Source organism: Streptococcus sp. DAT741, assembly GCF_009866825.1.
GTDB classification, from domain to species: Bacteria; Bacillota; Bacilli; order Lactobacillales; family Streptococcaceae; genus Streptococcus; species Streptococcus ruminantium.
Map to the genome: position 1 here is coordinate 1,844,464 of NZ_CP019557.1, position 57,671 is coordinate 1,902,134.

The 57,671-nt window shown below is 38.8% G+C and carries 64 protein-coding genes, 1 tRNA gene and 1 pseudogene (2 of these 66 only partly in view); 11 read left to right on the forward strand and 55 right to left on the reverse strand.

All coding sequences use genetic code 11. The annotated features are described in order from the left end of the window. From BZG42_RS08720 to BZG42_RS08800, 17 genes are all read right to left on the reverse strand, one after another. Nucleotides 1-152, reverse strand: partial view of an HK97 family phage prohead protease gene (locus BZG42_RS08720; protein ID WP_155996272.1) — the beginning only. It extends 391 nt beyond the left edge of the window; the window shows 152 of its 543 coding nt (coding positions 1-152); the start codon lies at nt 150-152; its stop codon lies beyond the left edge, outside the window. Nucleotides 153-202: 50 nt separating this feature from the next. Further along, complete coding sequence (locus BZG42_RS08725; RefSeq protein WP_155996271.1) at nt 203-1,345, reverse strand: phage portal protein; 1,143 nt, start codon at nt 1,343-1,345, stop codon at nt 203-205. 8 nt (nt 1,346-1,353) lie between these two features. Continuing rightward, entirely contained in the window at nt 1,354-3,066 is a 1,713-nt protein-coding gene (locus BZG42_RS08730) for a terminase TerL endonuclease subunit (RefSeq protein WP_155996270.1), read from the reverse strand. Continuing rightward, nucleotides 3,059-3,544: a hypothetical protein gene (locus BZG42_RS08735; protein ID WP_000601033.1), complete on the reverse strand. Its 486-nt coding sequence runs from the start codon at nt 3,542-3,544 to the stop codon at nt 3,059-3,061. Before BZG42_RS08735 ends, BZG42_RS08730 begins: the two co-directional genes overlap by 8 nt. A gap of 87 nt (nt 3,545-3,631) precedes the next feature. After that, nucleotides 3,632-3,880: an HNH endonuclease gene (locus BZG42_RS08740; RefSeq protein ID WP_227990310.1), complete on the reverse strand. Its 249-nt coding sequence runs from the start codon at nt 3,878-3,880 to the stop codon at nt 3,632-3,634. Between the two features lie 110 nt (nt 3,881-3,990). After that, entirely contained in the window at nt 3,991-4,278 is a 288-nt protein-coding gene (locus tag BZG42_RS08745) for a hypothetical protein (protein WP_155996268.1), read from the reverse strand. Between the two features lie 561 nt (nt 4,279-4,839). Next, nucleotides 4,840-5,382: a site-specific integrase gene (locus tag BZG42_RS08750; RefSeq protein WP_001028147.1), complete on the reverse strand. Its 543-nt coding sequence runs from the start codon at nt 5,380-5,382 to the stop codon at nt 4,840-4,842. Nucleotides 5,383-5,491: 109 nt separating this feature from the next. Continuing rightward, nucleotides 5,492-5,956, reverse strand: a complete 465-nt coding sequence (locus BZG42_RS08755) for a hypothetical protein (protein WP_155996267.1) — start codon at nt 5,954-5,956, stop codon at nt 5,492-5,494. Nucleotides 5,957-6,015: 59 nt separating this feature from the next. Beyond that, nucleotides 6,016-6,228: a hypothetical protein gene (locus BZG42_RS08760; protein ID WP_155996266.1), complete on the reverse strand. Its 213-nt coding sequence runs from the start codon at nt 6,226-6,228 to the stop codon at nt 6,016-6,018. A 1-nt stretch (nt 6,229) separates the two neighbouring features. After that, complete coding sequence (locus BZG42_RS08765; RefSeq protein ID WP_155996265.1) at nt 6,230-6,640, reverse strand: YopX family protein; 411 nt, start codon at nt 6,638-6,640, stop codon at nt 6,230-6,232. A gap of 124 nt (nt 6,641-6,764) precedes the next feature. Continuing rightward, entirely contained in the window at nt 6,765-7,091 is a 327-nt protein-coding gene (locus BZG42_RS08770) for a hypothetical protein (protein ID WP_155996264.1), read from the reverse strand. Between the two features lie 10 nt (nt 7,092-7,101). Next, complete coding sequence (locus BZG42_RS08775; RefSeq protein ID WP_155996263.1) at nt 7,102-7,335, reverse strand: hypothetical protein; 234 nt, start codon at nt 7,333-7,335, stop codon at nt 7,102-7,104. 107 nt (nt 7,336-7,442) lie between these two features. Further along, nucleotides 7,443-8,498 (reverse strand): DnaD domain protein, encoded by a 1,056-nt coding sequence (locus BZG42_RS08780; protein WP_155996262.1) that lies wholly within the window; start codon nt 8,496-8,498, stop codon nt 7,443-7,445. Between the two features lie 151 nt (nt 8,499-8,649). Next, entirely contained in the window at nt 8,650-8,904 is a 255-nt protein-coding gene (locus BZG42_RS08785; RefSeq protein ID WP_155996261.1) for a hypothetical protein, read from the reverse strand. Nucleotide 8,905: 1 nt separating this feature from the next. Then, complete coding sequence (locus BZG42_RS08790; protein ID WP_155996260.1) at nt 8,906-9,094, reverse strand: hypothetical protein; 189 nt, start codon at nt 9,092-9,094, stop codon at nt 8,906-8,908. After that, nucleotides 9,091-9,375 (reverse strand): DNA-binding protein, encoded by a 285-nt coding sequence (locus BZG42_RS08795; protein ID WP_155996259.1) that lies wholly within the window; start codon nt 9,373-9,375, stop codon nt 9,091-9,093. Before BZG42_RS08795 ends, BZG42_RS08790 begins: the two co-directional genes overlap by 4 nt. 42 nt (nt 9,376-9,417) lie before the next feature. After that, nucleotides 9,418-10,134 (reverse strand): phage antirepressor KilAC domain-containing protein, encoded by a 717-nt coding sequence (locus BZG42_RS08800; RefSeq protein ID WP_155996258.1) that lies wholly within the window; start codon nt 10,132-10,134, stop codon nt 9,418-9,420. Nucleotides 10,135-10,192: 58 nt separating this feature from the next. Between BZG42_RS08800 and BZG42_RS08805 the strand changes: the two genes are divergently transcribed. Further along, on the forward strand, nt 10,193-10,981 hold the full coding sequence (locus tag BZG42_RS08805) for a DUF4393 domain-containing protein (RefSeq protein ID WP_155996257.1): 789 nt from the start codon (nt 10,193-10,195) through the stop codon (nt 10,979-10,981). A gap of 312 nt (nt 10,982-11,293) precedes the next feature. Here the strand turns inward: BZG42_RS08805 and BZG42_RS08810 are convergent, their stop codons facing one another. Further along, nucleotides 11,294-11,491, reverse strand: a complete 198-nt coding sequence (locus tag BZG42_RS08810; protein WP_155996255.1) for a hypothetical protein — start codon at nt 11,489-11,491, stop codon at nt 11,294-11,296. Nucleotides 11,492-11,495: 4 nt separating this feature from the next. After that, nucleotides 11,496-11,708 carry a transcriptional regulator gene (locus BZG42_RS08815; RefSeq protein ID WP_155996254.1) on the reverse strand — a complete coding sequence of 71 codons (213 nt, stop codon included), beginning with the start codon at nt 11,706-11,708 and terminating at the stop codon, nt 11,496-11,498. A 54-nt stretch (nt 11,709-11,762) separates the two neighbouring features. Between BZG42_RS08815 and BZG42_RS08820 the strand changes: the two genes are divergently transcribed. Then, a complete protein-coding gene (locus BZG42_RS08820) occupies nt 11,763-12,446 on the forward strand; it encodes a DUF4145 domain-containing protein (protein ID WP_178085430.1) in 684 nt (227 codons plus the stop codon). Here the strand turns inward: BZG42_RS08820 and BZG42_RS09985 are convergent. Next, nucleotides 12,404-12,547 (reverse strand): hypothetical protein, encoded by a 144-nt coding sequence (locus BZG42_RS09985; RefSeq protein WP_165437318.1) that lies wholly within the window; start codon nt 12,545-12,547, stop codon nt 12,404-12,406. The genes BZG42_RS08820 and BZG42_RS09985 overlap by 43 nt on opposite strands. Before the next feature lie 813 nt (nt 12,548-13,360). On the opposite strand from BZG42_RS09985, the gene BZG42_RS08825 reads away from it, so the two are divergent. The 5 genes from BZG42_RS08825 to BZG42_RS08845 all read left to right on the forward strand — a co-directional run bounded on the left by BZG42_RS08825 (nt 13,361) and on the right by BZG42_RS08845 (nt 16,703). Continuing rightward, on the forward strand, nt 13,361-13,714 hold the full coding sequence (locus tag BZG42_RS08825) for a helix-turn-helix domain-containing protein (protein WP_155996253.1): 354 nt from the start codon (nt 13,361-13,363) through the stop codon (nt 13,712-13,714). A gap of 10 nt (nt 13,715-13,724) precedes the next feature. Then, nucleotides 13,725-14,594, forward strand: coding sequence for a type II toxin-antitoxin system PemK/MazF family toxin (locus BZG42_RS08830; RefSeq protein ID WP_155996290.1), 870 nt, complete (start codon nt 13,725-13,727; stop codon nt 14,592-14,594). Between the two features lie 147 nt (nt 14,595-14,741). Then, nucleotides 14,742-15,098, forward strand: a complete 357-nt coding sequence (locus BZG42_RS08835; RefSeq protein WP_155996252.1) for an ImmA/IrrE family metallo-endopeptidase — start codon at nt 14,742-14,744, stop codon at nt 15,096-15,098. A 157-nt stretch (nt 15,099-15,255) separates the two neighbouring features. Next, nucleotides 15,256-15,513 carry an Abi family protein gene (locus BZG42_RS08840; RefSeq protein ID WP_155996251.1) on the forward strand — a complete coding sequence of 86 codons (258 nt, stop codon included), beginning with the start codon at nt 15,256-15,258 and terminating at the stop codon, nt 15,511-15,513. 122 nt (nt 15,514-15,635) lie between these two features. Further along, on the forward strand, nt 15,636-16,703 hold the full coding sequence (locus tag BZG42_RS08845) for a site-specific integrase (protein WP_155996250.1): 1,068 nt from the start codon (nt 15,636-15,638) through the stop codon (nt 16,701-16,703). 257 nt (nt 16,704-16,960) lie between these two features. On the opposite strand, the gene nusG is transcribed toward BZG42_RS08845, so the two are convergent. The 4 genes from nusG to pbp2a form a co-directional block, all read right to left on the reverse strand. Further along, nucleotides 16,961-17,500 carry a transcription termination/antitermination protein NusG gene (gene nusG / locus BZG42_RS08850; RefSeq protein WP_024531814.1) on the reverse strand — a complete coding sequence of 180 codons (540 nt, stop codon included), beginning with the start codon at nt 17,498-17,500 and terminating at the stop codon, nt 16,961-16,963. Nucleotides 17,501-17,654: 154 nt separating this feature from the next. Further along, the gene (secE, locus tag BZG42_RS08855) at nt 17,655-17,831 is read right to left on the reverse strand and encodes a preprotein translocase subunit SecE (RefSeq protein ID WP_024531815.1); all 177 of its coding nucleotides are present in this window, start codon (nt 17,829-17,831) and stop codon (nt 17,655-17,657) included. Nucleotides 17,832-17,840: 9 nt separating this feature from the next. After that, a complete protein-coding gene (gene rpmG / locus BZG42_RS08860) occupies nt 17,841-17,993 on the reverse strand; it encodes a 50S ribosomal protein L33 (protein ID WP_032537855.1) in 153 nt (50 codons plus the stop codon). A gap of 21 nt (nt 17,994-18,014) precedes the next feature. Then, nucleotides 18,015-20,240 (reverse strand): penicillin-binding protein PBP2A, encoded by a 2,226-nt coding sequence (pbp2a, locus tag BZG42_RS08865; RefSeq protein ID WP_120172279.1) that lies wholly within the window; start codon nt 20,238-20,240, stop codon nt 18,015-18,017. 256 nt (nt 20,241-20,496) lie between these two features. Here pbp2a and BZG42_RS08870 point away from each other — a divergent pair, with 256 nt between their 5' ends. The 3 genes from BZG42_RS08870 (at nt 20,497) to BZG42_RS08880 (ending at nt 27,142) form a co-directional block, all read left to right on the forward strand. After that, complete coding sequence (locus BZG42_RS08870; RefSeq protein ID WP_155996249.1) at nt 20,497-21,465, forward strand: NAD(P)/FAD-dependent oxidoreductase; 969 nt, start codon at nt 20,497-20,499, stop codon at nt 21,463-21,465. A 1-nt stretch (nt 21,466) separates the two neighbouring features. Then, on the forward strand, nt 21,467-22,336 hold the full coding sequence (locus BZG42_RS08875) for an RluA family pseudouridine synthase (RefSeq protein ID WP_155996248.1): 870 nt from the start codon (nt 21,467-21,469) through the stop codon (nt 22,334-22,336). 411 nt (nt 22,337-22,747) lie between these two features. Continuing rightward, nucleotides 22,748-27,142 (forward strand): Cna B-type domain-containing protein, encoded by a 4,395-nt coding sequence (locus BZG42_RS08880; RefSeq protein WP_201443298.1) that lies wholly within the window; start codon nt 22,748-22,750, stop codon nt 27,140-27,142. A gap of 446 nt (nt 27,143-27,588) precedes the next feature. Here the strand turns inward: BZG42_RS08880 and BZG42_RS08895 are convergent, their stop codons facing one another. The 23 genes from BZG42_RS08895 to rsgA form a co-directional block, all read right to left on the reverse strand. Then, nucleotides 27,589-28,668 (reverse strand): hypothetical protein, encoded by a 1,080-nt coding sequence (locus BZG42_RS08895; RefSeq protein WP_156009035.1) that lies wholly within the window; start codon nt 28,666-28,668, stop codon nt 27,589-27,591. A gap of 6 nt (nt 28,669-28,674) precedes the next feature. After that, on the reverse strand, nt 28,675-28,803 hold the full coding sequence (locus BZG42_RS10215; RefSeq protein WP_265574956.1) for a hypothetical protein: 129 nt from the start codon (nt 28,801-28,803) through the stop codon (nt 28,675-28,677). A gap of 6 nt (nt 28,804-28,809) precedes the next feature. Further along, nucleotides 28,810-28,998, reverse strand: a complete 189-nt coding sequence (locus tag BZG42_RS08900; protein WP_156009036.1) for an argininosuccinate lyase — start codon at nt 28,996-28,998, stop codon at nt 28,810-28,812. Nucleotides 28,999-29,110: 112 nt separating this feature from the next. Further along, nucleotides 29,111-29,752 (reverse strand): hypothetical protein, encoded by a 642-nt coding sequence (locus BZG42_RS08905; RefSeq protein WP_155971667.1) that lies wholly within the window; start codon nt 29,750-29,752, stop codon nt 29,111-29,113. A gap of 803 nt (nt 29,753-30,555) precedes the next feature. Continuing rightward, nucleotides 30,556-30,702, reverse strand: coding sequence for a hypothetical protein (locus BZG42_RS08910; protein ID WP_155969697.1), 147 nt, complete (start codon nt 30,700-30,702; stop codon nt 30,556-30,558). A gap of 854 nt (nt 30,703-31,556) precedes the next feature. Next, on the reverse strand, nt 31,557-31,910 hold the full coding sequence (locus BZG42_RS08915; RefSeq protein WP_155996106.1) for an argininosuccinate lyase: 354 nt from the start codon (nt 31,908-31,910) through the stop codon (nt 31,557-31,559). Between the two features lie 836 nt (nt 31,911-32,746). After that, a complete protein-coding gene (locus tag BZG42_RS08920; protein ID WP_227985553.1) occupies nt 32,747-33,058 on the reverse strand; it encodes a hypothetical protein in 312 nt (103 codons plus the stop codon). Nucleotides 33,059-34,047: 989 nt separating this feature from the next. Then, nucleotides 34,048-34,329, reverse strand: coding sequence for a hypothetical protein (locus BZG42_RS08925; protein ID WP_120172302.1), 282 nt, complete (start codon nt 34,327-34,329; stop codon nt 34,048-34,050). A gap of 195 nt (nt 34,330-34,524) precedes the next feature. Then, nucleotides 34,525-34,899, reverse strand: a complete 375-nt coding sequence (locus tag BZG42_RS08930) for a transposase (protein WP_155996112.1) — start codon at nt 34,897-34,899, stop codon at nt 34,525-34,527. A gap of 14 nt (nt 34,900-34,913) precedes the next feature. After that, the gene (locus BZG42_RS08935; RefSeq protein ID WP_024533107.1) at nt 34,914-35,102 is read right to left on the reverse strand and encodes a transposase; all 189 of its coding nucleotides are present in this window, start codon (nt 35,100-35,102) and stop codon (nt 34,914-34,916) included. Nucleotides 35,103-35,248: 146 nt separating this feature from the next. Further along, nucleotides 35,249-35,839, reverse strand: a complete 591-nt coding sequence (locus tag BZG42_RS08940) for a hypothetical protein (protein ID WP_142379100.1) — start codon at nt 35,837-35,839, stop codon at nt 35,249-35,251. Between the two features lie 165 nt (nt 35,840-36,004). Beyond that, a complete protein-coding gene (locus BZG42_RS08945; protein WP_024533109.1) occupies nt 36,005-36,388 on the reverse strand; it encodes a hypothetical protein in 384 nt (127 codons plus the stop codon). 143 nt (nt 36,389-36,531) lie between these two features. Beyond that, entirely contained in the window at nt 36,532-37,944 is a 1,413-nt protein-coding gene (locus BZG42_RS08950) for an HlyD family efflux transporter periplasmic adaptor subunit (RefSeq protein ID WP_120172304.1), read from the reverse strand. Next, nucleotides 37,941-38,408, reverse strand: a complete 468-nt coding sequence (locus tag BZG42_RS08955) for an AraC family transcriptional regulator (protein WP_155996115.1) — start codon at nt 38,406-38,408, stop codon at nt 37,941-37,943. The genes BZG42_RS08950 and BZG42_RS08955 overlap by 4 nt, the downstream gene beginning before the upstream one ends. Then, nucleotides 38,401-40,620, reverse strand: a complete 2,220-nt coding sequence (locus BZG42_RS08960) for a peptidase domain-containing ABC transporter (protein WP_120172307.1) — start codon at nt 40,618-40,620, stop codon at nt 38,401-38,403. The genes BZG42_RS08955 and BZG42_RS08960 overlap by 8 nt, the downstream gene beginning before the upstream one ends. Before the next feature lie 418 nt (nt 40,621-41,038). Then, on the reverse strand, nt 41,039-41,908 hold the full coding sequence (locus tag BZG42_RS08965; protein WP_155996118.1) for a helix-turn-helix domain-containing protein: 870 nt from the start codon (nt 41,906-41,908) through the stop codon (nt 41,039-41,041). A 230-nt stretch (nt 41,909-42,138) separates the two neighbouring features. Beyond that, the gene (gene purR / locus BZG42_RS08970) at nt 42,139-42,957 is read right to left on the reverse strand and encodes a pur operon repressor (protein ID WP_155996121.1); all 819 of its coding nucleotides are present in this window, start codon (nt 42,955-42,957) and stop codon (nt 42,139-42,141) included. A 99-nt stretch (nt 42,958-43,056) separates the two neighbouring features. Next, the gene (locus BZG42_RS08975) at nt 43,057-43,926 is read right to left on the reverse strand and encodes an aminoglycoside phosphotransferase family protein (RefSeq protein WP_155996124.1); all 870 of its coding nucleotides are present in this window, start codon (nt 43,924-43,926) and stop codon (nt 43,057-43,059) included. A gap of 94 nt (nt 43,927-44,020) precedes the next feature. Continuing rightward, nucleotides 44,021-44,962, reverse strand: coding sequence for a 3'-5' exoribonuclease YhaM family protein (locus BZG42_RS08980; RefSeq protein ID WP_024532037.1), 942 nt, complete (start codon nt 44,960-44,962; stop codon nt 44,021-44,023). After that, nucleotides 44,952-46,190, reverse strand: a complete 1,239-nt coding sequence (locus BZG42_RS08985) for a DNA recombination protein RmuC (protein ID WP_024532038.1) — start codon at nt 46,188-46,190, stop codon at nt 44,952-44,954. The genes BZG42_RS08980 and BZG42_RS08985 overlap by 11 nt, the downstream gene beginning before the upstream one ends. Then, nucleotides 46,191-46,823 carry a thiamine diphosphokinase gene (locus BZG42_RS08990; RefSeq protein ID WP_024532039.1) on the reverse strand — a complete coding sequence of 211 codons (633 nt, stop codon included), beginning with the start codon at nt 46,821-46,823 and terminating at the stop codon, nt 46,191-46,193. Beyond that, nucleotides 46,816-47,475 (reverse strand): ribulose-phosphate 3-epimerase, encoded by a 660-nt coding sequence (gene rpe, locus BZG42_RS08995; protein WP_155996127.1) that lies wholly within the window; start codon nt 47,473-47,475, stop codon nt 46,816-46,818. The genes BZG42_RS08990 and rpe overlap by 8 nt, the downstream gene beginning before the upstream one ends. 13 nt (nt 47,476-47,488) lie before the next feature. Beyond that, complete coding sequence (gene rsgA, locus BZG42_RS09000) at nt 47,489-48,364, reverse strand: ribosome small subunit-dependent GTPase A (protein WP_120172310.1); 876 nt, start codon at nt 48,362-48,364, stop codon at nt 47,489-47,491. 507 nt (nt 48,365-48,871) lie between these two features. On the opposite strand from rsgA, the gene BZG42_RS09005 reads away from it, so the two are divergent. Then, a tRNA-Leu gene (locus BZG42_RS09005) sits at nt 48,872-48,953 on the forward strand. 37 nt (nt 48,954-48,990) lie between these two features. On the opposite strand, the gene BZG42_RS09010 is transcribed toward BZG42_RS09005, so the two are convergent. From BZG42_RS09010 to BZG42_RS09045, 8 genes and pseudogenes are all read right to left on the reverse strand, one after another. After that, nucleotides 48,991-51,435: an LTA synthase family protein gene (locus BZG42_RS09010; protein ID WP_155996130.1), complete on the reverse strand. Its 2,445-nt coding sequence runs from the start codon at nt 51,433-51,435 to the stop codon at nt 48,991-48,993. Further along, nucleotides 51,416-53,179 (reverse strand): hypothetical protein, encoded by a 1,764-nt coding sequence (locus BZG42_RS09015; protein ID WP_155969762.1) that lies wholly within the window; start codon nt 53,177-53,179, stop codon nt 51,416-51,418. Before BZG42_RS09015 ends, BZG42_RS09010 begins: the two co-directional genes overlap by 20 nt. 97 nt (nt 53,180-53,276) lie before the next feature. Next, complete coding sequence (locus tag BZG42_RS09020) at nt 53,277-53,426, reverse strand: hypothetical protein (protein WP_155971681.1); 150 nt, start codon at nt 53,424-53,426, stop codon at nt 53,277-53,279. 96 nt (nt 53,427-53,522) lie between these two features. Next, a complete protein-coding gene (gene rsmA, locus BZG42_RS09025) occupies nt 53,523-54,395 on the reverse strand; it encodes a 16S rRNA (adenine(1518)-N(6)/adenine(1519)-N(6))-dimethyltransferase RsmA (protein WP_024532044.1) in 873 nt (290 codons plus the stop codon). 11 nt (nt 54,396-54,406) lie between these two features. Next, complete coding sequence (locus BZG42_RS09030; RefSeq protein ID WP_155996198.1) at nt 54,407-55,039, reverse strand: tetratricopeptide repeat protein; 633 nt, start codon at nt 55,037-55,039, stop codon at nt 54,407-54,409. A 78-nt stretch (nt 55,040-55,117) separates the two neighbouring features. After that, a pseudogene (locus tag BZG42_RS09035) lies at nt 55,118-55,588 on the reverse strand (DUF1697 domain-containing protein). Beyond that, the gene (locus tag BZG42_RS09040; protein ID WP_439709966.1) at nt 55,588-56,037 is read right to left on the reverse strand and encodes an 8-oxo-dGTP diphosphatase; all 450 of its coding nucleotides are present in this window, start codon (nt 56,035-56,037) and stop codon (nt 55,588-55,590) included. Before BZG42_RS09040 ends, BZG42_RS09035 begins: the two are co-directional and overlap by 1 nt. A 30-nt stretch (nt 56,038-56,067) precedes the next feature. After that, nucleotides 56,068-57,671, reverse strand: partial view of an ATP-binding protein gene (locus BZG42_RS09045; protein ID WP_155996133.1) — the 3' portion only. 391 nt of this gene lie beyond the right edge of the window; the window shows 1,604 of its 1,995 coding nt (coding positions 392-1,995); its start codon lies off the right edge, out of view; it ends in the stop codon at nt 56,068-56,070.

The following is a 57,671-nucleotide window of genomic DNA, read 5'->3' on the forward strand; positions in this document are numbered from 1 at the left end:
GCCTTAGATTTCAGAGTGTTATCAAAACACCCCTTAGCCATCACATCGCCTTCTCTGTCTGTATTGTCATATGTTGAAGCGTAAGCCTCAAAATGAAAGTCAGCTGATTCATCCTCAACTGACTTCACGACAAAGGTTTTTAGTTTTTCCATTGCTTACCTCCTTTCGTGAAAGATATGCCAACCGCCCACCCTTTAGATTCCTACTCAGATTCTTCTGCACCAATACGCACAGCATTCAGGTTGGTTTCAAATACTTCACCGCCCTCATAGCCAGGTAAACCAAGATAGGTTTCGCGGAACTCATTTGAGTTCATCAATCCAGCATATTTGGACTTAAAGCCACCTTCAACCAAATCCTTAAATGAAATCATGTCAGCCATATCAAAGAAGACCAGTAACTTATTCCCCTGAGTCCGCGCTGTCTTCGTGAAGTATTTTCTGTTGATTTCTTCAGAATAGACACGCTGATACAACTTCATGACACTAGAATAGTAGGCTCTATATTGTTCCTCAGTGTAGTCACAGGTAAATAATTTCTCATTGATACCATGAGCATTATAAAGCTGTGATTTCAAGAACTCTAATTCTTCCTTGGAAGCAGTAGAATAGTCTTTGCTAAGTTCCTGAAACTCTTCGCCTTGCTCAAGATAAGCAATGCCACCGTTCTTGGCCAAGTCCAGCATACTATCAACACGGTCTCTGGCTTGTTTCTTCAAATGTCCATCAGCAGCCTTAGTTGGTAGTTTCAAGAAACCTCTCAAACTAGAATTGCCATCGCTGAGCTTTTCTGTCAAAGCATTCAAATTAATGTCAATAAGCTCAGTAATCTGATTGAGTTGAGCCGTGACATTTAACTTTGGATTTTCAAATACCCACACATCAGTAAGAGGAAGCTCAACAGCAACATCATCAAGCATAAGCTCCACGCTCTCGGCAGTCCAAGTCACTGTCTTCTTAGCAAGCCATATTTCAACCAGTCGGCCATTCTCCCAACGTGGCACAACAACCGCCACACCGTCTCGCAACATAGCTCTAGTTACATTTGACCAAAAGACAACAGGCACTTCTAGTGGATTTGGTGAAACTGTTAGCACCTCAGCCAAATCGCTATGCTCATACCAAACCATCGAATCGACACCGCCTGGGTTACGAGTAATCTTGACATGCTTAAACCTTAACTGAGCTGTGTCAGTGGAAATCTTATTGTAGATGTTATCCAAATAGATGGAGTTCCTACGCCAGTAGGAGATACTTCTTTGAAGATAGGTTCTTGTAGATTTCCGATTGTTTGGACGGAAAATCCTAGCAAAAACCTCCTTCAAATTTTTCAAATAGTTGTTCATTCTTCACCTCAATCAAAGTAGTAGCTCAAGTCTTCCTTGAAATTTTCATAACAGATAAAGGCATCTAGCTGACTAGCAAAGACGTCAATCTTTTCTTTTGCCTTTTCTTTATTTGGAAATACGTTGTTATTCGCATCTATCTTGACACGTACATTGGCATGGTTCCAAGTTGCCACAGGATCGTCAAAGATGATTTTCCCCATCTTGGCCTTTTCCTTGTAAACCTTTAAAGGATTTGACAGGCTCTTGACCGTCTGTGGTATATCGTGGCAGATATCCCCATAATAGTCATTGAATAAGCGGATAAGCTCCTTAGCGTTCCAACGGTCATAACCAACTGCAACAGGAAGAATCCTATTCTCACTCATGAACTGCCTTAATTCTTCAAAGATATAAGCTTGGTCATTGTAGTCCAACTCATGAACATGAAGCTGACCACTAAGCTCCCACTCAGCGTATTTGTCCCTTAATTCTTTTGGAAGGCCTTCAATCGTATGACGTGGCATGAATTTCTTGTTCAAATACTGACGCTCTTCACCACGCACCACCATGAATGAGACAGAACAGATATCATTGACATCTGACAAGTCCACACCAAGCACACAACGAGCACTCCGCTCATCATTTCCGACAAATAAGCTCTTATCAAACTTATCTGTCCAACCCTTACATTCTTCATTGCTGAAGTAAGCAAGATAGTTGTTGACAGGAAGATTGAAAGTCTTAGCCATCAGCTCAGCTTGTTGTGCTGGATCATTCTTGCTCATCTCAATATCACGAGCGATGGTTTCTTTCTCTGTCGTGATACCAAGTAATGGCATAGCTTTCTGCCACATATCAGGGTCATGAATCTCTGACACATCGTCCAACTGATAAATCCAAGGCATGACAGAATCATTGATAATCTTGTCATCAAGGATATCTACCCAGATGTTGTAATACTTATCAAAGAGCTTGTCACGCTTCGTTCCATTTGTGGAAATGTACCAGGTTATCCAATTCTTACGCTTACGGCTGGAACCATCATTCACAACCTTGATGAAGTCATCATCATAAGTGTGCACCTCATCAAAGATATTGTAGTGAGCATTAGTACCGTCAAGGCTTTCATAGTCAGAAGTCTTGATAGACATAAGACTGTTAGTTGTTTCATACAAGATACCTTGCTTGGTTGAACGTAGGATGTCAGCCTCACGCATATAGTGCAGCAAGCTTTCTTCATTCGACAACATCGCCCTTGAGGCATTGAACAAATAGCCAGCCTGTTCACGACTGTAAGCAAGAAGCTGAATATCAGCACCCCACTCACCGTCAATGATTTGACCAACCTCACCAATAGCAGAACCAAGAGTAGTCTTACCTGTGCCACGAGGCACAATAATAGGCACCTCATGAATGAGACGCCTTTCTTCATAATCTGTGTATTCTTCCAAGGTATCAGGATTGGTCTTAGTAACCTCAACCGTGTGATAAAAGCCCCACGTTGTTTCTAACCAAACCTTTTGTGGTAATGCTAAGCGTAACTTACCAGCAAGGCCTTTAGTATTGCTGCACTCTTCCTCAATGAACTCAATCCGTTTGTCAGCTTCCTCCTGTTTGAAGAGGTATTGCTCTTTGTATCGCTCAACACGTCTAATTGATTTCATTGTGAGCTTACAAATACGAATCTTACCAGTATAGATGAGCTGAGCATACTTATCAAAATATCTCATCTCAACCATAACGTGCTAACTTCTCCTGAATCATTTCTTTGAGCCTATCACCCTGTGGACTTTGCTTTTCAATCGTTGACATGATCTGCATGTTAAGCTTTTGATACTTTTCCATTCCATCAAGTAGGTACTTATCAGGTAGCTCACCGTCATTGATGACCTTATTGATTTCAAGCTGGAAGTTTTCAATCACTTTTTGATTGTGATTGTATTGAGTTTTGAGATTTTTCAACCCAACTGAATCATTATCACTGATTTCAAGCATTTTTTCTTTTGGAATCAGCTTGAAAGTCTTACGAGATAGCTCAACACGTTCCTGCCTTGTGTACTTTTGCCGTTGATTGGCAAGCTTTTCCAACTCTTTGAACTGACTTTTGGTGATATTTGACCTAGTTTCTTCAAATATGCCCAGCTTTTTTCGATACCTGGTAAGGGTAGCACGACTTATTCCTAGCTTTTCTAAAACTTCATTGATTTTCAAAATCATGCTCCTTTCTTGTATCAATTTTCGTCAATTTTGGGGGAGAGGTACACAAGAGGATTGACACCGTTATTATTTTGGCGCTGTCAAAATTCAAAATGGGGGGAGTCCACAAAAATTCAAAAATAAAAAAATCAAAAATAAATTTATATTCCGATTGTCTAAATTTAAATTTATTTTACTTTGAAAAGTTTTTGTGTTGTGACATTCAAGACAAAGTAACTGACAGTTCTCTTCGTTGAGAGTAATAGATCCATCTTGATAATTAGTTTCGTCAATCTCTATGATGTGGTCAACAATACTCTTACCGTGAATCAAACGTCCGCATATGTCACAACGCATACGCTTAGCTTTTCTGATTTTATTTCTCAGAGTTCTCCAAGGTTTCGAGTTGTAGAATTTAATCTGCCAAGCTCTGAACCAGTCAGAGTGTTTAGGGTTTCTATAGCTCACTACAGTGACCCCAATGCAAAACTATTTCTTGCAACCTCTCTTGAAATGTCTCTAATCTTTAAATCTGCTTCACTCACTATTCTTTTGTCATAGTTGATTAACGGATTTAGAATATCATTTACCAAACTTGGCTTTATTACGATTTTATTTACAGTCTCGTTAGGCTTAATATCTAAAGTCACCTCATATCCATTTGCAATATGTTCTAAGTCGTTATTCGTGAGATAGATTTCTAAAGTGCTACCAGCTACAAGACTAATTCCATCAAATGCATTTTCATCTTTCATGGCATCGTCACCCCCAACAAAAAAGAGAACATGCCTAAGCTTGCTCTCTGGATTTTTCTCATGTTACCAATATATCAGATTGTTTTTGTCAATAATACCCATTTTTTTGACAAGATTATTTTTACGACTTCAGAATACATTTCTGCTGTCATTTTGGAATAAAAATTTTTAAAAAACATTAGAAAGTCCATATCTTCATTTCTAACCATTGAGTACATTATTGCAAATAGTATTGGCTTTGCACTCTCGTAGTCAAAATCTCTAATGCTACTAATCACCTTGTCTAAATCTCCAAAAAAATCTCCAAACAAAGAGTTGTATCTGAATATAGTATTCAAAGTATATGAGATTTGAAAGCTACTGCCAGCAATTTCTATTATCACTTCACTTATATCCTTTCTCAAAAATTATGTAAAATATCCATACTGAACTATCTATATCTTATATTTTATCCAATTTTGTTTCATACTAAAAAACTAATAAGGACAAGGCTTTAAACTCACTTCAAAATATAAACTAGAAACTTCCTCGTTATGGATAGTTGAAAAAATCAAAAAAATATTAGAGGCTAAAATTACTCATCTTAGTATCAAGCTCATCTTGTCTTACACAGATATAGATTAGTGTAACTGCTGGACTTGAATGGTTGAATAGTGACATCAAGTCAGCAACGTTCTTGTACTTTTTGTAGTAATGATAGCCAAATGTTTTTCGCATGGTGTGAGTACCGACATTGTCAATACCAAGGTCTTCAGCAGCTCTTTTAAGAAACCAGTAAACCGTCTTATAGCTGAGTGCCTTGTTCTTTCCAACACGACTCTGAAATAGATACTCATGAAGTTCCTTGTCTTTGACAAATTCCCTCAATTCATTTTTGAGTGGCCTTGTCATCTTAATACTTTTATACTTACCAGTCTTTTGTTCCCTAACTTTGATATGCCAGCCCTGGACATCTTTGACCTTTAGCTTGAGAATATCTCCAACACGGAAACCTGTATTGATGCCCAAAAGAAATAGCATGTAATACTTTTCATTCCAAGATGATAGATAGTCCTTCATGGCTTGGATATCGTCTTTGTCTCGCAGAGGTTCAACAATATTCATCGCTTTGCTCCTTTCTCAAAAAAATAAAGCACCAAGGATTTCTCGGTGCTTAGCGACACTATCAATCTATCAGATCGTTCCTGTCAATTCTATATGTTTTTTTGACAAGTTACATGAACAGTAATTTTGCAAGTGTATCAAGGATGACTTCACGTCTTCTGTAAATCTGCTTGCTGTGTCTGTATAGGTAACCAGTCTCACCATTTTCCATGATATGCCAAACTTGAATCCAATCATACCCAGTGTGCTCTCCCCACCTCAGATGGAAGATTTTCTTATCATCAGGTTCAAGTACATCCAGCAGTTTTGAAATTGCTGTTTGAAACTCTTCAAGTTTCAGAATCATTGGATCACTGGCATAAGCAACAGCTAGATTCTCAGATGTATTAGTTGATGTTCCACTGCGACTAGCTCCTGAATCATCGATGCCTGGCATGGTCAGGTTTTTGACTGCATAGATTCTTTCCAATTCATGACGGCGCTGGCCAATAAGTTTATCAATTTTTAGATACTTAGCCTCAAGCTCAAACTCAAGGAAATCACGTCTTGTCTTACTTGCTGTTTTCTTTGTCAAATTGTTCTCCCCATTTTTTCCATTGATCAGCTCTGGTCAATCGACCAATCAGTACAACATTATTGATCATGCAACTCCTCCAACGCTACCCACCGAAACTGTGGGTATTTCTTTGCTTCTTCTTGGGTGCAACGACATGCATAGACTCTAACGAATAATTCCGAATCCGTATCAATAATCCTATGTTTTCCATTCGTTCTGACAAGGATAGAATACTTTGTAAGCCTTGGCTCTGGCACATCGACCAGTAGCACACCTAATTTTTCAGTCATATCACTTCTCCATCAATTCCGGATGTTCGTAGATATTTCCTATCACTATAGTCTCTTCAATTTCTGACCACAGAGGAATAAGCTCTTCACCTGTATCAATCATCCAAGCGCCTTCAAGGAATTTAACCACTCCTCTGTAGTCTTCATAAGAGCCTCCACAGAATCGTGTTGTCTCAACTATATCTCTGTCGAAAATATCCTTGCCATCTTTGTCAAGCGACCCTGTAAATTGCATTATAATGAATTCATCTGAAACATAATCTGCGGAACTCACAAGAGCATTTTTTGTTGAATACCACCAAATAGCAGATAGGGACTCCTCCTCGTTTTCGTCATTTTTCCAATCCAAAGAGCTTACATTGACCATCTTTTGCGCGGTTTTTCGCCACGCTCTAAACTTCGGTACTACCATTCTTCCCTTCTTTCTATTCGTTCAATTAGACAGCAACCACACAATCCTGTCTGGTATATGCAGCTGTAATCTTCGTTCCCTTCGTAGGATACGACACCGCATTCTTCACATTCGAGCTTTTCCATCACTCCACCTCCTTCGGATTTCCATAGATTAGGTATACCGCAATTTCCATCTGCGCCATACCGAGCGCGAAATCGACCCATTCATCAAAGTCTTTTGTTTTAGGGAGCCAATCTTTAGTAGCTCCAAAATCAAAATATTCAGGTTTTTCATCAGCGAAGATGCACTCCATACAGCCCATGAATGACATACCATCTTCTGCCATATCCCAGAAATAGTCAGCTCTCTGCTTAACTGTATCCGGTAGATTATGTATCGGAGGCACAACCTTTCCATTTCTGATATTCCATCCATAGACGCCGTTGACCTTATCCTTTAATTTATCCATATTCTTTCTCCTATTCTTTCGGTGGCTCTGGCAGCGGCATCCAGTATAGACCTTCCGCATCTGAATCCAGAAGACCTGCACCGTCAAAATCGCTGTACCACTCGTCTATCCATACACCTACGCCATCGCTGACCAAGACCCTTTCTTCGCTGTCAGGAACTGGACAATCCCATATTTCGTCACAGTCAAAGTATCCTTTCTCTTCTGCATCTGTTTTCCGCACTCTAAATTTATTCCATGTCATCTGCGACCTCCTCCAATAAACGGTATGCAAGCCATCCATAATATCATTAAAACAATCAAAATTTTATCTGTTTCACTCATCACTCCACCTCCTTTTTTGAACCATGTTTAAGTTTCCACATTTTCCATTGCCTCCAACTCCGCGTAAATCTCTGCCAACTTAGCCTGCCCCTCGGCAGTTTGTTGGCTTGCTAAAACTTTTTCAGCCCATTCTGGCACAGGTTCATCTTTTTCGTTGGCTAACATTCTAGCCTTCAAAGCCTGCATCCGTTGCATGGCTTCTTCTGAGTTGTCTTGCTCAATTTCTTCCAAGGCCCAGTCAGGAATGTTAGTTTTTCTAGGCTGTGAAGTATTCCTATCTTGGAAAGCGTTACTTTTCCTATCGACATAGTTCCGTTGCTCTTCGTCCTGTTGAACAATAGTCCTAATATCGTTCTGAACCCAGTTTTTCAAAATGGCATTGACGTAGCCAAAATTACGCTTAGCATTGTCTGCAGCTCTATCAATAGCTCTCTTGACAAGTGCAGGTTCTAGTTTATCAATATCTAAGTAGTCTTTTAACTTCTCATACTGATAACCATCCAAAGCCCCTATTCTTTGTTGGTAATAGTCGAAAATATTTAATTCAGTAGCAGGTTTGACAACATCTACTTCTGACTTTATCTCTTTCTTTATATCTATCTCTTTTTTTAACTCTATCTCTTTCTCTAACTCTATCTCTTTCTCTAACTCTATCTCTTTCTCTAACTCTGTTGGACAGTTGTTGGACAACTGTTGGACATTGTCCAATCTTAAAGTTTTTCTTTGTTCTCGTTTATACCTTGCCCAATCTGTTTCTTGTTCCATCAGAGCTGGAACTTGCAACATTTCAGCGTTGTTTTCATCATCAACTTGTACCAATCCAACACCTTTAAAATATGCAAGTGTCATCTGGATTTCCTCCTCTTTGATGTCTAGGCGGACAGCGAGTTCCTTTTCCAACGTTGGCAAAGTACCCTCATAGTATATGATGCCATCTGTCGCAAGCGATTCCAGCATGAGTATTTGATAAACAATAATCATGTCCTTTCCACCAGGCATACGGAGAGCTTGTTTAATAGCCAAGTTTTTAAAGAAATTTTGGTCAAGTTTTAACCAAAAAAACACTTTTTTCTTCTTTTTCATGACTTCTCCTCCCACATTTCGGCTACTATGCCCTTATTCCAAAGGTCCTGTTGATAAACTCTGGCTTCTTGCCAAGTATCGAAAGACTTCTTGTAGTGGTACTTCCGACCACGACTCTTTTTATTTATTTTTGCAACAACCCAAACCATAGCTAGACCTCACGATCTGCCAATAGTTCAGCCTGGCACTTGTTGACATTCTCCAAGAAGTCAATCCGTCTGCGTAGCTCATCAATCAGCCTAGCCTGACCAACGCATTCCTGATTTTTCAGTAAGGCTAACTTCTTGTATTCCTTGGCTGTGTGCCTAGCGTTGGCCAATTCACGTTCCAGCTCATGTTTATTTTGAGGGATGTAATCCTCTCCATCCACACTCAAAAAACGCTTCATCATGTCCCAAAATTTCATTCTATCCTCCGTAGTAAGTCCGAATTTGCAAATATCTCAAATTCCGTTCTGGTTGCTTTTCTTCTACAACAGGCTCTTTGACTTCAATCTCAATCTTCATCGACTTACGGATCAGCCAGATTAAGATTGGGCTCAAGATAGAAATAACTGCCAGAGCCTGCTCTGTTGTCAACATCAATTCTTCTGTCATATCGCTGTCCTCTGCCAATTATTGTGGTACCATTCAATCACTGCATCACGAGGGTACTTCTCGCGAGCATTCGGAATTCTTGGGAAATCTTTGTGGCAGTTGAAACGTTCATCAAAAGTACCGGTGTCTTTTGTTCCTAAGAGCATCTCAGAACATTGTGACTTGTTGAGTTCCATAGGAAACCGTCGTTTTTCGTCCATGACAACGTGCATGACCTTTAACGCTCTATCCATTAGCCCAGCTTCAAACTGGTCCAACATTTGATTCATTAGATCATTCATGGTATAATCCTCTTGTATCTTTAGATTTGAGCCTGATTGCCGTCAGGCTTTTTGCATGTCTTCGTTCAAAAACTTGTTGATGAAGTAAGTCTGACCCTTGCCCGTCATCTTGGTCGTCTTGCTGATCCGAATGCTACCATTAGGCTCATTATGTGTACGCTCCTTGACCTCAAACAAGCTCATATCCATAGACCTCTGAGTCGGCATATTGTAGCTCTCACCACGCTTCCGAATGAGAAAACCATTATTGCGCAACCACTCAAACAAGCGATTTTGACCGATATTGTAGCCATTCTGGCGCAAAATCTTGGCAAAGTCCCCAATCAAGATAGATGTAGCACTAGCCTCGACCGCATTAGCAAACAGCACCTTGGGCTTGTCCGCTTCAATCTGTGCTTCCAACTGATGCACCTTCTTGTCGGCCAATAGCAGAGCGCGAGCCATAATCTTCTCTGGACTGTTGAAGTCCTTTTCTATTTGGATAAAGTACTGCCGTACCTGCTTGCCACGGTCTGTCCGTTGGATCATAGCAATTTCCTTAGCCATGTCCAGCTTGATAACGTGGTCAACAGCTTGGCGACCTCCCGTACTTTTTCCCAAATTTGGGAGAAAGTCCTGACCTTCGACAAATCCATACTCGGTCATTCTTTCAAACCAAGTTGTATATCGTGAATTGACCCCCAAGGCCTCATGCAACTGCCGACCAGACACAACAGGCTCTTGATTGTCATTCACACTGACATCGATAATTTCGTTCATAAAATCCCTTTCTAACGTGATAAAATTTGCTATAATAAAAATAAAAACGAGGTGCATTATGGATGAACTTCTACCCACAATTTTGACTTCATTTGCAACAACGATGGCAGTTAAAGGAGCAGAAGCTCCTGCAAATACCTTTAATGAAGCGTGGAAATATGTTTTTGGTCCAATCGACAGTTTTTTGATAAGAAAAAACGAAAAACGTAGAATCGATAACGAAAAATACATTCAATCTCTCACAGAAAAGGTTGAAAAAATCCCACTTGAACAAATACAAGAACCTAAAATCAGTATTCTTGGTCCAGCTTTGGAAGCTTCAAAATTTTACATTGAAGAGAAAGAAATTCGAGAAATGTTCGCATCGTTACTTGCATCCTCTTTTGATTCTTCAAAAAATCCACAGCTTCACCACTCATTTGTCGAGATTATCAAGCAAATGAGTCCACTAGATGCTCAAAATTTAATTAAGATTGCTACTTTTAGACGATTTCCAGTTGCAAGATATTCCATAAAATACGAAAACAATTCTACAAGTCTTTTGAAAAGCCTGGTATTTATTCCAGTGGAAAACCTTGCCGAATCAGCTGATAACTCTATCTTCGATTTTGATAGACACGCTACATCGATTACAAATTTGGAAAGACTTGGACTAATAAAAATCGATTTCGAATCGTGGTTTTCGAGTGAAAGTAGATATTCTTTACTCGAAAACAATCCGCTTGCAGAAGCTTACAAAACTTCATACATTAACGAGAATAACAATGAAACTTTACATATAAACAAGGGAATAATTGACATTTCCCCACTTGGTATGGACTTTTATACAGTCTGTCTATCTAAGTAACTTCTGTACCAATTCTTCAAAGTGTTCTCGCAACCAAATATCCTGCTTGTCGAAGAAATCGGCAAGCCATTTTTTTGTCATATTTACATGAAATGCCATTATGATTAAAGATGTTAGCAACGATGTAATAAAGCTAACCAAGATGCTTATGATAAAAAAATTCATCTTTCTTCTCCTCCAACTTTTGAAACAGAACTATTTCTTATTTTTCCTAATGCCACCACAGTCTCCCACACATCTAGCCCCTCGAGGCTATCAACTATCAGTTGACTGAGCTGGTAGTTTTTCTTTTGCCAGTTCTGGATTAGTTTGCTAGTCATCATCTTCCACCACATTCTGAACTTCCACAACCTCTACATGAGCCTGCTTGACTATCAAATCTTTAGAAGCACAGAAGCGAATCAGGATGCTCACTGCTTCACCAATTTTCAAGTCATGCTCATTAGCAAAATCTACAACATATTCATACGCGTCCGATTCAATACGGACCACTTTTTCAGCTATTTTCATGTTTCTACTCCTCTTCAAAACTTTCCCAACTCTCAGAAATTCTAAGTTTCTTGTTGACTTTCAGTTTTAAGTCATCACTACCATGACCTTCGTTCAAGAGGCGTGTTACCATTGCAGGAGTAACCCCTAGAACAATCGCGAAATCCGTCCGGGACCAGCCGCGGTCATGCAGTCGTTTTTTGACCAAATCGGTCCATTTTTTATGTTGTTGACTCATATTTTTTCCTTTCTAATTTGGTATAATAAAAATAAAATGATTGGAGAAAGATAAATGCTGCAAAATGTATATATTCAATTTAGAGACCTACGAACTAGTATTACAATTGACACACCTTCTGTTTGTCCTCATTGTGGACGGACTATGTCACCACAACACGTTGGAGAAAGTGACAGTTCGGATAAAGGAAGCTATACAGATCGCGGTAGATTCTCAGTAGTTTTCCGTTGTCCTTACGAAGATTGCCTAAAGTATTTTGTAATTGAATATATTCATGATGAGCCAAGTAATGGAACTCCTGTGGAGTATTCCTACCGTCCACCTATCAATGTGAAATTACCAGATAACATCGAGAAAGTTTCTCCTGTTTTTGTTGAAATATACTCCCAAGCAACTGTCGCAGAATCAGAAAAACTAGACCAAATCGCAGGTGTTGGTTATCGTAAAGCGGCTGAATTTTTGATTAAAGACTATGTCATTTCAAAAAATCCAGATGATGATGAGACAATCAAAAAAATTATGCTAGGAAAAGTAATCAGCGATTATCTTTCAGATTTTCCAAAATTACAAGCCTTAGCAAAATCTGTCGCATGGATTGGCAACGATGAGACGCATTACGTTCGTCGCCACGATAACAAAGACCTCCAAGATTTGAAACGCTTTATTCTAGCTTCTGCACAATTTATTGCCGCAGATTATGATGCAGATGATGCTCTGTCGTTCACATCCACATCTTGATTTTGAGTTGATATTTTTTTATCAATTTCATCTACCTTCTCAGCTATATAAGTCACAGTCCTCATGATTTCATTGAGGGCTGTTCTTTCTAATTCATTCACATCTCTCCCCCTCCTTCCTATAAATTGGTTAAAAACCTAGTAAAATGACGAAGAAACTTTTCTGCTCAAACTTTCAACTATGAAAACCTTTACAAAACTTCTAGCATTCTGTATAATAAGTTTACCTTTATACAGAAAGGAGCTGATGCAAATTGGCGGAATTTTTGAAAGGTACTGTGCTCTCATAAGTAAATAGACACCTTGCTCTGCTCGGAGCCGTAGCGGACTAGACGCGTAAAACTAGGAGGAGAATCAAACAAGGAATCTCTGCAGAAATCCGCAGAGGGAGTCATGGCATGAGACGTAAAATATTGCCGTTACCGAGTTTGATACTCCAGAGCCGTGGTGATACTTTGAAACCTTGCAGTGCTGGTGACCAACCCAGCAAAGTTTGTTTTGTCTGTCCGAGAGGCAGAGAGCTTCTAAAAAGTTGGTGGATGTCAGACCCTCGGACGGTCTGGCATTTTCTTATGAGATACTGCTATTAGTTTGAGCAGAATAATTTCCGTAACGCATTTCAGATAGCAGCTGGAATGCGTTTTTTATTTTTAAAGTTAAAAAGTTAGTAAAACTGTTGACATTTAACAATGAATAATTTAAAATGAAATCATAAAGAAAACACTTGATAAAACAAAGTTCAATCAATACAATCTGCACGCCAATGCTTTTATTTTTTGAATTAGTTTTACTTGTGTTTTTACTAACTCCTTAACCTTACAAAAACTATTTTAAATTATTCGTTGTGTTTTGTCAAGTATTTACAACGAAAAATTTAAATATTTTTTGTCATCCTTTAGAAAGGTTGATAAATCAATGTTTTCAACATTTGAAAGAATTAAAGAATTGTGTAAAAAGCATGGAATTTCGCTAAATTCACTTGAAGAAAAACTTGGATATAGTCGAAATACAATATATTCTTTAAAAAAACAAAAACCTAATGCTGAACGAATTGCAGAAATTGCTGACTACTTCAACGTCTCAACTGATTATTTGCTCGGCCGTACCGATAACCCACGGATTGCTAAAGAATCTGATGCACCCTCAGAGGTTGACCTCAAGGAATTGGCCAAAGAATCCTTCTTTTATGACGGCCACCACCTCAACGATGAAGACATCGACTTGATCTCTTCATTGCTTGAGACAAGAATTAAAAACAGACAGGACTGAGGTAAAGTTTATGGGAAGTGGGCGCACCAATGAAGAAATTGCACTTTACAATGCTCAAGTGTTAGCTGACCTAGAAGAATACTTACACTATCTAACAATCCAAGGTGAACCCGAAGATCAACGGGCCGACAAGATAAGCCAATGGGTTGAAAGCTGGACACGCTATTTAAAACGTGAAAAAGATTTTAACCCCAAAGGAATTTCAGCATTCAAAAGAGGCAGTATTGTATATGCAGATTTCGGATTTAATGTCGGACGTGAATACGGTGGACACCATTATGCGATTGTCTTAAATAAAAAAGATTCCAGGAAAAATCATCTCTTACACGTACTACCGTTAACATCTGTAAAAGAAGATACTGACTTAGGAAATCTTCAATATTTCCAAAAATACATCGGAAGCGAAGTTTTTCAACTAATGCTCCAAAAAGCTCTAAGAGTAGAAACAGAAGTTGAAGAATTAAGAGAGCAGCTAAAGAGTCGTCTCGAACATTTACAGATCCGTTTGAATAATATAAAAGATTTAAAAATCATGCTCGAGGATTTTCAAAATGATTTTTCTATAAATGATACTCAACAATCTGAACAGGTAGATAGTGTTATAAAAACCACCGAACAAGAGATTTCAGAAATTAATAATGAAATTGAAGAAAATGATAAACTGATGAACGATTTCGACACCACTAAAGATTACTTAAATAAACTGATTGCTAAAATCAATAAGATGAAGCAAGGCAGTATCGTCTTGTTAAATCAAATTACAACAGTAAGTAAATTAAGGATTTTAGATCCTAGAGAAAAAGATTCTGTCCTTAAAGATATTGTTTTATCTTCGGAAACTATGAATGAAATCGACAATCTTTTAAATGATTTTTTCTAAATACTTGACAAAAATAATGAACTAGGCTATCATATGGTTATAAGGTCGCTAGACGACAACCAAAATGATATTGTCCCTCGAGGACAACCGAAAAGCCTTGCTCATTGAGTGAGGCTTTTCTATTTTAACAGACAGGACTGATGTGATATGACCCAAATTGCCTATTTTGATGGCAGAGACACCGGTATCAAAGGTGTCTATAATAAACCAATTGATACAGTCTTTATTGATGTCTATCTTGATGACCTGGAGAAGAAAAAAGTCACTTATCACGAGCTTGGCCACAAAAACCATACCAAAGCGGATTATGAATATAACCGTGAACGGTGTGAACTCCAAGCAGACAGAAACATGATCCACCATCTACTCAAAGAAGAACTTGACCAGATGGATGATCACAAGGATTTTAACTATATCCAGTTTATGGAAAAATACAAATTAAAAACCGTGGTCAATGAAACCATGGTCAAAGAAGAATTTAATAACTTGGCTAATATTGTTTGATAATATTTTATGCTATGACATTGTTTAGCTATAAGAATTGACAAACAAATAAAAAAATTATATAATAGACACAATCGAAGTGAATGCTCCCCCCTGGGAGCCCTAAAGAGCCATTGTGTCCGCACATGGCTCTTTTTGATTATTGAGGTCAAAATTCATGGATAACAAGCCCTTTAAAACAATAGATGAGCAGATTGAAATTTTAAAATCACGAAATCTCACATTCTTACATGAACCATCTGCCCGACGAATTCTAGCAACTGTTGGATACTATGAACTTGTTAATGGTTATAAAGATATTGGTATCGAAGAAGGTGAAAGGTTCAGAGATGGATTTACATTTGAACAACTTTTTCATGTTTTTAATATGGACAAAGACATTCGTTCAGCTGTTAATGTTGCAATTGTAGAATAAAAAAAGCCTCACGCTCAAATTTTGGTCGAGGAGAGCGTGAGGCGAATTAAGTATAGTAAAAACCTGCTTTGCAGTAGGTCTCTTTACTATACCCATTTTATCAAAAAAGAAAGGGTAAATCAATGGCATACTTTAGAAAAAGGGATAACGGTTGGGAATACCGCATTTCCTACAAGGATGTATCTGGAAAATATAAGCAGAAATCAAAGAGCGGTTTTAAAACTAAGAAACTTGCTCAAGCAGCTGCTAGGGAAATTGAGAAAAAACTATCTCAAAATATCCTGACAGATGGAGAAGTTACTCTATATGACTTTGTCAAGACTTGGTCAGAAGTCTATAAACGTCCTTATGTCAAAGATAAGACTTGGGAAACCTATACAAAAAACTTTAAGCACATCAAGAACTATTTCCAAGAGTTGAAGGTCAAAGATGTCACACCGCTTTACTATCAAAAAAAGTTGAATGAGTTTGGCGAGAAATATGCCCAAGAAACTCTTGAGAAGTTCCACTACCAAATCAAGGGAGCTATGAAAGTAGCTGTGAGGGAACAAGTCATTCATTTTAACTTTGCTGATGATGCAAAGGTTAAATCACAAATTGAATCAAGAGCTGAGGAAAATGATTTTTTAGAAGAAACTGAGTATAAGGCTCTCTTAGCCCTCACAAGAGAGAATATCCAGTATGTATCCTATTTCACTCTCTACCTTCTTTCTGTTACTGGTTTGCGATTCTCTGAGGTCATGGGGCTGACCTGGAATGATGTTGACTTTAAAAATGGCATACTGGATATCAATAAAGCTTTTGATTACTCAAACACTCAAGATTTTTGTGACTTGAAGAATGATCCATCAGAAAGAAAAGTTCCTATTGATAGAAAAACAATAGAAATCCTATATGTGTATAGACAAAACTATTGGCAAGCAAATATCAAGAATAGAATCTGCTTTGGTGTATCTAATTCAGCATGTAATAAGCTAATTAAAAAGATTATAGGCAGACCTGTCAGAAACCATACTCTAAGGCACACATACGCATCATTTTTAATTTTGAATGGTGTTGACATTGTGACAATCTCTAAGCTTCTTGGCCATGAAAGTCCAGATATTACTCTGAAAGTTTATTCACACCAAATGGAGGCACTGGCTGAAAGGAACTTTGAGAAAATCAAAAATATTTTTCTAGCGTCATAATTTGGGGCGAATTTGGGGCGAACAACTCAAAACCTTTGATATATAAAGAGTATTTAATCCGTCTACCGCCTTTCAGTACCTGATTTGTCAGGAATTAACCGATTGAAAAGTCCGATTTTGCGGGCTTTTTTGATTTTCTCATTCGGTTAAAGTTGGTTAATTGTGGTAAAGTTGGTGGCAAAAAGCGAGCTTCTTTGCTTTTCATTCAGAACCGGTCATTACAAAAACTCAAGCCTAGCAGCCTGAGTTTCTTTTTTTTACAATTCCGCAATCTGACTCAGATTGACTTCCGCAATAGTATCATTACCAAACATAGAGATAACCATCTTAACTTTATTGTTATCAATTTCTGTAATTTTACCTGTGTAGTCGGTGAAGGCTCCATCAATGATTCGAACAGTATCGCCAACTTTTACATCTATATCAACCCCTTGGACTGTTTGTCCCATTGATACCAAGATTTGACGGATTTCCTCTTCTAATAATGGAGTTGGTTTTGAACGGTTCCCGTGTGAACCAACGAAACCAGTAACATTTGGTGTATTCCGTACAACGAACCATGCTTCATCCGTCATGACCATCTCCACCAAAACATACCCTGGGAAACGATTTTCCTCTACCTCTTTGATTTCACCATTTTTCTCAACCTGGACGGTCTGAGTTGGGATTTCTACACGAAGAATATTTTCCAACATATTGTAAGTGTGAGCGCGTTGGAGTAGGTTTTCCTTGACCTTATTTTCATATCCTGAATAAGTTTGCAAGACAAACCATCCCTTATCAAAACTATCGTACATAGCCATTTCCTTTCTTTTAGAACCCAATACCTTCTGCTGATCAACCATATAAAGTTAATCCGCATTGAGTGTAATTTGAAGACGCTAAAAAAAGCCCGAAGGCTTTCGCTTTTCTTTATTATATCACTTCCATTTTACAAATGGCAAGTATTTTCTAGAAAAGATGAATCAAACTGAGAATTCCTCGTGACAAAATCAAGTCAAAGAGATAAATAACTGCTACAAAGAAGGCTGTGTATTCTACAACGGATACAAAGTCCTTCCAGCTCTGCTTACGAGTTGGCCAAGAGGTATCTTTCAAAATACGAATCATATCTTTGATAAACTTCACGCGCGACTCCTATCTGGTTTCTTTGTGAACAGTGTACTGCCCACAGTGTTTACAATATTTATTTACTTCTAACCGTGTTGGCTTGGGATTGCTCGAAAGGCTGATTGAATAGTTTCGAGAACCGCAAACTGTACAGGCTAGGCTTGCTTTTTTAAGTGCCATAAAGCCTCCATCCGTATCATTTTACCATGTTTTTATGGATTTGACAACTCCCTCAAACCAAGTTGTTAGGTTATCCCATAAATTTTTTGCACGTTCTGGAATGCGAGCCTCTACCAAGCTTTTCTTAGTCTGTTCAATTAAATTTTTTGCCTGTTCAGAAATCTCTTGCGCCTGATTTTGATCTTGGTTGGCAGTCGTTTCTGATTGAGGAGTTTCATCTTCTGCCACTTTTACAATCCCATTTTTTGCATAGGCATTCTCTACATCAAATTTTGTCCCAGCAGTATGGGGAAGGATAGCATTAGCCACTGTTCTAAACACTGACGGTGCCTTCCAATAACTTGCACTATCAATGTAGTGATTCTCATCCGTCTTCTCAAAACCAACCCATTGACTAATGACCAAATCTGGTGTATAGGCGATATGCCATTGATCATTAACCAGATTCACATCGAAGCTGGTTTCTGTCGTCCCTGTCTTTCCAGCAATATAGTAATTGGCCGCATCTGCTGTTACACCCGTACCGTTCGTATAAGTTCCTAACATCATGGACGTCATCTTATCTGCTACAGACCGTTCAATAACCTTGGTACTCGTCTCGCGGTGCTGAGCCAACACCTTTCCACTAGCTGTTTCAATACGAGTAATCAAGTGAGCATCTTTCATAACTCCCTTATTGGCAAAAGTGGCATAGGCCTGAGCCATTTGTAACGGGTTGGTTTCCACGCCAGAACCAATAGATACTCCTAGAACCTTCTCCACATTGTCCATATTAAGTCCAAACTTTTGACCGTATTCAAAGGCCTTATTAACTCCCAGCGTATTGACAATATAGGCTACCGGTAAATTATAAGACTGTGCTAAGGCTTGATACATCGGGACGGAGTCTGAGGTAGAACGATCGTAATTATGTAAAGTATAGCCTCCATAATTTTCTGTATGGTTATCTAAAGGCTTGTCAATCGACCAACCAGCTGCAACCGCAGGAGCGTAGGCAACGAGAGGTTTGATGGTCGAACCTGGGCTACGCTTGGCTTGGGTCGCAAAGTTAAAGGTTCGAAATGCTGCATTCTTTGAACTATTAACACGACCAACCAACCCCCGAACACCTCCGGTAGTTGGGTCAAGCGCCACACTAGCTGCTTGAGCATGACTACCATCAAAATTAGAAGTTGGAAACTTAGTCTCATCATTGAAGATGACCTGCATGCTAGCCTGAGAGTTTTGATCCATCTCAGTATAAATACGGTAACCGTTGTTGATAATGTCAGATTCTTTCAGGCCATAACGCTCAATTGCTTCTGCGATAACCGCATCAAAATAGGATGGATAAGAATAGTTATTCTGTTTACCCGTATAAGTATCTGCTAGCTGACCGGCCAAGTCAACTTGAAAACCCGCATCTGCTGTTGCCTGATCAATATAGCCTGCGTGAACCATATTTTGTAAGACTGTATCTCTACGATTTTTAGCATTTTCCAAGGAATAATAAGGGTTATAAAATTCTGGTCCCTTGAGCATACCAGCAATCACTGCTGATTGTTCAAGTGTCAGGTCTTTGGCAGAAGTCCCAAAATATTTCCGACTAGCATCTTCTACCCCCCAAACCCCATTACCAAAATAAGCATTGTTGAGATACATGGTTAAAATCTCTTGCTTGCTGTATTTCTTATTGATTTCAAGTGCTAAGAAAAATTCTCTGGCTTTCCTGCTAATATTTTGATCTTGAGTTAAAAAGGCATTCTTAGCTAATTGCTGGGTAATGGTCGAGCCTCCTCCTGATTTTCCTAGAGTCAAAAAGGCTAAAATAGTTCGCTTATAGTTAATGCCGGAATTTTCATAGAAGGTCCGATCTTCTGTCGCAATAACTGCATTTTTGAGATTATCAGAAATAGCATCTAGCTCCACATAAGTTCCCTTTTGACCGGAAAGGGTCCCTGCTTCAGATCCATCTTTATCATAGATAACTGTTGTCGCCTTCAAAGCCTGCTGCAAATCGCCAACATTAGCAGTCTTAGCCAAGAAAAAGAGATAACCACCTACTACCAAAACTGCAACTCCCATAAAAATAAGGAAAATCTTAGTCAACTGATAACGACGCCAAAACTTGCGAATCGGTGTTGGGATGCGGGATTTTTTCTTCGTTTGATTAAGCTTCCCCCGACTACCTCTACGACTAGGTCTATCTTCATATTCGGAATGAAAATCTTCTGGAACATCAATCGGTTGGTGCTGTAAATCGTCCATAAAACACCTCTTTCTAGATTTTGTACCATTATACAATATTTCCCAAAAGCTAGCAGAAAAAAACACCAGAACCTATCTATCACACAGAAAATTTTTGAAAAATATGGTAGAATAGGGTCATTCTGACAAATAATAACCCATGAAAATCCGAAGCCAACAAGCCAAATCTACTAACGAAGAAGGTCGTTCCCTAGACAAGTTGCCAAAGACCAGAAGAGAAACGCTTTGATTTTCAAACAGTTTAAGAGGACATTTCATGACACACATCTACGATATCACCATTATCGGTGGAGGACCTGTCGGTCTCTTTGCCGCCTTTTATGCCCACCTTCGTCAAGCCAAGGTCAAAATCATTGACTCTCTACCACAACTAGGCGGTCAACCGGCCATTCTTTATCCAGAAAAAACGATTTTAGATATTCCTGCTTTTCCGAACTTGACGGGACAAGAGCTAATAGATAACTTGTTGATACAGTTGGCTCCTTTTGATACGACTATTTGTCTCAACGAAACCCTGACAGCCATAGAATCTGGTGAGGTCATCACCCTGACAACCAACAAGGACACCCACCAGACTAAAACCCTCATCATCGCCATGGGGGGAGGAGCTTTCAAGCCTCGCCCTCTGGAAATTGAAGAAGCGGATAACTTTGATAATATCCACTATCATGTTTCCAACATCCAGCAGTATGCTGATAAGGATGTCGTCATCTTGGGAGGCGGAGATTCTGCGGTTGATTGGTCCTTGGCCTTTGAAAAAATCGCAAAGACCACCCATATCGTTCACCGTCGCGACAACTTCCGTGCCCTTGAGCACAGCGTAAAAGAGCTGAAACAGTCCAGCGTATCCATTCACACTCCATTTATTCCTAAGAGACTTTCTGGGGAAAATGGCAGAGCAGACAAATTGGAGCTAAACAGAGTCAAAAGCGATGAATATCTCACCCTGCCCTTTGATCACCTTTTTGTCAACTACGGATTCAAATCTTCTGTCGGAACGCTAAAAGAATGGGGGTTAGAACTCAATCGCCACCGCATTCTTGTCAACAGCAAACAAGAAACTTCTGTTCCAGGTATCTATGCCATTGGTGATTGTTGCTACTACGAGGGAAAAATCGACTTGATTGCAACAGGCTTTGGAGAAGCACCAACCGCTGTCAACAATGCTATGAACTACCTGAATCCAAACGAAAAAGTGCAGCCAAAGCACTCCACTAGCTTATAAGATGAAAATTGTTATTCGTATTCCCCAAACCTTTCCCCCCCTCACAGTCAAGGAAGCCTTGGAAGATTATTTTCTTATTCCACGAAAAATCCGCCATTTTCTCCGAACCAAGAAACATGTCCGCATCAATGGTGAGTTGATTAACTGGCAAAGTTCCGTCATAGCAGGAGATTTATTGGAGTTAATCTTTGATGAAGAGGACTATCCTGAAAAGCTGATTCCCATGGGAGAAGGCGATTTAGTAGAAGAACTCTATCAAGATGAACATCTGATTATCGTAAATAAACCCGAGGGCATGAAAACCCATGGCAATGAGCCAAATGAAATCGCTCTTCTCAACCACGTATCTAGCTATGTTGGACAGACCTGCCATGTGGTTCATAGGCTAGATAGAGAAACCAGCGGAGCTATTCTATTTGCCAAAACCCCTTTTATCCTCCCCATTCTCAACCGACTCTTAGAAGACAAGCTTATCTACCGAGACTATCTAGCTCTCTGCCAGGGACAGATAAAGAAAAACGTCTGGACCATTACAGATAAGATTGGACGAGACCGCCACGACCGCAGAAAGCGAGTAGTGGACAACCACGGAGGAAAAGAGGCTCTAACCCGAGTCTATCCGCTCACAACAATCGGTAAAAATAGCCTAATTAGCTGCCGACTCCAAACAGGTCGAACCCACCAAATCCGTGTCCACTTAGCTCACCATGGACATGCCTTACTCGGCGACCCACTCTATAGTAAAGTGTCCGCTCCGCGTCTCATGCTCCATGCTCAAAAACTCAGTCTGACCCATCCACTCACGCTGGAAAACATTAGCGTAGAAGCTAGATCAGAAACGTTTGAAAAGGTATTAAACAGTTTGAAATAAAGAACTCCATGTTTCAAGGCTTAAATGGCTTATGAATATGGAGTTTTTTCAATGGTCTCCCTTTTCCAAGAAACCAAATATAGCAGAACATAGACACCCCCTTAAAATGTAATAACTTTAGGAATCCTAAATAGTGTTGTTCATCTTTCAACTCTTAGAAACGCTATTATTTCGATGTCTCTGGGAGTTTTTTGCTGTTGACTATAAAGAAAGAGATTAAAGGTCTTGACCAAAATGGACTTTTTCTTCAACTCAATATATAAGTAGGCTGTTTTTTAAAGGTGAAAACCCCAAAACAAGTCCACATAGTGTCAACCGATTGTTCTTAACATCCTGTAGTTTAGATGGTAAAATTTTATCGTAAATGCTAAAAAAAAAAAAGCAATTACTGATTAAAAAAGGAGGGTCGCAATGACTAAGTTAAGAAACCTACTTCTAATCTTGCTGGTGTTGTTTGGCGGGATTTTTTCTGCCCAAGCAGCCTCGGCAAAATCTGTTGACATCAAAGTTGAAAATACAGAATTGACTCCAGAAGTACTTAATGGAGGACTTTCTACGAACTTTTCATTTGATTTTATTGTACCTCGCGAAGCAAGTAAAGGCGATACAACAACCATTTCTCTGCCAAACGAATTAAATTTTCAGCGGGATCAAGAATTTGATGTCTATGCTACTAATGGCGGTAGCATAGTCGCAAAGGCCAAAATTGATACTGCAAATAAAAAATTAACATTGACCTACACAGATTACGTTGATAACCATAGTGACATAGTAGGACATCTCTCGATGAATGTTGTGGTAGATAGGAAAGTGGTAATAGCCGCAAAAAGCATTTCAGCAGAAATAAAAATAAATGACAATACCACCATCAAGATTGGTAGCGGGAAAATTAACTACACTGGTACAGAAGGTGATAGAGACGATGTTGATTTTTGGAAATACGGAGTTAGTTCTAGAACCGATGAAATAGTGTATTTAATCAATATCAAACCTTCCAAAACAACTGTACACAATGCCAGCATTATTGATACACTTAAGTCTCCGGGTCTGCAGTATGTGGAAGGTAGTTTTGAAATCCAAGAGGGAGAGTGGTATAAAAATCATCAAAATTACTGGACGTTAGGAAAGGCCACTGATGTTACTAGTAAGTATAAAGTTGAGGTTTCTCCTGACAAAACCTCTTTTAGAGTTGAACTTGGAACAGTTGCTGACAAAGGATACGTAATTAAGTATAGGGTAAAAGCTGATTATTCTCTCGTCAACGGAGAACAGCTTAACAATTTGGCAGAATACTATACTGGAGCAACTAAAAAAACTTATGCCAATAACACTCATACATATCAAAGCGCTTCTGGCACAGCTGCTGGCTATAACTATAGCATCACCATCAAAAAAGTAAACGAAGCTGGAGAAGCTCTTGCAGGGGCTGAGTTTACCGTTACCCGTAAATCAACCGGCCAAGTCATCGGCACATTTACAACCGACTCGGAGGGTAAAATAATTATTGGTAAGCTTCTAAGAGATGAGTATATTCTTACAGAAACCAAAGCGCCAGCAGGCTATGTGATTGCAGCTCCTGTAGAGAAAATAGCTGATAATTCAGCCATAACCATCACAGACAAAAAAGCAAACATTGACATTGAAGGCAAAAAGACCTGGAACGACAACAACGACCAAGATGGTAAACGTCCGAAATCTATCACCGTAAACCTCTTGGCTAACGGTGAGGTCGTTCAAAGTCAGAAAGTCTCTGCCGATACGAATTGGACTTATACCTTCACTGACCTACCGAAGTACGCTAACGGAAAAGAAATCATCTACACTGTTTCAGAAGAAAAGGTAGACGGGTATGAGATGAAGGTGGAAGGAACCAACATCACCAATACCCATACTCCAGAAACAACGCAAGTTTCAGGTACCAAGACCTGGAACGATAACAACGACCAAGACGGTAAACGACCACAATCTATCACCGTAAACCTCTTGGCTGATGGTAAGGTCATCAAGAGCCAACAAGTCACTGCCGAAAACGACTGGAAGTATACCTTCACCGACCTACCGAAATACGCTAACGGAAAAGAAATCGTCTATACCGTGACAGAAAACGCTGTTGAAGGCTACACTACAACCTACGATAAGTACAATATCACCAATAGCTACACACCTGGTCAAACCAGCCTCACAGTAACCAAGACTTGGGATGACAAGGACAATCAAGACGGTAAACGGCCTGAAGCTATCCAAGTTCAACTCTATGCTAACGACCAGAAATCTGGCGAGGTCGTGACACTAACAGCAGCCAACAAATGGACACACACTTGGACAGGACTTGCTAAGAAGGCAAACAAAAAAGACATCGTCTACACCGTCAAAGAAGTCTCAAAAGTAGAGGGATACACCACTACTGTAGGAACTGTTGAAAATGGAAATGTCACCATTACCAATACCTATAAACCAAGTACAACCTCTATCAAGGTAAACAAGGTCTGGAAAGATAAGGACAACCAAGATGGTCTGCGCCCAACTTCCATTACCGTCAACCTCTTGGCGGATGGTGAAGTTGTTAAGACGGAAACGATCACACCAAATGCTGATGGCGATTGGAGCCACACCTTCACAGACTTGCCTGAATACAAAAATGGCAAGAAAATCACTTACACCGTTTCAGAAGAAAAGGTAGAGGGATACGAAACAACGGTAGAAGGAACTACCATCACCAACACCCATACTCCAGAAACAACAGAAGTTGCAGGTACCAAGACTTGGAACGATAACAACGACCAAGATGGTAAACGTCCGAAATCCATTACCGTAAACCTCTTGGCAGACGGTCAACCGGTCGCAAGCAAAATCGTCACCGCAGACGACAACTGGGCTTACAAGTTCTCAAACCTACCTGCTAAGAAAAATGGAGCTGCCATTACCTACACGATTAGTGAAAAAGCAGTCGCAGATTACACTACAACCTATGATGGCTACAATATCACTAACAGCTACACACCGGGAGAAACAAGTGTCACTGCCACAAAAGTTTGGGAAGACAACAACAACCAAGACGGACTGCGCAGGGAAATCAAACTAGAACTCTACGCAGACGGTGTTGCCACTGGACAGGTTCAAACCCTTTCTGAAGAGAACAACTGGAAAGCAACCTGGACAGGGCTTGCCAAGAAAGCAAACAAAAAGGACATCGTCTACACCATCAAAGAAGTCTCTGCTATTGATGGCTATACTTCAAAAGTAACTCAAACATCAACCAATAACTTTACCATCACCAACACCCATACTCCAGAAACAACGCAAGTTGCAGGTGCTAAGACCTGGAATGACAACAATGACCAAGACGGTAAACGTCCGAAATCTATCACCGTCAACCTCTTGGCTAACGGTGAGGTCGTTCAAAGTCAGAAAGTCTCTGCCGATACGAATTGGACCTATACCTTTACTAACCTACCGAAATACGCTAACGGGAAGGAAATCGTCTACACTGTTTCAGAAGAAAAAGTAGACGGGTATGAGATGAAGGTGGAAGGAACCAACATCACCAATACCCATACTCCAGAAACAACGCAAGTTGCAGGTGCTAAGACCTGGAATGACAACAACGACCAAGACGGTAAACGTCCAAAATCCATTACCGTAAACCTCTTGGCTAACGGTGAAGTCGTTCAAAGTCAGAAAGTCTCTGCCGATACGAATTGGACCTATACCTTTACTAACCTACCGAAATACGCTAACGGGAAGGAAATCGTCTACACTGTTTCAGAAGAAAAAGTAGACGGGTATGAGATGAAGGTGGATGGCTACAATATCACAAACAGTTACACACCAAGTACAACCTCTGTCAAGGTAAACAAGGTGTGGAAAGATAAGGACAACCAAGATGGTCTACGCCCAACTTCTATTATCGTCAACCTTCTGGCAGATGGTCAGGTAGTTTCTACAACAACCATCAAACCAGATGCCAACGGTGATTGGAACTACACATTCACAGACTTACCTGAATACAAAAATGGCAAGAAAATTACCTACACTGTGGAAGAGGCGAACACACCAAACGGGTATACCTCATCTGTAGAAGGAACCAACATCACCAACACCCACACTCCAGAAACAACGCAAGTTTCAGGCACTAAGACTTGGAATGACAACAATGACCAAGACGGTAAACGTCCGAAATCTATCACCGTAAACCTCTTGGCTAACGGTGAAGTCGTTCAAAGTCAGAAAGTCTCTGCCGATACGAATTGGACCTATACCTTTACTAACCTACCGAAGTACGCTAACGGGAAGGAAATCGTCTACACTGTAACTGAGAATGCCGTTGATAACTATACAACAACCATTGACGGGCACAATATTACCAACAGTTACACACCTGGTCAGACGAGTCTCACTGTTACCAAGGTCTGGAAGGATAACAATAATCAAGATGGTAAACGTCCTGGATCTATCCAAGTTCAACTCTATGCCAACGGTGAAAAGTTGGGCGAACCTGTAACCCTGACTGCTGATAACAAGTGGACGCATACTTGGACAGGACTTGACAAGAAAGCAAACCAGAAAGATATTGTCTATACGGTCAAAGAGGTTTCAGTGGTTGATGGATACACAGCATCTGTAGGAAAAGTTGAAAATGGAAATGTCACCATTACCAACACCTACAAGCCAACCACTCCTCCTAAGAAGAAAAAATCGACTCCACTGCCATCAACAGGAAGTCTCAGCGGACTAGGACTGACATTTGTCGGACTAGCACTTGCCGCGACTATCAGTGCTCGAGCGATTTACCGAAAGAGGAAATAGGCATGACAAACCCACAGAGTGAGTAAAGATAAACATATATTTACTCACAATAAGAAACAACGGCTTTTGATACCGTTGTTTTTTTACTTCACAAGAATGGAAAAGCTAGGTCAGGTAAAAAGCAGAAAGCTCTACGTTTCTAGTTTTTCACGAAACGTAGAGTTTTTCTCATGAAGTCACCTTTTGAAAAAAATTCTTTCCCTTAAAATGAATCCTTCCTCTTACGAAACAAATAGCATATAAAATAGAGAACATATAGCAAATCTAGTAAAAATAGACAAGCAAGTAACCCAAATTGCCACCACGACTCAACTTTTACAGCTAAAAAGATGATGGAAAGCGGCTGTATTGTAAAAATAAACTTGGAAATCTTTTCAAATTTTTCTTTTGTAAACATTTTTTGTACCCCATGTCTTGTCCAACTATGGTTGACAAGAAGTCTGTTTTTACTTTTCAGTATACAATTTTATAATTTGCTGATCTATATCCATAGAAAAGATATAGGGTCTATTCATTTGGAAAAACCTGCCATCAATCGGAGGAGTGATGCGGCAATCCAAACAATCTATAAACTCCGAAATATCGCTTCTTAATTTAGATACTGTTTTCCTGGACATACCATTTGCAATCTGTTCGAATACCAATTCTTGAATGGTACTTACTAAAAATGTTTTTGATAGATAAATCAAATTCTCGTTCTGCAACCATATTCCCATCAGACCAATTTTATAAATTACATACTTCAAACGGATAAAATAGCCTACTCCTTCCTCATACTGATGCCGAACAAGCCGAGCTAAAACATCAGCCATTGCTTCAACTTGTATCTTTCTATCCTTCTTCAATAAATGTAAATTACACAGATTTTCCAATACCATTAAAAGAAGCCGATTACTCGTATCGTCACCTTTATTGGCAAAATATGAATAAAAATGTTCCGGAGAATGTATCTTTAAATAGGATTTTGACAGTAGGATTTCTTCAAATTCTTCACTCCCATCCAGAAGCCGATTACCAATCCATCCTTGTTCTTTCCCCAAAAATGAACTGGTTAATAACAAGACATACAAAGAAAGGTAAGACACTGGTGCAAGTCCGATAGATTTTGGTAGGAGATAATATACTACTAGAAAAGCAAGAACCACACTTACTTCTCTTGATATTTGCATTTTCCTTAACTTTTTTCCTAAGACTTGCCATGTGGTCCCTGAATAATAATCCTGCTCAAGGTTTACATACAGAACATCCATTATCATTTCTGGAAAGTAGAGGAGATTCAACGGTTGAAATTTCCATTGGCCATCATAAGAAAAAGGATAGAGGATAAAATAACGAATATAGCATATATTACTCAGTTTGATATAAGTGATTTGTATAAAGAATGATAAGAGGTAAAGAGTGTACACAATCAGGAGTGCAAGAAATACTCCCTTAAAAGTTCCGATAGAATTTGCTAACGGGACATAAAATAAAAAGATAAAAAAGAAATACTGAATCAATAATATTAATTTAAAAAAACGTTCCATAAACTTCTAATAAAAGACCCTATTATGCCATAAATGATGAACTGCTGCGGCAGCGTCCAAGCCAGCCAAACCAATAATAATTGGATTTCCTGTTAGAGCTGATAGCTTGGTGATAACTCCTGGAAAATAAGCCATAGCTGTCTAATATCCCCATTTTGCCATAGTAATTGTAGATGGGAGACCAGCTGCAATACGATTGGCCATACTTAGGCCTGTTTTATGAATCAAACCTTGAATATTTTTAATAAGGTTTTGAGGACTTCCCCCGTCAAGATACATCATTTCCTCTTCTTCAAGAGCGACATAGTTATTTGGTAATACAAGTTCCATGAGTTTTTCTCCTTTATTTTTACGTGGTTAGAAAGGATTTCCGTAACATTCTCTTACAACAGATTCGTTAGTGTTATCTGAATCGCTATTTAAATGGCAAAAATAGATATTCTCACAAGAATTTAACCGTTATCCACGGAATCAAAGTAATTAACATACTAGAAATGATTGGGATAACTTGGGTGCTAAGCGTCAAAAAATAAATTAAACGGAAACTCTTTAACTCTGCCAGGCTGATACTGCCGATAGACTTGATATACCTAAGTGAAGCGTTAGAAGCACGGATTTCGATATACATTTTTAGGAACAAAACAATCAGCAATAACAGAATATCCATACGTACAGCCATAGTAAAAAAATAATCCATATTTTCTAATAGTACTCTCGAAAGAACCAAGATTTTCAACATAGGACTAACAAAGTACAAGATGGCAAATGAAATAGATTGAATGATTAGTACTCGTTTTCTATCCAGTGAGTGATATAGCTCATGTATGAATGCAAACGTGCCATAGAAAGAAAATTCATGGTCCTTTACGAAGATAACCTCATTTAAAATAGGTCTATATAAAAATTCTTTCCCTTCCTCCATAGTGGATAGAGGGTTAATGGATTCTTTCAGGTCTAAATAAGTTCTATCAGCACCAAAATAAATTTTTGAGTACATTAAAACCCTTTTATATATCAATTGATGAGCGGCAGTTAGTAACAAAATTAAAAGAAATAAGGAAAACGGAAATAAAAGAATAGTCATAGGCACTCCTTAATTACCATCGCTTCTAAGCTCAGTCTACAAATCAATCTCCATCTTGGAGTATTTATAACTTCATATAATAAACTTATCAGTTCCAAGTCTTTCCCACTCCTCACGAAACATTGGCTTTCCTAAGTTTCATTGATTCATAACATGTAAAATAAAAGCATTGACAATATAAGGTAAATAATAAACTGAAAAAAATAGCTGAGTAGGGCATGAAAGGAGATGCGCCCTACTAGGTTTGTTTGGTCTATATAATTATTATTCTTTAAGAAAGAAATGGCTCCATTGGACGCGTATGATTCGATAATAAGTGTAAAAATCAAGCAAACCAGAAGCATAATCATATCAATAGTCACCAACAACCTCAAAACCGGATAAGATGTTCCAAACCATATTGAATATAAGGTTACAACCTTCAGTAGCGTTGATAAAAGATAGGTATAAACAGATACAACTGTTTGTACTTTTAACACCCTATTCCTATCTTTAAAATGATAAAGTTCATGTAAAAAAGCCAGTGCATCTACTAAAGCATTCGTTTTTAGATTTTTTACTCCTATCGTGTTTGTCAATGGACGAAACCAGAAGGAATCTGAATAAACAATTAGAGGTTTATCCAATCCTTCTGTCTCACAAAATTGTTGGAAAATGATGTCCAAATCGTTACTTATTCTTATTTTTTTTTCGACTGTATCTATTTAAACAATTTTTATTTACCCAAATAAACACAAGAGTTATGATAAGAAAAGTAAGAAGAATAACATTCATCAACGCTGCATCATTACTTAATAATTTCATTACCAGAATTTATAATGTTTGCCTGTTAAATATACAGCTGTAGCTACAACTGCCGCACCGCCAACAACTGCTATTGCTCCACCTGGGTTAAGCCATGCTGATATTACTAAAGCATTGATAGTGTTCGCAACCCAACCTCCAGCCAATCGAATTGCTGCGCCAACCAGACTGTGTTTTACACCATGCCCAACAATAGCTCCGACAGCTCCAGCAACTACAGCGATAGCAGCATCTCTAATCCAATCTCCCTCATCAAGGCAGGTTCCTATTTTCTAAGAAGGAACTGGTATATTGGATTTTTCATATTCTTTCTGTCGTAAAAAGGGAACCACGAAATTTGAAAATAGTGAGAGACTGATAAACCACCATATCTCTTTGAAAATCAATAATAAAACCAGCAAAACAAGCACTAGCATAAATTCTATGATTAGTAATTTCTTTAAGTAACCAAGCAATTGTTTATCTGCAAAATATAGCTTGATCAGCAAATTAGCTCTGATAACCCTAAAAAGAATATTTAAAAACGCTAATGCAATTATAATATAGGATAAGCCATTCCTATAAAACAATAGAGGCAAAAATACTGTTGTATAGCTCAAATAATTGATCAATTTAAAATAGTCACTGGTATCTAGCTTTGAATGGAATTGTTCCACCCGTTGATATTCTTTTAAGAAATCACCATGGTCTCTGAGAGTTAGAAACAATACGATTTGAATACCACCAATTAGACAACTACCTAGCAGAATAATCTGCTTGTTTATCGCAATCAGGTTAATGTTTAGAGATACTAGTATTAGTACTATCGAATTGACCGAGAGCATACTTCTTATCAAAATATTTTTTATCCTAAATAACGGCAGATTGAATAAAATATAAATCAGTGTTAAAAGCGAAAGAATGACAGAGAGAACATCGGTGAAAGAGGAAGATTGGCTCAGTATCAGCAAGATGATAAACAAGATTACTGTCGGGCAATATTTGATACTATTCATATTTTTCATCTCACCGTTGCAGATATAAAGCCATCCCATGGATAGGGATTTCCAGTAATATCACAACCTCTATTTATTGCACCATAACCAATACAATAAGCAACTCTAGATATAGCGCCCGCCAAAACACCTGCTGCCGCTCCAACTAGCCAACCTCCCAAGCCTCCAACCTTAATAAAATTGGTTAATTTTTTTGCTACAACTGCCGTAGCAGCCAATGCTATAAATGTTCCTGGACTCATAGCCAAAGCTGCACAAATAAGCTGACAGTCTTTTCGGGAAAAATATACTCCCCCATCAAGATACATCATTTCCTCTTCTTCAAAAGCGACATAGTTGTTTGGTAATACAAGTTCCATGAGTTTTCTCCTTTATTTTAGTGTGGTTAGAAATGATTTTCTAACAAGATCGTGACAACTTAGTTTATATCTTCGTAGCTGCCTAGATAGGACAGTCTTGCTAAGGTTTATAAAAAATTTTTATTAAAAATAACGATCCCAATATTACAATCACTCCACTTAAAAAAAAATGTAATTCCATTCCCCTATATTTTTCAATATAGGGAATGACATACATGCTAAGCAATACAAGTATTACTCCAGCAAGAGCTAGGATAATTAATAGTGTATTTGCCATCTTAATCATATAATATCACACCATCCATTATTGGGATGTTTATCCCCTTCATACGACTCAAAAAATATACAGTGAATGTATCTATTGCTCAACAACTGGGCATTTCAGATACATTCACTTTTTAAAGTTTCACACTAATAGAATAGTCTCATTTGCCATAATGCTGCACCTGCACCATATGAAGCGCCTCCAACCGCAATTGTCAACTTGATAATCGTAGCAATTGAAATTGGTTCTCCCCCATCAAAGTTATACTAGTTATGATTAAACACAAAAATACAACTATATAGCTAGTATTTTAATATTCTTTATCATGTTTGGTAACTATTTTAAGCACGAATGTTGAAATTTGTTACTAACAAGTAATGTAAGTCACTTCTTTATCAAAAACCATATTAACACTAAAATACCTATCCCTAAAAAAAATGAAATGTTTGATAACAAATCTGACAGACTTTTATCTTTTACGTTTGGAAATACATACTGCCCTAACAATACTAAGACTATACCAAAAACTAAAAAGAAAAATTTTATATAAAAAGCTTTATTATCCATAAAATTAAATATCACACCATCCATTATTTCTATTTTTATCTCTGCTATCCCACCATCTAGCTGCAAAATCTCCGATACTCCAGCCACCAAATCCCGTTACTAATCCAATTATAGTACCAGCCATTCGATTCGCTAACTGAATAGCTATAAATCTTCCTAAATGATGGGCAAAAGTTTGGGTGATTCTTCTTGCACCTAAAGAACTAATAAGCCCTTTCAGTACAGCTAACCCACCACCTCCTCCTGTAAGTGCTGCAATTGTTCCATTTATCCCAGCATTAATTCCAAATGCTACCACTGAGTTAGGAACAGCCAAATTCCATCCCCCATCAAGATACATCACAACACTCAGGAACTAGTATCTTCTCCACTATTAACTAACTTCTCCTTTTACGAAAGGAATAAGTAAGAAAATAAATAACGTATAACAAATCTAATAAAAATAAACAAGAGAATAGTCCAAAAGACCACCACGATTCCACTCTTATAAAAAAATACAAGATAGAAATAGGTTGTATTGCAAAAATTAACTTAGAAACCTTTTCAAATTTTTCTTTTGTAAACATTTTATTTTTACCTTATTTCTTATCTTAACTATAGTTAACAAAAAAATCTATTTCTACCCTTTATTGTTTGAAACTGCATTCATTTATAGCATATGGAACAGAAGCATTGACAATATAAGGTAAATGATAAACTGAAAAAAATAGCTGAGTAGGGCATGAAAGGAGATGCGTCCTACTAGGTTTGTTTGGTCTATATAATTATTATTCTTTAAGAAAGAAATGGCTTCATTGGACGCGTATGATTCGATAATAAGTGTAAAAATCAAGCAAACCAGAAGCATAATCATATCAATAGTCACCAACAACCTCAAAACCGGATAAGATGTTCCAAACCATATTGAATATAAGGTTACAACCTTCAGTAGCGTTGATAAAAGATAGGTATAAACAGATACAACTGTTTGTACTTTTAACACCCTATTCCTATCTTTAAAATGATAAAGTTCATGTAAAAAAGCCAGTGCATCTACTAAAGCATTCGTTTTTAGATTTTTTACTCCTATCGTGTTTGTCAATGGACGAAACCAGAAGGAATCTGAATAAACAATTAGAGGTTTATCCAATCCTTCTGTCTCACAAAATTGTTGGAAAATGATGTCCAAATCGTTACTTATTCTTATTTTTTTTCGACTGTATCTATTTAAACAATTTTTATTTACCCAAATAAACACAAGAGTTATGATAAGAAAAGTAAGAAGAATAACATTCATCAACGCTGCATCATTACTTAATAATTTCATTACCAGAATTTATAATGTTTGCCTGTTAAATATACAGCTGTAGCTACAACTGCTATTGCTCCACCTGGGTTAAGCCATGCTGATATTACTAAAGCATTGATAGTGTTCGCAACCCAACCTCCAGCCAATCGAATTGCTGCGCCAACTAGACTGTGTTTTACACCATGCCCAACAATAGCTCCTCCTGCAGCAAAACTATCTGCAATCCATCCCTCACCATTAAGATACATCATTTCCTCTTCTTCAAGAGCGATATAGTTGTTTGGTAGTACAAGTTCCATGAGTTTTCTCCTTTATTGGTTAGAATGATCCGTTAACAAGGTGTAGATACTTGTCTATCTTAGGGATCTATTAAGAACCTGTATTTACAATATTATAAAGCTCTTAAAATCCGACTAATTTGTGATAGTTTTACAAAAGCGACTTCTGATGACACTAATTTTTCAAGAGCCTTGGCTAGCCTTCGATAGGGGCAATCAGGCGAAAGTCCGCTCCACTACCCAACGTTTTGGGATGATTTGCCAGCTTCCTTTTATTTTTTCAGAAATATCTACTGGGCACCGAAACTCCTCAACCATCCTTTCTTCAAAACTTTTCCGGTAACCAGCATCGGCTGAAAAAGCCTTGATTGTTGGAAATCGTGCCATCACTTGACACGCAACTAAAATCCCTGATTTGGTGTCATGAAGATTAGCTGCATGAACCACAACATCGAGAAGATTACCCATGGTATCAACAACAATGTCGCGCTTTCTCCCTTTGACTTTTTTTCCGCTATCAATGCCACGTTCCTCTGTAGCATCCGTTGTCTTAACGCTTTGAGAATCAATGATAGCATAGGTTGGAGAGATAGCTCTACCAGCTTTTAGTCGCTTTTTTTAACAAGCTCTGCCAAAATGGTATCCCAAAGCCCACTTTCCTTGGCACGACGAAAGAAGCTCCACACAGTTGGATATGGAGAAAAATCATGGGGGAGCATGCGCCATTGACAATAGGGTTCTAGCTTAGCCCATTCTTTATCAGTTAAATCAGTATCATATGCTTTTCGTTTCATAGTTTTAGTTTAACATTTTTTGTGAATACAGGTTCTAACTTAAATACTGTTCACTATTTTTTCTCTACAAATACAGAATTATTTTTATAACATCTAGAAGACTCCTCACAAAATTGGTTACAAAATCTAACTAGAAATACATCCAGTCAATCCTCTTTATCACAAGTTGATAATTCCATATATGAAACCAGAGAGAAGCTGTGATAGAGCATAGAAAATAAATAGACATATAGATATAGAACACCATATTTTAAAACGGAACAACTAGCGACTAACAAATTATGAACGACAGGTACATAAAATAACAGACAATATAATGTACGAATAAGAAATTGTAACTCATCTCGCAAGGAATCTAGAATGGATTTTTTGGTCCAGTTATCAAATAGGAGAAACATTCCTGTAATAAAACCAGACAGGATGATAAAATGCAGCCCTGTCTGAATCAAAATGACAGACAGCACATTAACCACTATTACAGACAGATAGCTAAATACGATATAGGACATCTTCTTATGTTTAGAATACGATAATTTTCCAAACTCATATTTCTCTCTGTTTAAATAATGACTCCTATTTTTACTACAAAGTAAATCAGACAAAAACACTCCACCCAGTACAAGAAGTCGAACATCATAGCCAGTGTGTACGGTACCTACCATCACTAACCAATAGACCAGCTCAACAATCATAAAAATCATTCCCACCTTGTCTGATTTTATCAATGCCTTGCACATAAACATTTGTTCCAGTACAAATAAGGACTCAAAAATAAACAAAGAAAGGATCCCAAACTGAATCAGCAAAAACAAGAAAGGAACTTTATCTGACAAAAGAATTGAACATACTATAATGATTCTAAGCCAATTGTTTCTACCTGATAACATTAAATGCTCCCCTTTTTACCTAATATTAATATCCACCCAGTAAGGAATTCCATTTCGAGTGTAGGCTAAGTCCACGCCTATCCCCTTCCTCTCAATCAAAGCTCTAGCAATTGTAAAAGCAGCTCCTCCACCTATTACGGATGATACTAATCCAGAAATCCCCGCTACAACTGGACCTCCTATACTACCAATTTTCATGCCAAATATAGCTGCTTTGGCAGTTATTAGAGCACCAACTTTATACAAGCCAAGTCCAATTAAAAAACTTCCCAACGGGTTAATTCCTGCAGAGATAGCGAACGCCTTCAATGTCCCGTACGAGATATAAAATCCCCCATCAAGGTACATCATTTCCTCTTCTTCAAGAGCGACATAGTTATTTGGTAATACAAGTTCCATGAGTTTTCTCCTTTATTTTTACGTGGTTAGAAATGATTTTCTAACAAGGTATAGACAACTGTTTATCATTCTCCAGCTCAACAACAGAGCAACCTTTCTCCACTCTAGTTGGATTTGTCTTGCAGAGAGTACTAAAACCTTTATTATTTGAAACTCAATAGTTCCAATATCCAATCAAGATAGGTCTCTTGATTGTAGACAATACGCGCCTCTACTGGCATATCTTTTTGCAATACAATGACTTCTTTTCCTTTCTTCAAGGTCAAACTTTCTAGCTCGATAACGACCTTATAAAGACTGATATTGCCATTCTTTGTTTCTCTAGTAACAGTCCCTGAATCTATCTGTCGAACTGTGCCTTTCAGGGTTCCATATTTCTGACTATTGACACCTGTAATAGCTACATCTACCTTAGCACCTTTGAAAACTCTGGAAATATCCGTTGCCAGAACAAAAGCTTCTATGTAAGCTTCCTTATTATCTCCAGCAATCTCGGCAATGGTTTGGTGTTGCTGAACGGACATCCCCTGCTTAAACGGTGTCACATAGTGCAAGGTTCCGCCACTAGGAGCCAATACGGTATACCCCTTATCCTGTCCCGTAGTAACTCCAAGATTTGCTTCCAATTCTGTTATGCTCTTGTTATTAGCTGCTCGAGCTGTTCCCAACTCGCTAATCAATTGGGCATAGGTCGTATAGGCTTGAGAAGTCGGATTATGATACGAACGCTCCATATCCTTTATGTTGGACCGTAAACTATCAATCTCCGTTACTTTTCCTTGAATAGATGATTTTGTTGTTTCGATCTTCGTTTTAACTTCTGAAATGCGTGTTTTCAACTTCTCTATCTGGGTGGTATTGATCGGCGTTTCCGTGGATGAAGAACTCGTTTCCGCATCAGTCGGATTCGTTACAACCACTTCCGAAGAAGGCTGTTCCGATAGACCTGCCAATTCTGCTTCCAGATTCGTTAACTCTAGCTGCAAGCTACTCAACTCTGTATCAAGTTGGCTCTTCTCATCGGTAAGTCTATTCAGTTTGGCATATTCATCCTGCAACTTAGCGTATTGAGTTCCATCATTATAGTTTTCTGATTTGAGTTGCGACAAATAGTACTCAACTTTCCCATAGTACTCTTGCTCTTCACCTGAGTTCACCATATAGTTAGCTTTCCCATTCAAAGACTGCTCATACTTCTGGAAAATAGCTTCCTTAGATTTCAGCTTTTCTAACTGTTTTTTTAATGACTCAGTTTGAAGTCCCTCTTGTCCGCTGGACAAGGAGAGTATAACCTCACCAGCCTTCACACTGTCTCCTTCATTCTTATGTAAGGTGACAATCTTACCATTACTGACAGCTGTTATATACTCCGTCCCTCTTATCACTGAGCTACCTGTAGCCTTGACAATATAATGTTTAGGAAGGTAAGCAGCCACGACAAAGGAAAGCAACAAAACAATCAAGGTACTGAAAATAAGGATGAAAGCATAGGCTGGAGGACGTTTATCAAAGAAGATTCTGGAATAACGTAATTCTGATTTATTGTATAATTTCATAGGCTCACAATCGGTCTAAAAATATCAACTGTCATCATCTCCCCAGTTGTATTAACATATACGGTATAGGAAGTTCCATCTGTTTCAAGATCATTTTCATAAAAGTGCAAATCTAGCTTAGAATAAGCAAATTGCAGATACTCTGGACGATCTTCAAAGCGGACATAGACACAATGCGGGCAGATAACTTCTTCATAGACAGTATAAAACGTATCATACTGACGAAAATCATGGGCTTGAACATACAAATCATAATTGACAGTAATCGTTCCATCTTCGTGAATCATGGTTCCACTATTTTTCACAATGAGAGGCCCAAACATCTGAACATTTAGTAACTTTAAGTGTTGATAGAACTTATCAATCTCCTGCTCCAACTTTTCAACTTGAAGACTCTTTAACTGTTTACAGATTACTTTTTTCAAGACTAATTTCTTGTTTTCTAAGACTTCTAACTTACTCATAACTAACCTCCACCGACTGAGTAGCAATTCGTTTACTTTCGTGTCTGTAGGAATCAATCGTCTGCAATTGAACCATTTTGGCATAGCGACCGCCTAGCTTCATTAGCTCATCATGGGTACCATATTCCACAATGTTTCCATTTTCTAAAAAGCAGATTGTATCGCAACGCAAAATAGTTGACAGGCGATGGGCGACAATGATGGTTGTCTTGTCGATAATTTTATCAAATATCAAATTTTGAATTATCCGCTCACTAAAGGAATCCAAGTTTGAGGTAGCTTCATCAAAAATATATAATTCTGCCTTGCTAAGAAGAGCCCGTGCAATGGCCAAACGCTGTTTTTCTCCTCCAGAGAAGTTCTGTCCACCTTCCTCAACGAAAGAACCATACCGATTTTGCAGTTTTTGGATAGTATCATGAATACCAACAATCCGACACACCCGTATCATGTCCTCATAGCTAGCATCTGGATTACCGATTTTCAGATTATCAATGATGGTACCTGAAAACAACTCTACATTTTGAGGAATGTAGGCAATTTTTTGCCGCAGCTCCCCATAGTCCAAATCACTCAAGTCATGATTGCCAAACTTTATCTGACCTTGATTGGGTTGGATAAAGCGAAGCAGTAATCTGACAAGCGTACTCTTTCCAGCTCCGCTCTCGCCAACAAAGGCAATCTTCTCACCTTGTTTGATTACCAAACTAAAATTTCTAATAATAGGTGGTCTAGAACCATAGGAAAAAGTAACATCTCGGAAAGAAATATCTTCTAACAAGGAAAAATCATGGATGCTATAGTCTAGCTGACTGTCCTCACGCTCTACTTCCATCAACTCCTGAAGACGACTAACGGCTACCTGAACTTCTTGGAAGGTTAGCTGCAATCGAACCAAATTCTGAACAGGTTCTGTAAAGTACTGACTCAGTGTCTGAAACACCAACAGATCGCCTATAGTCATTTTATTATCAATGATAAATAAGGCACCTATTCCCATGAAAATTAAGCTTCCAAGAGTTCCTGCTATAGAGGAAATGGTAGATTGAACATTCTGCAATACTCCCTCTTTGTAGCCAATCTCTAGTGTATGAACAAAGTTCTCTTCTAGTTTATCCAAGCGTTGTCTCTCGTCATATTGAGCCTTAATAGTATCAATATTTCGTATAGACTCTATCAACTGGGAATTAAGCATTGAGTTAGCTTCCATCTGCTCCTTATTGATTTTTTTGTAGGGCTTTTTAAAACAGTAAATCAAGATAACATTGACTACTACCATAACTACCAAGATAAGAAACAGAGAAGAATTTAGATTCCATAAGACGAGAGCACTGATGGCTGATAGGCTAATGTCCATTACAAGTGAGATAGAGACCGATGTAAAGACATTTTTGATGGTCATGGCATCCTGAAACCGTGTTAAAACATCTCCAACTCTTCGGCTTCCAAAAAAACTATAGGGGAGATGGATAATATGGTCGTAATAACCCATAAGAACCGGAATATCTATTTTCCGAGACAAGAAGAGCAAGATATGTTGCCTAAAAGCGGACAAGAGGCTTTGTAGCAGAGAAACCACTCCAAAAACAAGTAAGAATAGATAGAGGCTATTCTTTAAACCGAAGGGAATAATCTCATCCATAATAACCTTGGAAAAGAGACTGGATAAAATACCGATGATACTTAACAAAAAAGAGGCAAGAATCACTGTACCAACCAAACCTTTTTGAGCTAGTATCAGGGCAGAAAATAAATCAAATAAGCCCTTACCTTTTACACTTCCTCTCTCAAAATGGCTATTTGGCACCATAAAGATAGCAATCCCTTGATAAATAGAATCCAAATCTTCTAAAGACCATTGTTCAAGTCCCTTGGCTGGATCCGCAATTAAATAGGAACCATTCTTTTTTATCTTATGTAAGACAACAAAATGATTTTGTCCCTGCTTATTTCTAACTTGTAAAATAGCCGGAAAACTCACACCATCTGTCAAATCATCAAGTGATACTCGGATAGCCTTAACCGTAAAGTTTAGCTTTTCCAATCCCGATACTATCCCATGAACAGTCGTACCATACATATCTGTCCCAATTATTTCGCGGATTTTCATGATGGACATCTCTTTTTTGTAGGTCAATAATACCGTAGAAACTACTGCTGCCGCACAGTCCGATTGATCGTGCTGATGCGTACAGACATATTTTTTGAACATAAACAAACTCCATCTTACTTATTTTATATGAGTACGAATAGTATCACTGCCTATCCTAGAAAATATAAAAATATGAGGCAAGCGAGATACGGATACTACTAATCTTTTCTTCCATCTTGAAAGCCCTTTCGCCCATATAAATTATACTATTCTGATTATGCTTTGTCAAGATTATAGTCATTTTTTGTTTATATATATTTTTTGACATTGTGTAAACTATGAAAGTTGCCTTACATCAAGTTATAGACTAAAGAAAAAGTTCATTTTGGATAGGAACTTCAATCTTTTTCTTTACAGTTAAAAACAAAAAAACTCCCAGAAACGTCAAATAATAACGTTTCTGAGAGTTGATTCATGAAATTCCCAACGTTAACAAACTTTCAGGAAGTTACATTTCGCAAACTCATTTTACGATAAGTCATTCCAAATAATTTTCTTTTAAGTGCTTTTCTACCTTCAACGCTAACTTGCTGATGCCAGCCGTTGAGTAGAGTATTTGTGACATTTCATAATATCTTTTTACAATATCCTTATCCGCAAACTCTTCTGTTACATTGCCCAAATCGCGATAAAAAGCAGCAAATAAATCAATTGGATAAAGTTCCTTGGCCTCTTCCAAACAGTCTGCCGCTACCTCAATCCCTTTTTCGATCTGATTCGTCAACCAGAGATAGCGACTGTAATTGCTTTTTATACTGAAATAGTAGGTCATATCTTCTGAAGTTTCCAGTCTATCACTGTCTATTTTATCCATTATTTCAGCATATAAACGTTCGACTTCTTGATGCTTGTTAATCCTTATCAAGATTGCTAGCAAACTATCGTACAGGTACAGATAACCTTTCCAATTTACTCCGACCCGTTTCAGAAGTTTCTTATACTTTTCAAGAGATTCTTCATACTTACCTTCTCGCTCTTCTACGAGAATCGCTTCTAACCATTCCATATAGATTTGATCCGGAAATGTTAGACGAGAACTGTTCATCTTTTCCTTTTCATAGAGGAAAGCAATGGTTTCAAAATCTTTTTTCTTCAAGTAATCCTTGGTTATTTTTCGAAACTGTTTTAAATCAGATACGATTTCTCGCTCATTCTCATCAAAAAAATACTCCATATGCACCTGCATTTTTTTAGCGAGAAAATAGAGCAAGTCAGAACCAGGCATATAAGCTCCCTTCTCCATGCGACTGATCTGTCCTTGATCACAAAGACCTTCTGCCAATTCTTTTTGGGACCAGCCTAATTCTTTTCTTCTTAATTTCAATCTTGTTGCTAATAGTGACTTCATATTTTTTCTCCGAATTTTACTATGTACACATTATAACAAGTTCGTCTTAATCATTCAAATGTTAAAAGATTTTAGGAAAAAAATCTCCAATTTGATTTCTATGTCATTAGAAAATAATATATCATTGCATAACTAAAGAAAGCGAACAAAGTGGGAAAGTTTATCAAACCAAATTCCCTTCTGTTCGCTTTTTGTTTTTTATATTCAACTTTTATCTCAGGCATAAAATCCTATTTTTCATCAAAGATATTCCCTAGCTCAACATCAACTCGGTTTTCTTTGACATTGATATCAGTCACCGCTAGCAAAGATTTGTAGTTAGCTACACTGCGGTCACCTTTTTGATTTTCTGCAAAGACTGCCACACCGACCAAGGTAGAATCAAACTCTGATAAGAGGCTGATCATACCGTTAATCGTACCACCATTTTTCAAAAAGTCATCAACGATAAGGACTCGACTACCTGCCTTCAAACTCCGTTTGGACAAAAACATCTTCTCAATCCGATCGCTAGATCCCGACACATAATTGACAGAAACTGTCGAACCTTCGGTGATTTTCAAATCACGACGTACAATAACAAAGGGCACGTTGAGAACGTTAGCAACTGCATTAGCCAGCGGAACTCCCTTGGTCGCAACAGTCATAACAGCATCAATCTTCTCATCTTTGAAAGCATCTGCAATAATACGGCCAACATTTCTCAAAATATACGGTGTTGACAGAAGGTCAGACGAATAAATATAGCCTCCTGGTAAAATACGATTACTCTCAGCAATTCGCTCGCGAAGGGCTTGAGCAATTTCAATGGATTCCGTCTTAGAGATTGATGGTGTGAATACAACACCACAACTAGCTCCTGTGATAGTCTCAATCTCTCCTATAGAGCTTTCTTCAAATGCCTTCTTAATGATTGCAATATCTTCTGAAATTGAAGATTTAGCTGATTTATACTTCTCAGCAAAAGTATTTAGACTAGTCAATTCATAAGGGTGGTTGATGAGGTAATTGGAAATGACAACCATTCGCTCACTTCTTCTTAATTTCATAAAATTATCCTCTTTCACTTTTTTCTATTATATCACAAAAAAATAAAAAGCGAACCTTTTTATTTAAAGGCTCTACTTTTTTCGTATTTTTTCTGTTAATCACCTATACCATTTAGGGATAAGAAGGGAAAACTCTTCATACCAGTCCAAGATTTGATTCGCCTGTCTCTTCATAAGCAAAACTTGTTCGGGAGCGACTTTCTCTGCCCAGGCCAAAGCACCTAGGCTATTGACGGTAAGATAAAGCGGTAATAAAGACCAAAATTCTGTCGGAATGCATCCGTTAAAATAAGCATAAATCTGCCCACTTGCAAAGGTAGGAGATAAAGCAGCTGTAAAGACTAAGCGATTAAACTCTTCCCACGGATCTCCAATGTCGTGCCGGTCAAAATCCAACACCTTGAGTTGACCATCTAAACCAAGCAAGAAATTCCCCATGTGAAAATCACCATGATGGTAGGCAATAGGGCGACTCTCAAGTAAGTGACGATGAGTACGCACAAATTCCAGCATGACCTGATCATTCTCATAGGAATGTCTTGCAGCTTGATAGGCAGCAAGTTTACTGTCAATCTTAGCCTGATAGAAGCTATTCCAAGCACGCTGGCTTTGATCAATCGGTAAAGAATGAAGCTTCCGTAGAAACTGTCCAGCCTGACACCCCAACGCATAGAGCTGCCGATCAGATAGATTCGATGGAAGGACTGCCATATCTTCCCCTTCTAGCCATTCAAACAAGCTATAAAAAAACTGCTCATCCAGCCAAAAGGCTTCAGGTCTAGCTACTGGCAAATCTCGCTCTGACAAGTTCTTCGCAAGAGAAAATTCCGCTCGTTTGCGTTCATAACTTGACCGCTCCGCTATTCGCAAAAGGCCAAAGCGTCCATCCTGCAGTTGGACCTTGTACTTTTTATCCGTAGACCAGCCTTTTGTGATAGGTTGAGATGAAACAATCCTGCTTTGTGGCATGAAAACCTCCCTGAAAATACAGATGAGACAAAGCGCCAAGGTACAGATACAACTGTCTTAAAAGAAGCAAACGACAATGCCTGTCCACAGACTATTAGTCAATATTAGGCTTATAAAAGGTCCGATTATCCATGGCAAAGATGCGGTTGGTTACCTCACCCGGTCCTACTTTGTCTAAAGCAGATAGCATCATCATCATTTCTGCATCAATATTATCAATCATATGAAGGATTTCCGCCTCCATAATTTGTGGACGAACAGGGCTACCGTACTCCAATAGACCGTGATGACTGAGAATAACATGACGCAACACAATTACTTCTTCCAGACTATCATCAATCCCCAGCTCGATCAAGACCTTGGTGATTTCTTCATCAATTAAGGAAATATGCCCAATGAGATTACCACGAACAGTGTAACTTGTATTATCCGGACCAGTCAATTCAATAACCTTAGCCAAATCATGGAGCATGATACCAGCAAAAAGCAGACTTTTATTGAGCTGGGGATAAATATCACCAATTTTCTCTGCCAAGCGCACCATGGTTGCAGTATGAAAAGCTAGACCTGAATAGAAGGCATGATGGTTGGTTTTAGCTGCTGGATATGAATAAAATTCCTTATCATACTTGCTGTAAAGAGCTCGGACAATCCGTTGCCAGATGGCATTTTCGATACGAAAAATCATCTGATTCAGATAGTCCTTTGTTTCCTTGACATCAACAGGAGGTTTTTCCTTAAAATCGGCAGGATCGTTTGGCTCCCCTACCCTTGGCAAGCGAAGCACTAATTGATTGACTTGAGGCGTATTATTATAAACTTCTCGGCGGCCTTGCATATGAACTACTGTTCCAGCCGTAAAGTCCTTAATCTTCCCAGGCTGTGCATCCCAAACCTTGCCTTCAATTTCTCCCGTATCATCCTGAAAGGTAAGAGCTAAATAATCTTTTCCAGCCCGCGTTTGACGGACTTCCGCTGTTTTTATGAGATAAAATCCTTCAAAGAATTCATCTTTTTTCATTTGGTTAATTTTCATCGTCTTCCTCATCTAATGGTGACAAACCAAGTAGGCCCTTAGTCTGGTCGTCTTCATATAAGTCAATCGTACGAAGACTGCGTTCAATGGCGTTGGTTCGAGTTGTTAAAAGTTTATCAATATTGCTGCTGGCTTGGTTGAGCTGCTTCTGAGCCTTAACTAAGAGAGTGCTAAACTTGCCGAATTCCAGCTTGACATTTCCCAAGACCTTACTAATATCATCGGCAGAACGTTGGATATTGAGAGTCTTGAAACCGACAGAAAGGGAATTGAGCAGAGCCGATAGAGTTGATGGTCCTGCCACTACAATACTTTCCTGACGACGGAGTTCATCAAAGAAAATAGGATTGCGAACAACTTCTGAATAGAGGCCTTCTGTTGGCAAAAAGAGGACACCAAAATTAGTCGTTTCAGGAGGGTTAAGATACTTGCTTTGAATATCCTTGGCAAAACGCTTAATGGCTGCCAAAAGATTTTTCCGGTGAAGATCAACCTGATCCTTATCGCCACTTTCGTAGGCTTCTTCCAAACGGTAATAATCAGCCAATGGGAACTTGGAGTCAATCGGCAAATAGATATAGTCGCCATCCGTTCTCCCCGGTAGTTTAACAGCATATTCTACTCGCTCATTAGAGCCTGAAACAGTCACACATTCACGCTCATACTGGCTAGGAGTCAAAATATCCTCAATAATCTGTCCCAACTGCAACTCCCCCATAATTCCACGGGTCTTACTTCCAGAAAGAACCTTGTGCAGACTCCCTACATCACGCGCCACTGTTTGCATTTCTCCCAAACCGCGATTAACAGACTCCAGCTGTTTAGAAACTGTTTCAAAAGAAGCTTGCAAGCGAGTTTGCAAGGTCTTCTCCAACTTTTCCTCTACCGTCTGGCGCATTTCTTCCAGACGTTTTTCATTAGAGTCCTGAATAGCCTGCAAACGGTGATCCGTGGCATCACGACTTTCCAAATGATTCTTGATCAGTTCTTGGCGAATCTCAGTCAACTGCTGGTAAAGCTCCTTACGTACCTTTTCTACTTCCTGATGAATAACTTGTTGCTGCTTGAGAGTTGAGTTTTCTAACTGATAGCTGAGCTGATCAGACAAGTTGTCTGCTGCATCTTCTGTTTGATCTTGTAAGAGCAGGGCTAAGCTCTGCCATTTCCCGTAAAGAAAAACCAAACAGGCCAAGACCAGTATCAGCAAAATGAGTTGTAAAATATCCATTTACTCCTTATCCTTGCTATAAATAAGGACCACGTAGCCCTTATCCAGTTCGATTTCTATATCTCTATCTATAAATTCGTTAGAGCTATAGCATTTTTTATAAAAATAATTGCTTCCCTCAAGCGGATACTTGGCATGACGAATCGTCAAACGACTGTTATCCGAGGGCATGAAGGAAATGTAAGTCATACCTTTGATAGGAGAAACCTTGTGCACGCCTGCCGGACGAAAACGAATAGTATTCTGTCTATCGACCAGTTCAATTTTCTCCATGTGAATCGCTAAATCTGGCTCACTAGCTAAGAAAAGATTGCTCATCATATGATCCACACGTCCACCAAAGGCACCGTAAATCCTGACCTGAGCCTCTGGATAGGCAGCGAAAATCTCTTTCAATGCCAACTCCAAGTCTGTATCATTTTTCTCTGCTGGTGCCTGAGTAACCAGCTCTGCCATTTCCATAATACGCACCAAATCCAGCGAACTGACCGAATCAAAGTCTCCAATGGCCCAGTCTAGCGGAAGAGCGAGTTCTAACAGACGAAGAGAGCCTGCGTCTACCCCCACATAGAGATCAGCAGGCTCAGGAAAGTAGTCAAACGGACCACCTGCTATCAGCGCAATCTTAGTCATAGAGGGCTGCTCTCAATTTGGCAACATTGGCATCTAAATCTCCTCTGAAGAGATAGGAACCTGCCACAAAGACGTTAGCGCCCGCGTTTTTGGCTGAATGAATGGTCTTATCATCAATCCCTCCATCTACCTCTATATCAAAGTCCAGTCTCTTCATCTCACGCAATTCGACCAAGTTTGCAATTTTCCCTGCTACTTCTGGAATGTAGGCCTGCCCCCCAAAGCCTGGATTGACTGTCATTAGAAGAACCTGATCAACTAAATTCAGTACCGGCTCGATTGTCACAAGCGGCGTACCAGGATTGATCACCACACCAACTTTCATACCGGCCGCACGGATCTTTTGCAAGGTCCCATGCAAATGCACCGTCGCTTCCGCATGAATCGTCAAAATATCTGCCCCTGCACGCGCAAATGTTTCAATATGATATTCCGGGTTGGACACCATCAGATGGCAATCAAAAACCAGCTTACTGTGAGGACGCATAGCTGCCACTACATCTGCACCAAAACTGATATTTGGCACAAAATGACCATCCATAACATCAATATGGACATATTCAACACCCGTTTTTTCTAAACGTTTGAGCTCGCTTTCAAAATTCGCATAATCTGCCGCCAAGATGGACGGTGCAATCTTATAATGTGGCATAGGGACCAACTTTCTATTTAAATTTTTTGCTAACCTTGGTATAGGTCTCACGCTGATTTTGGATTTCGCTGAGGAATTGAAGATAATTATCAAACCGACTTTGGGAAATAGCCGAGCTGCTAACTTCTCTTTTTACCTCACAATCCGGCTCATGAGTATGAGTACAAGTTCGGAATTTGCAGTTCTGACTAACGTTGGCAATCTCTGGAAAACAATCTGTCAGAGCCTCTGCCTCTTTAACATCATAGTCTAAGGATGAAAAACCCGGAGTATCCGCAATTTTTCCACCAAATACATTGTAGAAACTAACCGCACGTGTTGTATGACGACCACGCCCCAGACTGTCTGAGATTGCTCCGGTCTCCAAGGCCAACTCTGGTGCAATTTTATTAAGAAGTGTCGACTTACCGACTCCTGTCTGCCCCATAAAAACCGTAACTTTACTCTGCAAAAGGGGTGTCAATTCCTCTAAACTATAAACAAAAGGATAGCCGATTTTTTCATAAATTGCCTTAAAGGTATCTATCTCAGAAGAATCCTCTACCAAGTCCATCTTTGAAACGTAGATGATTGGTTCCATATCCTTTTGCTCCAATAATACTAGGAAACGATCCAGAAGATTGGCATTAAAATCCGGTTCTTTGGCCGACATGATTACTACTGCCTGGTCGATATTGACAATAGGTGGACGAACCAAGCTATTCTTTCTCTCGTGGATTTTCAAAATGTAACCTTCGGAATGTTCCTCTGCGGAAAAGTCGACAAAATCCCCCACGTAAGGAGTCTGTCCCTTCTTACGAAAATTCCCTCTGGCTCTAGTCTGATAAATCTGTCCATCCGCCTCAACATAGTAAAAACCAGCCAAGGCCTTAATAATTCTTCCGTGCAATGAAGACTCCTTTATAGGTATTCTTTCTAGTATTATACCAAATTTCCCTCAAAAAAGGGAGCGGGAAAAAACTCAACAAAATACATAGGAAAAGACTTTGTCAATAAGTCTATGTTTTTAGGAGTTGAGCTAAACGATTTATTCTCAGATAACAACTTGTATAGACTGACTTCTGTCAGTTCTAATCTCCTACTTTAAAAGGTCTCTCGGTCACTACATTACTCCAAGAAGTCAGGAAACTCTTGGATACTGGAGTCAACAAAGTTCACACCATTTGTATTAGAAAGTAAAGAACACAAATCGTATCTCCTAGTCAACGGAACCGCTAAAGGCAATCAGTCCCTACACTTAGATAGTAATATGAACCCTAAGAAGTAAATCTGAACCAAACCCAACCTTCAATTTTTAAAATTCCTCTAGCCAAGATAGAATAAAAAAGGTATAATGTAGTTAAGTTTGAATCTCTAAAAAGAAGTTGAGGCACAGAGCTATACCAAACAGACTCAAGCGGAGGTGGTGGAACGGCAGACACGCATGCTTCAGGCGCATGTGCCCATCGGGTGTGAGGGTTCAAATCCCTTCCTCCGCATCATAGAAAAAACCAAGCCAGTCGGCTTGGTTTTGTTTTATTCCTTAACTTCTGTAGCAATCTTGAAAAAATCCTTGTGCTTCAAGAGATGACCTTTTCCGGTAGATAAATCATACTGAACTAGCTTGAGTTCCTCTGCAACAGTTGCATCACGTTCTGTTTGTCCAACTCGGTTCTTGTGCAAGACTTCTGTTAAGAGAGCATAGTAGGGGCTAACCTTTGCTTTAGTCGTCTCCAGCATGAGCGCATTCATATCACTGGAGTTGACTAGCTCATAATGATGTTTCTCTGTCTCAAAATTACTCCAAATGAAATAATCTGTTTTATACCGCTGACTTGGATCCGTTACAAAGGCCGACTCTGGGTAGAGCCCCGGCAAATGATCTCCATAGAAAACGACCGTCACTTTCTTGTCCAACTTTTTGAGTTGGTCTAAGAAATCTCTCGTTGCCTGATCTGTGAAGGACAAGAGGCGGGCATAACTAGTCAAGTTTTCATTTTCTTCTGCCGTAAATCCTTCACCTGTTGCAGTAATTCCAGCAGGTTCAGCCGCACTCCATTGAACGTGGTTCTGCATAGTCATGGCTGACACAAATTTGTTATTCCCAGAACGTACCTGCTCTAAGATGAGTTCATAAGTTTTTTTATCGCTGACAAAATTCCCTTGGTAGTCAGTATCTTTAACTATGATTGGGTACTGCGAACTGTTCAAAGTGTAGAACTGCTCAATTCCCAACTGCTTGTAAATAGAATTACGGTTGTAACTAGTCCCATAATAAGGGTGTATGGCCACGCGCAAATCCTCAGCATATACATCACTGATACTTGGCAATTTCTTCATATTCGGTGCCACATCCAGATAGACAGATGAGATGGAAGAGCTATAGTTATAGAAAGGAAGACCACTGTAAACCTGAAACTCAATATTGGCTGTTCCACCACCGTAGTGGTCGCTCTTCATCAAGCCACTGGTCGTCTGACTCATAATCTGCTCAATATTAGGCAGGACATTCTGGCTGAGAGTTACTCCGGGGATCCGACGAGGATCTGCCAAACTCTCACTGAGGATGTAGATGAGGGTTTGATCCTTTAGTTGATTGGTCCGTTCAATATTGATCTCCGCAGCTAACTTAGTATATTTTTCAACAATAGCCTTTATCGTCTTTTCAGAATAGTTCTTTGGCTCTTCCATACTGGTCTTACTAAGCTGTTGTAACCAAAGAAAAGCCAAAGTACGATAACGGGCCACAAAAGCATAGCCCTTCCAGTCTACGTTTCGCCAATTATTGACTTGGGAGAGAATCGGGATCCCTCCCCATATCTTATGATCTTTTTCATGGCGAATCGCCCAACCCATTCCCAAAATTAAAGAAAGGATAAGAGCAACTCCTGCAAACCGTTTCCAAATGGATTGAATGATGGTTCCTAAAAAATAGCGCTTGCGGATCCGTTTGTAAACGAAGATTAAAATAATCAAGAAAGCCAGTGAAACAAGTACAACCCTCAAGCTGATGAAGCTGAAAATCATCCCCAAATTCCCAATCCATTTAAAATCATTTGGGGTCAAGGGTTCCGAACGATACCGAAACTTGAGAAAATTAGCTGTAATCAGGGTTACATTTAGACTTGCAATCAAGGTTACCGATAAAATCTGACGATTGATCAGCAGGCTGATGATGACATTTAAGAAAAAAAGACAGGCTATTTGAAAAATAATGGCTCCTGGAAACAGATGTCGCGTGAAATAAGCTCCTGTACCTCCAGCCATAGAAGCTTGATAACCAATGTGAGAAAGGGTTGCCAAGCCCAGACTGATAAATATCATACTGTGTACATTGGTTCGATTAGCCTTAAATTCTCCGAACGCTTTAGGGATATAGCGCAGAAAAGCATAGGTCGCTATAAAGTGTACGACCGCAAAAATCGGAGTCTGACTGAAAAATTCGATATAAGATCCTTTTTCAATCAAACTCTCGTAATGACTATCTTTCCAATAAGAAATTGCCAAAGGACTAAGGGAAAATAGAGTCGTCAGAAGCAAATAACCATCTGGCACCAAATGGCTAGCTGACCACCTTTGTAATTTTTCCCGAATTTTTGGTTTGTTTCTCCATAGGAGAGCCAAGAAAATTGGTAAGACCAACATTAACAATAACTCAAACTGGAAAAGATTGTTTCGGACAATATTCCAAGGTTGATACTTCTTTGCATTGAGACGATAGACTAAACTGACCAGATAGAAGAAACCTAGAAAATAACCAATATACTTGGCAAAAGTCTTGGTGCGGACAAATGCTTCGTACTTGTCCAGAATTACTAAAATATAAAAAGTAAAGATAAGATAGGCAATCAGCGGTAAAGGGATAAACCAAACAGGAAAAGCCTTGCCACTAAGGAGTAAGGCTCGTCCCATAGCCAAGATCACCGTCATAACCATGACTAAAATAAACTGCTTGCCAGTATTAGAATTGATTTTTTTCATAAAGTGCCTCAAGTGAAAGTAGTGTTACTGAACGATAGGTAGTTACATAATAGGTTAACCAAGCCAACCAACTTATTAGACTGATGACGATAACTGGAAGTAACCACCACTGCTGTTTGTAGGATAGAATAAGCTGATTTTGCCCAACTTTACCAGTTACAGTTGGAACACCGATGGTGGAAAGGTAGTAATCTGATTTCCCTAGTTTTTGTCCATTCAATACCAACTCACTATCGCGATAAACAACAATCGGTATTTGGATTTCCTCTGACTGATTGGCTGACCAGCTTATCTCTAGGCTGTCCCCATTGACTCGCTTGCTGAACTGCTGGTTAGGTAAAATAATCTGATCACGATAGCGATCATAGCGTGATTTAGCTTCGTTTATCACACGCACATTATCCGCCTTATCAGATAGTTTTGGTACGTAGTCAGGAGTAGATTTCTGAGCTAAACGAATAAATTCTCCCAAGTCTTGCGAGTGTAGGGACGCACGTAATTCTTCCGTTGTCCCATAGAGAGTGGTATGCAGCATATCTTGCAAGAAATCAGGCTTGTTGTATTGGTTTTGGATAGCTTGATTATATTGCTGCCAAGCAAAGCTGACACCAATCAAGGTAGACAGGGTGGTAAGCCCTAGGAACAACTTCTTACGCACTGCAAACTTTGTTAATTGCATGCCGACAACTGTCAAAAGCAAGGCATTTGCATACAGAAAGAAACGGAAAGGAAATTGAATCAAATCTACCAAACCAATCCCCTTGCCAGCAAAAAACTGCCATGGAAAGGCATTTGTTGAAAAAATAAAAAAGATTAGAAACGTCAAAGATAGGCCGCCCAATACCACTGACTGTTTTTTCCACTTTTTCATCATAAAATAAGCAGAAAGCACAAAAAAGATTGGTAAGGAGTAAGGGAAATACAAGAAATTCACCTTAGACCAAGTGACCGTTGATTGAATAAATTTTTTATTGATAAACGGTGCTACCAATTCATTGCCTGCATTGACATATAGCAAAGGAAACCAGATATTCACCGTCAAAATCAGAAAGAGTCCCACTGATAGGGCTACATCTTTAACGATTTTCCATTTTTCTTGAGACTTTATCCAGCCGATGAAAAAGAGGAGCGCATAGGCTAATATGAGGAAGAAGGCAGATAGCATGTGTATTTGTAACATGAGCCCTACAGCTCCTGCCATTAGAAAGATTGGAACTTTTCCAGTTCGAAGAAAGCGAACTGCCGGAATCAAGCAGAGTGGAAACACAGCGACTCCCCAGCTCGAAAAGCCTTGAGCCACCCACCAATATTGGATAGAGTAAGTCGTCACGAAAAACATGGATAACACTACAGAAAAAGAATAGCGCACCCTCACTTCTCGCATCAAAAAATAAAGCGAGGTCGCACTCAGCGTTCCCAAAAGAAGATTGGAAAGCAACTGGTATCTGTACCAAGTCCCAGCCAACAACACTAAGGCCCCTTGTAAATAGGCTAGATAAGGACCATATAGGGCATTAACAATTCTTCCAGATTGCTGATAACCATGCAGGCTCATCATATAGGAAAAATCACCCGTCTTTATTTGCATAGCTGCATCATAAAAACGATTGAAGTGGAAAACAACATCGTCTCCCGTCACAACTGCTCTTGTCCAAATCTGCGGCAAAAGGAGAGCAAAAGAGAAAAGAAAAAACAAAACGACTGCGGCAATATGTGGGTGTTTTTTCAAAACATTTTTAAACATTTTCATACCTTCATAAAAAAAGAGGGAACCCCTCTGTTATATTCGTAACTTTTCTGATGACTACCAGAATCATTGTTTGCAAGTTTGACTATACTCTTCAAAGATCAAATTCACACATCGCTAGCCCAACTTGGTAGGCGAGGAGTCGTCTAATCTGATAGTTAAAATCAGCAAGTAATATCATCGTAAACTCCCTTCTATTTCCAGCAATATTGGAATAAACTGTTGGAAGTAGTTTGATTTTCATTGGATATTATCTTTCAGTATAACAAGCTTTCAAACCTCTGTCAACGGGCAAGAGACATTCATTCGGTATTTTGTATCAAACAAACAATGACTGGCTTTACAAGCCTACTTCTCGAAGACTATCTGATAGACGTGCAAAGTCAACCATAGAAAGAGCTTCTCCTCGGACGCTAGCTTCTAGCTCTGCCATGCCGAGTGCCTGCATCAGCTTATCCTTCACTTCCTCAGACTTACCAAAATGGTTGGTCAGGTTGTTCCAGAGAGTTTTGCGACGATGAACAAAGCTAGCTTTGGAAACTCTAAAGAAGAAGTCTTCATCCTTGACTGTCACTAGTGGTTGCTCTCGACGAACCATCTTGAGAATGGCCGAGTCTACATTTGGAGCAGGCACAAAGACCGTTCGAGGTACGATAAAAGCCACCTTAGCAGTCATGTAGTACTGGACTGCGATGGACAGGCTTCCATAAGCCTTGGTATTTGGCTCGGCAGAAATACGATCTGCCACCTCCCGCTGCATCATAACCACAAACTCGCTAAAAGGAATCTTGCTCTCAATCAGATGCATAAGGATTGGGGTAGTGATGTAGTAAGGCAGATTGGCCACAACCTTAATAGGTAGATCAGGATTTTTGAAGTTCTGAATCTGTTCCTGCAAATCAGTCTTCAAGATGTCCTGATTCACGATGGTCACGTTATCAAAACGACCCAAAGTATCCGACAGAATAGGAATCAGTCGATCATCAATTTCAAAGGCCATGACCTCGGCGGCCTTTTCTGCCAAAAATTCCGTCAAAGCACCGATTCCAGGACCAATCTCAATAACATTGACATGACCATCAATCTCTGCTGTATCCACAATCTTTTGTAAAATATTGGTATCGGTCAAAAAGTTCTGACCGAAAGATTTCTTAAAGGTAAATCCGTGGCGCTCAAGGACAGCACGGGTAACGTTTTTGTCTGCGATTCTCATTTGATTTCTTTCTAAATAATTTGATAGGTAGCCATCAATTCTCTAACTTCTTCTACCCCAAAAGGATCTCCTACTTGTTCAAAAACAGTAATGGCTTGTTCAAAAGCTTTTTTAGCAAGAACAGTTGCGGTATTTGTTGCATAAATTTCACCTAATCCTCGATAGGCACAAGCTTGTGCAACGAGGTCGTCTGTCATTAAAGCATTCTCTAAACTCTTGTTCATAAAATACAGAGCAGAATCTATTTCTCCTAACTTCAATCGTAAATAGCCTTGTTCATAGTCGTTAATCGACCATTTCAACTTATCATCTGGGAAAACATCTGCTATCAGTTGTCCTTCTTCTTCGATTAACTCCAGAGCTTTCGTAAAATTACCCAACTGACGATAAACCATGGCTAGTTGATGCAAGCCAATATGCTCTTGTTCAACATTCTTTTCATTACGAGCCAATTGAATATATCGTTGACAAGCTACTAAAGCTCCTTCAAAGCTTTTCTCCTCAAGATAAAGATAGACGAATAGATTGAGAACAGGGTATTCCAAACAAGTCTCAACGTGATAATCTTTCTCAACTAATTCTTTCGCCTCTGCAACCTTCCCTTCTAAAAAGAGTTCCCATGCCTTGTCAATATTTTTATCCATAGAACCATCTCCTTGAGCCCATTCTTTATCTACTGCTCCCATTAGTTTTCTTGCTTCTTATTTTGCCATCTCACTCAATCATGAAACAACACTTAATTTTCTCATGGTCGCAACAATCCCCAACTGTTCTTCTAAATAGTTGGTATTTAGTTTTTTCTTTCTAGCTTCTCTTGGCAAATACATATAGAGACACCGACTATCAGAATATAGTGCTTCGTCACCAAAGTCTTGTTTTAGCAGCTCGGCTAATTTTCCCATATTTATCTCATCATTCGTCAAAATCAAATGAACACGAGAGCTATCGTAATTACTATCAAATGGTCTTTCAGATACGGCTTGTGCTAGCCGTACTTAGTGTTTGATAATAACTGCTAGGTTTGCACCGATTTTATTTTTAATCGTGTTATAAAAGATAATATTGCCACTTTGGATATACATCTGCACTAATGACAGACCAGTGGCCATCAAAATCTTTATCAAGTAAGACACCCTAGAAATTTTATTTTTTCCAACGGGTGTGACACCGCGTAGGAGAGCAATTTTTTCCATCACCTGTTCTCCACCTGCCACTCACAATTTTCAAACCAATAATAGTTCTCTGTCAAGTGCGGATTTTCAAAAATGTCTAGCATGGATTCAAAACCGTCTGCCAGCTGATAATTTCTCAAGTCTATGCGGTCAATCCAGAAGACATCACCTTCATCAGAAGCCCGTAATTGACCGGAAAATTGGCTTGTTTTATAGAGAAAAACCAGATAGCGATATTGCTCTGTAGGGTCTGTCCAATTCTGAACTCCACAGAGTTCTAAGTCTAGAATTGTGAGACCTGTCTCTTCCTCAACCTCACGAATAACGGAAGCAACAATACTTTCTCCTTGTTCAACGTGTCCGCCAGGAAACGTAATCCCCGGCCAGTCCTGTTTACGGCGGTCCATAACGACAACTTTATCGCCCTTACGAATCAGGCAGAGGTGGGTAAAGATGGCTTGTTCGGGCATATTCAGCTCCTTTAAGACCACAAAGGCCAACTATTCGATTTTTACTCTATCACTATAAACTCGCTCTGCTTGTCTAATAATTTCTTGATATGTTTTTAATTCAATATTACTATTTTTAAGGTCAGTTAAATCTAAATCTCCTAGCTTTTCTTTAGATTTCTCACCACAAATAAAGTATGCTTTTATATCATTAGCGTTTGTTATTCTCAAAGGAGTGTCTGAACGGTTAATCTCCTCACTGATAAATCGTCTATATTTATAAATTTGGGTACTTATATCAGAAATATTAGGCGCAGAGTAGACAGTAGCTTTCTCTCTTTTTAACTCACAGATAATTGGGTAGGGTTCATCCGCAACTTTTGTAATAATATCGGTTCTTCCGTGCACCTCATTTTCTTGAATAATTGCCTTATACTTATTTTGTGTTTCAATTACAATTTCATTACTAGGTTTATCCCAATATTGATTAATTAACCATGGATTTTTTGCCAAGTGCTCTTCAAATACTGCTTCAATTTCCTCGTCATCAATAATCTGTTTTAATTTATTAATTACGCTAATTCTGTCTTCAATATTAGACTTGATACGCAATGCAGCATTAAGCTCCGTTTTCTCAAATAAACTATAGAATTTTTTTAGAATATCTCCAAAATCATCTGTACCCGTATCAATAGTAATTTCATTAATAACCTTATTATTTACAAGTGCAAAAATAGCTTGACCATAAACTCTGTACTCAGCTTCTGAGTATTTTTCATCATTATCAAATATTTTTTGTGACAACTTTGCAATTTGTTTTTGCTGTTTATCATTATAAACAGTGAATGCAGTACTTAATCCACGATCTGCATTTAACATTTTATCAAGATAGTCCAATTTTTCTCTAACTCTACTTGCTCTCAAATCATTCCAGTTAGCATTTAATTTGTTACTTACTCTTGAAAGTTTTTCAATTAATGTTTTTACATTAGGTATTTCTTTGTTTAGACCTTCTCTACTACTAAGTACTGGGTCTTCTTCTTCATTTTGAAGAAAGTCAGCATTAACTTCACCTAAAAAGTATGAATTAGTAATTCGATTCTTTAATTTATCTCGTAAAATATCCTCATCAGCTAATTTTCCATGAATATAAACAATAACCCCAGATACACTAATATTTTCTTCAGCTAACAAATGACTAGGTGTTTCAACTGTACCAAGCCAACCATTGATGGAGTTTTCAATAAAAAACTCATCCTCCTCCTTATAAAAATTTTCTTCAGGAATCCTAGGAAACCTTCCTCTGATGTCTTCTAATTCCATTCCAAAATAATAAATAAATTCCAGATTTTCATCATAGAAATGCTGGGCTAGATTTATTTCTGTTGTATTTATTTTTAACGAAAAATCATGTTGTCCGATTACTCCTACAGAAAAACGTCGAGAAAGCAGGTTCTTTAATCCTTCAACACTCGTTGAAATAATCTTTCTCCTCATCTCAGGAATATAAATTGCTGTCCCAGTATCAGGTACTACCATGCCCGAAAATATTGTTTCTAGTTCTGTCAAGTCGTCAATATACTCAACACTTACTGGGACTGTTGCCCTATCTTCAAGTAACAATTCATATTCAAAGGTAATTTTTTTCCATTGAA

Coding starts and splice junctions, on each gene's coding strand:
- BZG42_RS08875 (WP_155996248.1), top strand. CDS start 21,467: ATGAAAATTGTTATTCGTATTCCCCAAACCTTTCCCCCCCTCACAGTC.
- BZG42_RS08950 (WP_120172304.1), bottom strand. CDS start 37,944: ATGAAATTATACAATAAATCAGAATTACGTTATTCCAGAATCTTCTTT.
- BZG42_RS08935 (WP_024533107.1), bottom strand. CDS start 35,102: ATGAAACGAAAAGCATATGATACTGATTTAACTGATAAAGAATGGGCT.
- BZG42_RS09020 (WP_155971681.1), bottom strand. CDS start 53,426: ATGAAAATCAAACTACTTCCAACAGTTTATTCCAATATTGCTGGAAAT.
- BZG42_RS08980 (WP_024532037.1), bottom strand. CDS start 44,962: ATGAAAATTAACCAAATGAAAAAAGATGAATTCTTTGAAGGATTTTAT.
- BZG42_RS08905 (WP_155971667.1), bottom strand. CDS start 29,752: ATGACTATTCTTTTATTTCCGTTTTCCTTATTTCTTTTAATTTTGTTA.
- pbp2a (WP_120172279.1), bottom strand. CDS start 20,240: ATGGACGATTTACAGCACCAACCGATTGATGTTCCAGAAGATTTTCAT.
- BZG42_RS08820 (WP_178085430.1), top strand. CDS start 11,763: ATGCTGCAAAATGTATATATTCAATTTAGAGACCTACGAACTAGTATT.
- BZG42_RS08800 (WP_155996258.1), bottom strand. CDS start 10,134: ATGAACGAAATTATCGATGTCAGTGTGAATGACAATCAAGAGCCTGTT.
- BZG42_RS08895 (WP_156009035.1), bottom strand. CDS start 28,668: ATGGAACGTTTTTTTAAATTAATATTATTGATTCAGTATTTCTTTTTT.
- BZG42_RS08955 (WP_155996115.1), bottom strand. CDS start 38,408: ATGAGTAAGTTAGAAGTCTTAGAAAACAAGAAATTAGTCTTGAAAAAA.
- BZG42_RS08790 (WP_155996260.1), bottom strand. CDS start 9,094: ATGACAGAAGAATTGATGTTGACAACAGAGCAGGCTCTGGCAGTTATT.
- purR (WP_155996121.1), bottom strand. CDS start 42,957: ATGAAATTAAGAAGAAGTGAGCGAATGGTTGTCATTTCCAATTACCTC.
- rpe (WP_155996127.1), bottom strand. CDS start 47,475: ATGCCACATTATAAGATTGCACCGTCCATCTTGGCGGCAGATTATGCG.
- BZG42_RS08730 (WP_155996270.1), bottom strand. CDS start 3,066: ATGGTTGAGATGAGATATTTTGATAAGTATGCTCAGCTCATCTATACT.
- BZG42_RS08835 (WP_155996252.1), top strand. CDS start 14,742: ATGACCCAAATTGCCTATTTTGATGGCAGAGACACCGGTATCAAAGGT.
- BZG42_RS08740 (WP_227990310.1), bottom strand. CDS start 3,880: ATGCGTTGTGACATATGCGGACGTTTGATTCACGGTAAGAGTATTGTT.
- BZG42_RS08805 (WP_155996257.1), top strand. CDS start 10,193: ATGGATGAACTTCTACCCACAATTTTGACTTCATTTGCAACAACGATG.
- BZG42_RS08725 (WP_155996271.1), bottom strand. CDS start 1,345: ATGAACAACTATTTGAAAAATTTGAAGGAGGTTTTTGCTAGGATTTTC.
- BZG42_RS08830 (WP_155996290.1), top strand. CDS start 13,725: ATGGGAAGTGGGCGCACCAATGAAGAAATTGCACTTTACAATGCTCAA.
- BZG42_RS08735 (WP_000601033.1), bottom strand. CDS start 3,544: ATGATTTTGAAAATCAATGAAGTTTTAGAAAAGCTAGGAATAAGTCGT.
- BZG42_RS08815 (WP_155996254.1), bottom strand. CDS start 11,708: ATGAGTCAACAACATAAAAAATGGACCGATTTGGTCAAAAAACGACTG.
- BZG42_RS09040 (WP_439709966.1), bottom strand. CDS start 56,037: ATGCCCGAACAAGCCATCTTTACCCACCTCTGCCTGATTCGTAAGGGC.
- BZG42_RS08975 (WP_155996124.1), bottom strand. CDS start 43,926: ATGCCACAAAGCAGGATTGTTTCATCTCAACCTATCACAAAAGGCTGG.
- nusG (WP_024531814.1), bottom strand. CDS start 17,500: ATGTACGATAGTTTTGATAAGGGATGGTTTGTCTTGCAAACTTATTCA.
- BZG42_RS08750 (WP_001028147.1), bottom strand. CDS start 5,382: ATGAATATTGTTGAACCTCTGCGAGACAAAGACGATATCCAAGCCATG.
- BZG42_RS08775 (WP_155996263.1), bottom strand. CDS start 7,335: ATGACATGGAATAAATTTAGAGTGCGGAAAACAGATGCAGAAGAGAAA.
- BZG42_RS08965 (WP_155996118.1), bottom strand. CDS start 41,908: ATGAAGTCACTATTAGCAACAAGATTGAAATTAAGAAGAAAAGAATTA.
- BZG42_RS08870 (WP_155996249.1), top strand. CDS start 20,497: ATGACACACATCTACGATATCACCATTATCGGTGGAGGACCTGTCGGT.
- rpmG (WP_032537855.1), bottom strand. CDS start 17,993: ATGGCACTTAAAAAAGCAAGCCTAGCCTGTACAGTTTGCGGTTCTCGA.
- BZG42_RS08845 (WP_155996250.1), top strand. CDS start 15,636: ATGGCATACTTTAGAAAAAGGGATAACGGTTGGGAATACCGCATTTCC.
- BZG42_RS08795 (WP_155996259.1), bottom strand. CDS start 9,375: ATGAATGATCTAATGAATCAAATGTTGGACCAGTTTGAAGCTGGGCTA.
- BZG42_RS09010 (WP_155996130.1), bottom strand. CDS start 51,435: ATGAAAAAAATCAATTCTAATACTGGCAAGCAGTTTATTTTAGTCATG.
- BZG42_RS08810 (WP_155996255.1), bottom strand. CDS start 11,491: ATGAAAATAGCTGAAAAAGTGGTCCGTATTGAATCGGACGCGTATGAA.
- BZG42_RS09015 (WP_155969762.1), bottom strand. CDS start 53,179: ATGTTTAAAAATGTTTTGAAAAAACACCCACATATTGCCGCAGTCGTT.
- BZG42_RS08940 (WP_142379100.1), bottom strand. CDS start 35,839: ATGTGCAAGGCATTGATAAAATCAGACAAGGTGGGAATGATTTTTATG.
- BZG42_RS08925 (WP_120172302.1), bottom strand. CDS start 34,329: ATGGAACTTGTACTACCAAACAACTATATCGCTCTTGAAGAAGAGGAA.
- BZG42_RS08945 (WP_024533109.1), bottom strand. CDS start 36,388: ATGGAACTTGTATTACCAAATAACTATGTCGCTCTTGAAGAAGAGGAA.
- BZG42_RS08785 (WP_155996261.1), bottom strand. CDS start 8,904: ATGAAATTTTGGGACATGATGAAGCGTTTTTTGAGTGTGGATGGAGAG.
- BZG42_RS08760 (WP_155996266.1), bottom strand. CDS start 6,228: ATGACTGAAAAATTAGGTGTGCTACTGGTCGATGTGCCAGAGCCAAGG.
- BZG42_RS10215 (WP_265574956.1), bottom strand. CDS start 28,803: ATGGCTTATTTTCCAGGAGTTATCACCAAGCTATCAGCTCTAACAGGA.
- BZG42_RS08840 (WP_155996251.1), top strand. CDS start 15,256: ATGGATAACAAGCCCTTTAAAACAATAGATGAGCAGATTGAAATTTTA.
- BZG42_RS08825 (WP_155996253.1), top strand. CDS start 13,361: ATGTTTTCAACATTTGAAAGAATTAAAGAATTGTGTAAAAAGCATGGA.
- BZG42_RS09030 (WP_155996198.1), bottom strand. CDS start 55,039: ATGGATAAAAATATTGACAAGGCATGGGAACTCTTTTTAGAAGGGAAG.
- BZG42_RS08765 (WP_155996265.1), bottom strand. CDS start 6,640: ATGGTAGTACCGAAGTTTAGAGCGTGGCGAAAAACCGCGCAAAAGATG.
- BZG42_RS08985 (WP_024532038.1), bottom strand. CDS start 46,190: ATGGATATTTTACAACTCATTTTGCTGATACTGGTCTTGGCCTGTTTG.
- rsmA (WP_024532044.1), bottom strand. CDS start 54,395: ATGAGAATCGCAGACAAAAACGTTACCCGTGCTGTCCTTGAGCGCCAC.
- BZG42_RS08745 (WP_155996268.1), bottom strand. CDS start 4,278: ATGAAAGATGAAAATGCATTTGATGGAATTAGTCTTGTAGCTGGTAGC.
- BZG42_RS08990 (WP_024532039.1), bottom strand. CDS start 46,823: ATGACTAAGATTGCGCTGATAGCAGGTGGTCCGTTTGACTACTTTCCT.
- BZG42_RS08770 (WP_155996264.1), bottom strand. CDS start 7,091: ATGGATAAATTAAAGGATAAGGTCAACGGCGTCTATGGATGGAATATC.
- BZG42_RS08915 (WP_155996106.1), bottom strand. CDS start 31,910: ATGGAACTTGTATTACCAAACAACTATGTCGCTTTTGAAGAAGAGGAA.
- BZG42_RS08880 (WP_201443298.1), top strand. CDS start 22,748: ATGACTAAGTTAAGAAACCTACTTCTAATCTTGCTGGTGTTGTTTGGC.
- BZG42_RS08780 (WP_155996262.1), bottom strand. CDS start 8,498: ATGAAAAAGAAGAAAAAAGTGTTTTTTTGGTTAAAACTTGACCAAAAT.
- BZG42_RS08960 (WP_120172307.1), bottom strand. CDS start 40,620: ATGTTCAAAAAATATGTCTGTACGCATCAGCACGATCAATCGGACTGT.
- BZG42_RS08900 (WP_156009036.1), bottom strand. CDS start 28,998: ATGGAACTTGTATTACCAAATAACTATGTCGCTCTTGAAGAAGAGGAA.